This is a genomic window from Neobacillus sp. BF23-41, assembly GCF_041106275.1.
The window spans coordinates 57,672-115,342 of record NZ_JBGBPR010000003.1; the positions used below are offsets into that span (position 1 = coordinate 57,672).

General features: G+C 36.6%; 69 protein-coding genes and 1 riboswitch (2 of these 70 cut by a window edge). Of the genes, 8 read left to right on the forward strand and 61 right to left on the reverse strand.

From position 1 onward, the window contains the following. The 12 genes from hepT to AB7942_RS06055 form a co-directional block, all read right to left on the reverse strand. A protein-coding gene (hepT, locus tag AB7942_RS06000; RefSeq protein ID WP_088088799.1) for a heptaprenyl diphosphate synthase component II crosses the window boundary here: on the reverse strand, positions 1-213 show its start. Its footprint begins 750 nt before the window's first position; 213 of the gene's 963 nt are visible here — the first part of the coding sequence; it begins with the start codon at positions 211-213; its stop codon lies off the left edge, out of view. A gap of 42 nt (positions 214-255) precedes the next feature. Next, on the reverse strand, positions 256-960 hold the full coding sequence (locus tag AB7942_RS06005; RefSeq protein ID WP_369446189.1) for a demethylmenaquinone methyltransferase: 705 nt from the start codon (positions 958-960) through the stop codon (positions 256-258). Between the two features lie 7 nt (positions 961-967). Continuing rightward, positions 968-1,789 carry a heptaprenyl diphosphate synthase component 1 gene (locus tag AB7942_RS06010; RefSeq protein ID WP_369446190.1) on the reverse strand — a complete coding sequence of 274 codons (822 nt, stop codon included), beginning with the start codon at positions 1,787-1,789 and terminating at the stop codon, positions 968-970. A 213-nt stretch (positions 1,790-2,002) separates the two neighbouring features. Beyond that, the gene (gene mtrB / locus AB7942_RS06015; protein ID WP_088088801.1) at positions 2,003-2,239 is read right to left on the reverse strand and encodes a trp RNA-binding attenuation protein MtrB; all 237 of its coding nucleotides are present in this window, start codon (positions 2,237-2,239) and stop codon (positions 2,003-2,005) included. A 32-nt stretch (positions 2,240-2,271) separates the two neighbouring features. Next, on the reverse strand, positions 2,272-2,838 hold the full coding sequence (folE, locus tag AB7942_RS06020) for a GTP cyclohydrolase I FolE (RefSeq protein ID WP_088088802.1): 567 nt from the start codon (positions 2,836-2,838) through the stop codon (positions 2,272-2,274). A 152-nt stretch (positions 2,839-2,990) separates the two neighbouring features. Next, positions 2,991-3,263 (reverse strand): non-specific DNA-binding protein Hbs, encoded by a 273-nt coding sequence (hbs, locus tag AB7942_RS06025; RefSeq protein WP_024030636.1) that lies wholly within the window; start codon positions 3,261-3,263, stop codon positions 2,991-2,993. Between the two features lie 394 nt (positions 3,264-3,657). Next, on the reverse strand, positions 3,658-5,136 hold the full coding sequence (gene spoIVA, locus AB7942_RS06030; RefSeq protein WP_369446191.1) for a stage IV sporulation protein A: 1,479 nt from the start codon (positions 5,134-5,136) through the stop codon (positions 3,658-3,660). Positions 5,137-5,422: 286 nt separating this feature from the next. Then, entirely contained in the window at positions 5,423-6,133 is a 711-nt protein-coding gene (locus tag AB7942_RS06035; protein WP_369446192.1) for a hypothetical protein, read from the reverse strand. A 34-nt stretch (positions 6,134-6,167) separates the two neighbouring features. After that, a complete protein-coding gene (locus AB7942_RS06040) occupies positions 6,168-6,353 on the reverse strand; it encodes a DUF2768 domain-containing protein (RefSeq protein WP_088088805.1) in 186 nt (61 codons plus the stop codon). Between the two features lie 305 nt (positions 6,354-6,658). Then, the gene (locus tag AB7942_RS06045; protein WP_483310845.1) at positions 6,659-7,714 is read right to left on the reverse strand and encodes an NAD(P)H-dependent glycerol-3-phosphate dehydrogenase; all 1,056 of its coding nucleotides are present in this window, start codon (positions 7,712-7,714) and stop codon (positions 6,659-6,661) included. A 24-nt stretch (positions 7,715-7,738) separates the two neighbouring features. Then, the gene (gene der / locus AB7942_RS06050) at positions 7,739-9,049 is read right to left on the reverse strand and encodes a ribosome biogenesis GTPase Der (RefSeq protein WP_088088807.1); all 1,311 of its coding nucleotides are present in this window, start codon (positions 9,047-9,049) and stop codon (positions 7,739-7,741) included. Between the two features lie 222 nt (positions 9,050-9,271). Beyond that, positions 9,272-9,880 (reverse strand): YphA family membrane protein, encoded by a 609-nt coding sequence (locus AB7942_RS06055; protein ID WP_088088808.1) that lies wholly within the window; start codon positions 9,878-9,880, stop codon positions 9,272-9,274. Positions 9,881-9,988: 108 nt separating this feature from the next. Here AB7942_RS06055 and AB7942_RS06060 point away from each other — a divergent pair, with 108 nt between their 5' ends. Further along, complete coding sequence (locus AB7942_RS06060; RefSeq protein WP_369446193.1) at positions 9,989-10,129, forward strand: YpzI family protein; 141 nt, start codon at positions 9,989-9,991, stop codon at positions 10,127-10,129. Positions 10,130-10,173: 44 nt separating this feature from the next. On the opposite strand, the gene fni is transcribed toward AB7942_RS06060, so the two are convergent. From fni to AB7942_RS06135, 15 genes are all read right to left on the reverse strand, one after another. Next, positions 10,174-11,232, reverse strand: coding sequence for a type 2 isopentenyl-diphosphate Delta-isomerase (gene fni / locus AB7942_RS06065; protein ID WP_088088810.1), 1,059 nt, complete (start codon positions 11,230-11,232; stop codon positions 10,174-10,176). Positions 11,233-11,243: 11 nt separating this feature from the next. Next, on the reverse strand, positions 11,244-12,383 hold the full coding sequence (rpsA, locus tag AB7942_RS06070) for a 30S ribosomal protein S1 (RefSeq protein WP_369446194.1): 1,140 nt from the start codon (positions 12,381-12,383) through the stop codon (positions 11,244-11,246). A gap of 163 nt (positions 12,384-12,546) precedes the next feature. Continuing rightward, complete coding sequence (locus AB7942_RS06075; RefSeq protein ID WP_369446195.1) at positions 12,547-13,128, reverse strand: lysophospholipid acyltransferase family protein; 582 nt, start codon at positions 13,126-13,128, stop codon at positions 12,547-12,549. A 2-nt stretch (positions 13,129-13,130) separates the two neighbouring features. Then, positions 13,131-13,805, reverse strand: a complete 675-nt coding sequence (gene cmk / locus AB7942_RS06080; protein WP_369446196.1) for a (d)CMP kinase — start codon at positions 13,803-13,805, stop codon at positions 13,131-13,133. Positions 13,806-13,962: 157 nt separating this feature from the next. Next, positions 13,963-14,142 carry a YpfB family protein gene (locus AB7942_RS06085; RefSeq protein WP_088088814.1) on the reverse strand — a complete coding sequence of 60 codons (180 nt, stop codon included), beginning with the start codon at positions 14,140-14,142 and terminating at the stop codon, positions 13,963-13,965. Between the two features lie 79 nt (positions 14,143-14,221). Beyond that, positions 14,222-15,571, reverse strand: a complete 1,350-nt coding sequence (gene ypeB, locus AB7942_RS06090) for a germination protein YpeB (RefSeq protein ID WP_369446197.1) — start codon at positions 15,569-15,571, stop codon at positions 14,222-14,224. Positions 15,572-15,585: 14 nt separating this feature from the next. Beyond that, on the reverse strand, positions 15,586-16,425 hold the full coding sequence (gene sleB / locus AB7942_RS06095; protein WP_483310848.1) for a spore cortex-lytic enzyme: 840 nt from the start codon (positions 16,423-16,425) through the stop codon (positions 15,586-15,588). Positions 16,426-16,570: 145 nt separating this feature from the next. After that, positions 16,571-17,260 (reverse strand): glutamic-type intramembrane protease PrsW, encoded by a 690-nt coding sequence (gene prsW, locus AB7942_RS06100; RefSeq protein WP_369446199.1) that lies wholly within the window; start codon positions 17,258-17,260, stop codon positions 16,571-16,573. Between the two features lie 114 nt (positions 17,261-17,374). Then, complete coding sequence (locus tag AB7942_RS06105; protein WP_168246236.1) at positions 17,375-18,331, reverse strand: asparaginase; 957 nt, start codon at positions 18,329-18,331, stop codon at positions 17,375-17,377. Continuing rightward, positions 18,331-19,311: a YpdA family putative bacillithiol disulfide reductase gene (locus AB7942_RS06110; RefSeq protein WP_369446200.1), complete on the reverse strand. Its 981-nt coding sequence runs from the start codon at positions 19,309-19,311 to the stop codon at positions 18,331-18,333. Before AB7942_RS06110 ends, AB7942_RS06105 begins: the two co-directional genes overlap by 1 nt. Positions 19,312-19,406: 95 nt before the next feature. After that, positions 19,407-20,684: a Glu/Leu/Phe/Val family dehydrogenase gene (locus AB7942_RS06115; RefSeq protein WP_088088820.1), complete on the reverse strand. Its 1,278-nt coding sequence runs from the start codon at positions 20,682-20,684 to the stop codon at positions 19,407-19,409. A gap of 241 nt (positions 20,685-20,925) precedes the next feature. Then, positions 20,926-21,507, reverse strand: coding sequence for a genetic competence negative regulator (locus AB7942_RS06120; protein WP_369446201.1), 582 nt, complete (start codon positions 21,505-21,507; stop codon positions 20,926-20,928). A gap of 69 nt (positions 21,508-21,576) precedes the next feature. Beyond that, positions 21,577-22,365, reverse strand: a complete 789-nt coding sequence (locus AB7942_RS06125) for a metallophosphoesterase (protein ID WP_369446202.1) — start codon at positions 22,363-22,365, stop codon at positions 21,577-21,579. Between the two features lie 24 nt (positions 22,366-22,389). After that, positions 22,390-22,758 carry a hypothetical protein gene (locus AB7942_RS06130; protein ID WP_369446203.1) on the reverse strand — a complete coding sequence of 123 codons (369 nt, stop codon included), beginning with the start codon at positions 22,756-22,758 and terminating at the stop codon, positions 22,390-22,392. Positions 22,759-22,812: 54 nt separating this feature from the next. After that, positions 22,813-23,448, reverse strand: a complete 636-nt coding sequence (locus AB7942_RS06135; protein WP_369446204.1) for a CBS domain-containing protein — start codon at positions 23,446-23,448, stop codon at positions 22,813-22,815. A gap of 148 nt (positions 23,449-23,596) precedes the next feature. Between AB7942_RS06135 and AB7942_RS06140 the strand changes: the two genes are divergently transcribed. The 3 genes from AB7942_RS06140 to cotJC are packed head-to-tail and all read left to right on the forward strand — an operon-like array spanning position 23,597 to position 24,675. After that, the gene (locus AB7942_RS06140; protein ID WP_088088824.1) at positions 23,597-23,827 is read left to right on the forward strand and encodes a spore coat associated protein CotJA; all 231 of its coding nucleotides are present in this window, start codon (positions 23,597-23,599) and stop codon (positions 23,825-23,827) included. Beyond that, positions 23,824-24,084, forward strand: coding sequence for a spore coat protein CotJB (locus tag AB7942_RS06145; RefSeq protein WP_088088825.1), 261 nt, complete (start codon positions 23,824-23,826; stop codon positions 24,082-24,084). The genes AB7942_RS06140 and AB7942_RS06145 overlap by 4 nt, the downstream gene beginning before the upstream one ends. Positions 24,085-24,105: 21 nt before the next feature. After that, positions 24,106-24,675, forward strand: coding sequence for a spore coat protein CotJC (gene cotJC / locus AB7942_RS06150; RefSeq protein WP_369446205.1), 570 nt, complete (start codon positions 24,106-24,108; stop codon positions 24,673-24,675). A gap of 219 nt (positions 24,676-24,894) precedes the next feature. On the opposite strand, the gene AB7942_RS06155 is transcribed toward cotJC, so the two are convergent. The 5 genes from AB7942_RS06155 to AB7942_RS06175 all read right to left on the reverse strand — a co-directional run bounded on the left by AB7942_RS06155 (position 24,895) and on the right by AB7942_RS06175 (position 29,302). Further along, complete coding sequence (locus AB7942_RS06155) at positions 24,895-25,350, reverse strand: YpbF family protein (protein WP_088088827.1); 456 nt, start codon at positions 25,348-25,350, stop codon at positions 24,895-24,897. A gap of 91 nt (positions 25,351-25,441) precedes the next feature. After that, entirely contained in the window at positions 25,442-26,155 is a 714-nt protein-coding gene (locus AB7942_RS06160; protein WP_369446206.1) for a LysM peptidoglycan-binding domain-containing protein, read from the reverse strand. A gap of 14 nt (positions 26,156-26,169) precedes the next feature. After that, positions 26,170-26,757 carry a CPBP family intramembrane glutamic endopeptidase gene (locus AB7942_RS06165; RefSeq protein ID WP_369446207.1) on the reverse strand — a complete coding sequence of 196 codons (588 nt, stop codon included), beginning with the start codon at positions 26,755-26,757 and terminating at the stop codon, positions 26,170-26,172. After that, complete coding sequence (locus AB7942_RS06170) at positions 26,754-28,268, reverse strand: RecQ family ATP-dependent DNA helicase (protein WP_369446208.1); 1,515 nt, start codon at positions 28,266-28,268, stop codon at positions 26,754-26,756. Before AB7942_RS06170 ends, AB7942_RS06165 begins: the two co-directional genes overlap by 4 nt. Then, positions 28,268-29,302, reverse strand: coding sequence for a YpbB family protein (locus AB7942_RS06175; RefSeq protein ID WP_369446209.1), 1,035 nt, complete (start codon positions 29,300-29,302; stop codon positions 28,268-28,270). The genes AB7942_RS06170 and AB7942_RS06175 overlap by 1 nt, the downstream gene beginning before the upstream one ends. A 262-nt stretch (positions 29,303-29,564) precedes the next feature. On the opposite strand from AB7942_RS06175, the gene AB7942_RS06180 reads away from it, so the two are divergent. Continuing rightward, positions 29,565-29,813 carry a ferredoxin gene (locus AB7942_RS06180; protein ID WP_024030326.1) on the forward strand — a complete coding sequence of 83 codons (249 nt, stop codon included), beginning with the start codon at positions 29,565-29,567 and terminating at the stop codon, positions 29,811-29,813. A gap of 114 nt (positions 29,814-29,927) precedes the next feature. Here AB7942_RS06180 and AB7942_RS06185 read toward each other — a convergent pair whose 3' ends face one another. The 18 genes from AB7942_RS06185 to AB7942_RS06270 all read right to left on the reverse strand — a co-directional run bounded on the left by AB7942_RS06185 (position 29,928) and on the right by AB7942_RS06270 (position 46,955). Beyond that, positions 29,928-30,512 carry an ECF transporter S component gene (locus tag AB7942_RS06185; RefSeq protein ID WP_088088831.1) on the reverse strand — a complete coding sequence of 195 codons (585 nt, stop codon included), beginning with the start codon at positions 30,510-30,512 and terminating at the stop codon, positions 29,928-29,930. A gap of 166 nt (positions 30,513-30,678) precedes the next feature. Next, a riboswitch (FMN riboswitch) is annotated at positions 30,679-30,810 on the reverse strand. A gap of 327 nt (positions 30,811-31,137) precedes the next feature. Then, on the reverse strand, positions 31,138-31,893 hold the full coding sequence (locus AB7942_RS06190; protein ID WP_369446210.1) for a peptidoglycan DD-metalloendopeptidase family protein: 756 nt from the start codon (positions 31,891-31,893) through the stop codon (positions 31,138-31,140). A gap of 167 nt (positions 31,894-32,060) precedes the next feature. Beyond that, positions 32,061-33,236: a hypothetical protein gene (locus tag AB7942_RS06195; RefSeq protein ID WP_369446211.1), complete on the reverse strand. Its 1,176-nt coding sequence runs from the start codon at positions 33,234-33,236 to the stop codon at positions 32,061-32,063. Next, a complete protein-coding gene (gene sigX / locus AB7942_RS06200; protein WP_369446212.1) occupies positions 33,211-33,762 on the reverse strand; it encodes an RNA polymerase sigma factor SigX in 552 nt (183 codons plus the stop codon). The genes AB7942_RS06195 and sigX overlap by 26 nt, the downstream gene beginning before the upstream one ends. A gap of 222 nt (positions 33,763-33,984) precedes the next feature. Next, a complete protein-coding gene (locus AB7942_RS06205) occupies positions 33,985-35,763 on the reverse strand; it encodes an ATP-binding protein (protein ID WP_369446213.1) in 1,779 nt (592 codons plus the stop codon). Continuing rightward, the gene (locus AB7942_RS06210; RefSeq protein WP_369446214.1) at positions 35,760-36,476 is read right to left on the reverse strand and encodes a response regulator transcription factor; all 717 of its coding nucleotides are present in this window, start codon (positions 36,474-36,476) and stop codon (positions 35,760-35,762) included. The genes AB7942_RS06205 and AB7942_RS06210 overlap by 4 nt, the downstream gene beginning before the upstream one ends. A 187-nt stretch (positions 36,477-36,663) precedes the next feature. Continuing rightward, positions 36,664-37,848 carry a c-type cytochrome biogenesis protein CcsB gene (gene ccsB / locus AB7942_RS06215; protein ID WP_369446215.1) on the reverse strand — a complete coding sequence of 395 codons (1,185 nt, stop codon included), beginning with the start codon at positions 37,846-37,848 and terminating at the stop codon, positions 36,664-36,666. Beyond that, on the reverse strand, positions 37,849-39,483 hold the full coding sequence (resB, locus tag AB7942_RS06220; protein ID WP_369446216.1) for a cytochrome c biogenesis protein ResB: 1,635 nt from the start codon (positions 39,481-39,483) through the stop codon (positions 37,849-37,851). Positions 39,484-39,502: 19 nt separating this feature from the next. Further along, the gene (gene resA, locus AB7942_RS06225) at positions 39,503-40,027 is read right to left on the reverse strand and encodes a thiol-disulfide oxidoreductase ResA (RefSeq protein WP_088088838.1); all 525 of its coding nucleotides are present in this window, start codon (positions 40,025-40,027) and stop codon (positions 39,503-39,505) included. Between the two features lie 98 nt (positions 40,028-40,125). After that, positions 40,126-40,863: a 23S rRNA pseudouridine(2605) synthase RluB gene (rluB, locus tag AB7942_RS06230; RefSeq protein ID WP_369446217.1), complete on the reverse strand. Its 738-nt coding sequence runs from the start codon at positions 40,861-40,863 to the stop codon at positions 40,126-40,128. A gap of 221 nt (positions 40,864-41,084) precedes the next feature. After that, positions 41,085-41,621, reverse strand: a complete 537-nt coding sequence (locus AB7942_RS06235; RefSeq protein WP_369446218.1) for a spore maturation protein — start codon at positions 41,619-41,621, stop codon at positions 41,085-41,087. Positions 41,622-41,627: 6 nt separating this feature from the next. Continuing rightward, positions 41,628-42,215 (reverse strand): nucleoside recognition domain-containing protein, encoded by a 588-nt coding sequence (locus tag AB7942_RS06240; RefSeq protein WP_214718944.1) that lies wholly within the window; start codon positions 42,213-42,215, stop codon positions 41,628-41,630. Next, on the reverse strand, positions 42,208-43,353 hold the full coding sequence (locus AB7942_RS06245) for a D-alanyl-D-alanine carboxypeptidase family protein (RefSeq protein ID WP_369446219.1): 1,146 nt from the start codon (positions 43,351-43,353) through the stop codon (positions 42,208-42,210). Before AB7942_RS06245 ends, AB7942_RS06240 begins: the two co-directional genes overlap by 8 nt. Before the next feature lie 173 nt (positions 43,354-43,526). After that, positions 43,527-44,417, reverse strand: coding sequence for a superoxide dismutase (locus AB7942_RS06250; RefSeq protein ID WP_088088844.1), 891 nt, complete (start codon positions 44,415-44,417; stop codon positions 43,527-43,529). 127 nt (positions 44,418-44,544) lie between these two features. Then, a complete protein-coding gene (locus AB7942_RS06255) occupies positions 44,545-45,033 on the reverse strand; it encodes a YpuI family protein (RefSeq protein ID WP_369446220.1) in 489 nt (162 codons plus the stop codon). Positions 45,034-45,069: 36 nt separating this feature from the next. Beyond that, positions 45,070-45,489 (reverse strand): hypothetical protein, encoded by a 420-nt coding sequence (locus AB7942_RS06260; RefSeq protein ID WP_369446221.1) that lies wholly within the window; start codon positions 45,487-45,489, stop codon positions 45,070-45,072. 121 nt (positions 45,490-45,610) lie between these two features. Further along, a complete protein-coding gene (gene scpB / locus AB7942_RS06265) occupies positions 45,611-46,198 on the reverse strand; it encodes an SMC-Scp complex subunit ScpB (RefSeq protein WP_088088847.1) in 588 nt (195 codons plus the stop codon). Further along, the gene (locus tag AB7942_RS06270; RefSeq protein ID WP_088088848.1) at positions 46,185-46,955 is read right to left on the reverse strand and encodes a segregation/condensation protein A; all 771 of its coding nucleotides are present in this window, start codon (positions 46,953-46,955) and stop codon (positions 46,185-46,187) included. The genes scpB and AB7942_RS06270 overlap by 14 nt, the downstream gene beginning before the upstream one ends. Before the next feature lie 208 nt (positions 46,956-47,163). Between AB7942_RS06270 and AB7942_RS06275 the strand changes: the two genes are divergently transcribed. Further along, positions 47,164-47,253: a YjcZ family sporulation protein gene (locus AB7942_RS06275; RefSeq protein ID WP_066363308.1), complete on the forward strand. Its 90-nt coding sequence runs from the start codon at positions 47,164-47,166 to the stop codon at positions 47,251-47,253. 184 nt (positions 47,254-47,437) lie between these two features. Continuing rightward, positions 47,438-47,959, forward strand: a complete 522-nt coding sequence (locus tag AB7942_RS06280; RefSeq protein ID WP_369446222.1) for a DUF309 domain-containing protein — start codon at positions 47,438-47,440, stop codon at positions 47,957-47,959. Between the two features lie 31 nt (positions 47,960-47,990). Here AB7942_RS06280 and AB7942_RS06285 read toward each other — a convergent pair whose 3' ends face one another. After that, complete coding sequence (locus tag AB7942_RS06285) at positions 47,991-48,341, reverse strand: GNAT family N-acetyltransferase (RefSeq protein ID WP_088088851.1); 351 nt, start codon at positions 48,339-48,341, stop codon at positions 47,991-47,993. Between the two features lie 509 nt (positions 48,342-48,850). On the opposite strand from AB7942_RS06285, the gene AB7942_RS06290 reads away from it, so the two are divergent. Beyond that, a complete protein-coding gene (locus AB7942_RS06290; RefSeq protein WP_335720125.1) occupies positions 48,851-49,714 on the forward strand; it encodes a DUF1002 domain-containing protein in 864 nt (287 codons plus the stop codon). A 45-nt stretch (positions 49,715-49,759) separates the two neighbouring features. On the opposite strand, the gene lysA is transcribed toward AB7942_RS06290, so the two are convergent. The 10 genes from lysA to AB7942_RS06340 all read right to left on the reverse strand — a co-directional run. Beyond that, on the reverse strand, positions 49,760-51,064 hold the full coding sequence (gene lysA, locus AB7942_RS06295) for a diaminopimelate decarboxylase (RefSeq protein WP_369446223.1): 1,305 nt from the start codon (positions 51,062-51,064) through the stop codon (positions 49,760-49,762). Between the two features lie 157 nt (positions 51,065-51,221). Then, positions 51,222-52,712, reverse strand: a complete 1,491-nt coding sequence (locus AB7942_RS06300; RefSeq protein WP_335439949.1) for a spore germination protein — start codon at positions 52,710-52,712, stop codon at positions 51,222-51,224. Further along, on the reverse strand, positions 52,699-53,268 hold the full coding sequence (spoVAEA, locus tag AB7942_RS06305) for a stage V sporulation protein SpoVABEA (protein ID WP_142292239.1): 570 nt from the start codon (positions 53,266-53,268) through the stop codon (positions 52,699-52,701). Before spoVAEA ends, AB7942_RS06300 begins: the two co-directional genes overlap by 14 nt. 77 nt (positions 53,269-53,345) lie before the next feature. After that, on the reverse strand, positions 53,346-53,768 hold the full coding sequence (locus AB7942_RS06310) for a stage V sporulation protein AB (RefSeq protein ID WP_369446224.1): 423 nt from the start codon (positions 53,766-53,768) through the stop codon (positions 53,346-53,348). After that, on the reverse strand, positions 53,758-54,378 hold the full coding sequence (locus AB7942_RS06315) for a stage V sporulation protein AA (protein WP_088090534.1): 621 nt from the start codon (positions 54,376-54,378) through the stop codon (positions 53,758-53,760). Before AB7942_RS06315 ends, AB7942_RS06310 begins: the two co-directional genes overlap by 11 nt. A 114-nt stretch (positions 54,379-54,492) precedes the next feature. Continuing rightward, entirely contained in the window at positions 54,493-55,251 is a 759-nt protein-coding gene (sigF, locus tag AB7942_RS06320; RefSeq protein ID WP_088088857.1) for an RNA polymerase sporulation sigma factor SigF, read from the reverse strand. A 12-nt stretch (positions 55,252-55,263) separates the two neighbouring features. Further along, entirely contained in the window at positions 55,264-55,704 is a 441-nt protein-coding gene (gene spoIIAB / locus AB7942_RS06325; RefSeq protein WP_088088858.1) for an anti-sigma F factor, read from the reverse strand. Beyond that, a complete protein-coding gene (gene spoIIAA, locus AB7942_RS06330) occupies positions 55,705-56,055 on the reverse strand; it encodes an anti-sigma F factor antagonist (protein ID WP_168244969.1) in 351 nt (116 codons plus the stop codon). A gap of 142 nt (positions 56,056-56,197) precedes the next feature. Further along, the gene (locus tag AB7942_RS06335) at positions 56,198-57,388 is read right to left on the reverse strand and encodes a D-alanyl-D-alanine carboxypeptidase family protein (protein WP_369446225.1); all 1,191 of its coding nucleotides are present in this window, start codon (positions 57,386-57,388) and stop codon (positions 56,198-56,200) included. A gap of 144 nt (positions 57,389-57,532) precedes the next feature. Then, on the reverse strand, positions 57,533-57,671 hold the 3' end of the coding sequence (locus tag AB7942_RS06340; RefSeq protein ID WP_369446226.1) for a pyrimidine-nucleoside phosphorylase. 1,166 nt of this gene lie beyond the right edge of the window; the window shows 139 of its 1,305 coding nt (coding positions 1,167-1,305); its start codon lies off the right edge, out of view — the gene reads right to left on this strand; the stop codon is at positions 57,533-57,535.

Sequence of the window (57,671 nt, forward strand, 5' to 3'; positions counted from 1 at the left end):
AACAGCAACATTCTTCATCACATGGATATCATATTTACCAAATTTTCCTGCAAGCAAAACAAAAACAGGACGAATTCTTTTCCCGCCGGCTTGTAATGTATGCATAGAAGCCTGTCTAAGCAGAAGGGAATCTGCCTTTATAGTCTCTTCTAACTTTTTTTCAATCAAGTTAATATCCGAATTTAAAAATGAATACATCATTTTTAATTTCATTTGAATTCACCAGCTTTTCATCCTGTCTTCGAGTTCAATAAATTAATTTTTTTTACCAATATGTACAGCTGCAGCACCGCCGCTATATGGTTTGTATTTCACATCTTTGAAGCCGGCTTGCTCAAACATTTTAGCAAGCTCCCTCATCCCTGGAAAATCACGTGCTGACTCGTGAAGCCATGCATACTCTCGATAGCTTTTTGCAAGCAATTTACCAAACATCGGCATAATAAAGCGAAAATAAAAATAATAGAGCTGTTTATAGCCAATTAGTGTAGGTTGTGATGTCTCTAGACAGACAGCGATTCCACCTGGCTTTACTACTCGGTGCATTTCTTTTAAAACTTGCAGGTAATCAGGGACATTCCTTAAACCAAAGCCAATCGTTACATAATCAAAACTATTATCTGGAAAAGGGAGTTCCATTGCATTCCCATGTACAAACTTGACCTGTTTTAACCCGAGTTCTTTAACCTTATCAATACCCACATTGAGCATGTTTTGGCTAAAATCCAATCCAGTAACTCCACCTGTTGGACCAACCGCTTCTGCTAAGGCTATTGTCCAATCAGCAGTACCACAGCAAACATCGAGAGCTTTTGAACCAGGCTGCACATTCATTTTTTTCATCGTGTCTTTCCGCCACTTGATGTGCTGTTGAAAACTGATAACAGAATTCATTTTATCGTAGTTATCAGATATCTTTTCAAACACATTGTGAACTCGCTGTTCTTTCGATTCCTGCATGTTTTTATTACCCTTCTTCCACAAAAGTTTTTGCATTTGGCTGGTATTGGCTTAAGATTGATAAAATCCTTTTCTCAAGTAATTCATTTAAGTATGGCAACTGTTCTAATCCCTTTTCAATAACTTCTTTTGACCTTTCAAGATGATGGTCGCAACACAGAAATAAGTGATTTTGCTGTTCCCTAGACAACTCTTTCGCCTTATTATTATTGATTGGGAAAACAATTGTTTTTAGGGCTTCGAACAATACGGAACTTCCTGTTTGTAAAAATTGACGTTTTTCATGAAGTAAACGTTTAAATAAAAGCAGTTTTTCTAGAAAATCATTCCATAAATCCACTTTAAAATATTCGGAAAGATGGGCAAGTAAGGAACTTTCAATCATCCCAATACTTGTCATTAGCTCTTCTATGTCTAAAATTTCATTTTGATATACAGAAATTTTATTTTCATTGACTTCTTTAATTCCTCTAGAAAGTGCCTTGATCATCATTATATCTTCCGAATCTGCTAAAAGCTTATAATATAAGCCACTAAAATAATCGCCTGCTAGAACGGTTAATTGACGATTTTTTTCCTCTACAGATGCATCTGTAATATGTTCATGGGTATCAAGGGCAATTTGAATTAACATTGTTGACAAGGCGTAGGTCTGCATATCACTGTATGACAATTCGAGGCGATCCATTATTGAGACTAGAAGAAGCAGTTTATCATCGTCAATAATCGGAATTTCAATATAATTAAGCAAGTATGTGTCACAAACTCTTTTTTCGACCTGCTCTCTAATATTTGTGAATTTTTGTCGAATGTCCAGCAATTTAATCACCCTTGCTTCCCCGAAGTAATGTCTTTATGTATTCTTATTTCCTATTTGCATAGTAAAATTCATGCCGATTAATAAAGAAAAGCCTAACCATTCTCTAAAAACAAGGCAGACACCATTATATCATAAAAGGTTTTCTTTAGGCAGAAAATCACAAAATAATCATTTACGCTCATATGAAATAAGATGAAAACAATGTGATTCGAACTGATTATCTTATTTTTTCAATTCACTTTCTACTTCACCCAGATGAGTAAGAATTTTCGCATTTCCCCTGATTTTAATAGCAGAAGTATGCTCAGTAAATTGAGCGATAAGCACTTCTCCTTTATCCAGCTTCTCAGAATGATGAAATTTTGTATCTGTGCCCCTTGTTAAGCCGATTACACTGACACCATCATCAATCGCTTTAATAACTACATACTCACTATTTTGTGGATAGCGTTTTTCCATTTGATCACCTCAAATACTTTAGGAAAATTAGCCTAATATTTTATTAAAGATAGCACTTCAGCCCGAGCAATCGCATCGTCAGCTAGAACACCGCGGACTGCAGTGGTTACTGTTTTAGACCCTGGCTTTTTTACACCGCGCATGGTCATACACATATGCTCTGCTTCGACAACCACCATCACTCCGTGCGGTTCTAATTTTTCCATCATGCTTTCAGCAATCGTGGAAGTAATCCGTTCTTGGAGTTGAGGTCTTTTTGCTACGGCTTCTACAGCTCTTGCCAATTTACTCAATCCAGTAACACGACCATTTTTCGGGATGTAGGCTACATGTGCTTTACCAAAGAAAGGAACGAGATGGTGTTCACACATAGAATAAAAAGGGATATCTTTAACCAATACCAATTCTTCGTGATCTTCACTAAAGATGGTTTCAAAATGCTTCTTCGGGTCCTCATTTAATCCACTAAAAACTTCTTCATACATTTTTGCTACCCGTTTAGGTGTATCAAGCAGTCCTTCACGGTTTGGGTCTTCACCGATTGCTTCTAATATTAAACGTACCGCTTCTTCAATTTGGGCACGATTCACTTGTGACATATTAAAATTCCCCCTATTGTTCAGTCAAGTATATATGACAAATACATATTAGCACAATCTTTTTAGTTCAAGCAAAAAAGTAGAAAAAAGGCCATGGACTTTACCATGACCTTTTTACTTAAGCATTCGCCTCTAGCAATAAATTTATGTAATTATTTTACTGCGTCTTTAAGCGCTTTACCTGGTTTAAAAGCTGGAACTTTGCTAGCAGCGATTTCGATTTCCTCACCTGTTTGAGGGTTACGACCTTTACGAGCTGCACGCTCACGTACTTCAAAGTTTCCAAAACCGATTAATTGTACTTTATCACCATTTTTTAAAGCATCTAATATCGCATCAAAAACAGCATCAACTGCTTTAGTAGCGTCCTTTTTTGAAAGCTCGCTTGCTTCAGCAACTGCATTAATAAGTTCTGTCTTGTTCATGCCATTCACCTCCTCCCAAAGAAATTATCAAGATTCGTAAATAAGATTACTTATCTACATTTCTAAACAATTTTTCTGATTTCTATACGTCATAGCTCGGTTTTATTACCAAAGTAACCATAAATAACTAAATTGGTAACTCAAATCTATTTTTTAAAGGAAAACCCTTATGAAATAAGGGTTCAAACACTATAACGTAATTCAGTTTAAAGATTATCATAATCAATTCAGCATATCAAGAAGATTTCATTAAATAATGGTAATCTTTTCTTTTGTTCAACAAATTTCTACTTATTTTGCCCATTTTGGTAGATTTTTCTCACTAATGACCGTGAAACTAAAAATACTTCACCCTCATTTCCACAAAAAAAAGACCCCGATTAGGAGTCAGAGTCTATAGAATAATGGCAATTAAGCCGCCTGAGCCTTCGTTGATAATTCTCTCTAACGTTTCTTTAAGTTTATATCTTGCATTTTCTGGCATTAAACTCAGCTTTGCTTGGATCCCCTCTCGAACAATGGAGCTTAAGCTGCGGCCAAAGATGTCTGAATTCCAAATGGATAACGGGTCATCTTCGAAATCCTGCATTAAGTATCTTACAAGCTCCTCACTTTGTTTTTCCGTACCAATAATTGGGGCGAATTCAGATTCTACATCCACTTTGATCATATGAATCGATGGTGCTACAGCACGAAGCCTTACGCCAAACCGGGCACCTTGACGAATGATTTCCGGCTCTTCAAGACTCATATCAGAAAGTGTTGGTGAGGCAATTCCGTAACCCGTTTGTTTCACCATTTTTAAGGCATCAGCAATGTGATCATACTCTGCTTTGGCATGGGCAAAATCCTGCATTAATTCGAGCAAATGATCTTTCCCGCGGATTTCTACCCCAACGATTTCTTTTAATATATCATCATACAATTCATCTGGGGCAATTAAATCAATTTCAGCAACCCCTGAGCCCATTTCAATTCCTGCTAATCCAGCTCTTTCAATAAATTCAAACTCACTAAAATGTTGGACAACTCGATCAACATCTCTTAATCTCTTGATATCTTTTACAGTTTCCTTGACAGCATCTTGATAGCTTTCACGAAGCCAATGGTTTTCTCTTAGAACCATAACCCAGCTTGGCAAATTCACATTGACTTCAAGTACAGGGAACTCGTAAAGTGCTTCACGTAGGACATTCATAACATCACTGTCGCGCATACTTTCAACACTCATGGCAATTACCGGGATATCATATTTTTCTGCTAAACTCGATCTTAGCGTTTCAGTGCTTGGATGGTAGGGCTGCGCACTGTTAACAACCATGATGAACGGTTTGCCAACTTCCTTCAGTTCGTTGATAACTCTTTCTTCTGCCTCAATATAGTTACTTCTTGGAATCTCACCTATTGTCCCATCCGTTGTAACAACCACACCAATAGTGGAATGCTCCTGAATGACTTTCCTAGTGCCAATTTCAGCAGCTTCATGGAAAGGAATTGGTTCCTCATACCATGGGGTAGTAATCATTCTTGGTCCATTTTCATCCTCATAACCTTTAGCACCTGGCACTGTATAACCAACACAATCAACTAGCCTAATATTGACATTTAATCCATCATCAACATGAACAGTTGCTGCTTGATTAGGCACGAATTTCGGTTCAGTTGTCATAATTGTTTTTCCTGCAGCGCTTTGAGGCAGTTCATCCAGTGCCCGTGACCTCTCTGCTTCACTGTTTATATTCGGTAACACGACCAGCTCCATAAATTTTTTAATAAATGTAGATTTTCCAGTCCGTACTGCTCCTACTACCCCTAAATAAATATCACCGCCTGTTCTTTCGGCAATATCTTTAAAAATATCAACCTTTTCCAAGTGATCCCCTCCCGATCATAGAGTAAAGTGGGATTAAACATCCATTTTAGGTATTTTTGGACAGTATATGTTTATGACGTTGTCCTATAATGTTATGACACTTTTCGAAAACTTTTTTACCCCCTTATTAAAAATTCACTAGGTTCTCTTGTATCTGTAGTGTCTGAACATTTGATATAATGGAGGGTTTCAATATATGTTTTTCTTTGGCATTAGCAAAAAAAACCCTTCTCCTACAATATATTTCATAGGAAAAGGGTTATGACTAAATATAAGAATAAGCACATTATTCTTCTAAAAATACTGGTTCTTTCGTCTTAGAATCCCATGTATACGGCAAGGAATAGGCAGGCACAAACATTGAATCATTCACTAAAATTGAGCGAATATCCTCCCCTGGTTTTACCTTCTCGTCCGTTTTTTTCATTGCTTGGTATAAATCCGGGCGATAATCTACATATACTTCTGCACTCCCAGTTATGACAAAAGATAAATTTTGATTAGAAAACGGACTGACAATGAAAGGATCTTTTTTATATCCTAGCTGTTTAAAATCAAGGGAAAAAACATTTTTAGCAATTTGCTTTTTATATGGTGGATACCCTTTTGTTTTAATTCGTAATTTAATATCTCGTATCACATCTGTTATTCTTAAATCAAATAATTTTACAGTCGGCTTGGTCTCCACATCTACAAGTACATATTGGAAGACCCCCCCATTTTCATAAGCATTTCCTGGTGGCTCCGCGATATATTTTGGAGTGATTTTTTTAAATTCAATTGGATACTTCTGATAAATCGGCGTTTCTGCTTCTTTTGTTTTTATTGGAAGGATTCCGCTATTTTCCTCTCTAAAGGCATCCACAGCGGTTTGAACAGCTTGGATTTGATCTTGATAAGGGATTTGATTCTTCGCTAATTCCTCTTGAGGATACATGCATCCTGCCAGTAAAAAAGCGGTTAAAGCTAGAAAACAACCGAGCACATTCCATTTCATTTGATCACCACTTTATTTATGTATTTAACCCCGATTATGTTAAGAAAACAATAAGAAGCGTTAGTCCAGAAACAATCATTAATAAGTAAGCGATAATTGCTGTAATAATTCGAAATACTCCTTTTAACTTATATCTGCTGAAATAAATTGTCATAATCGCAAGGAACATAAACCCCATTCCAGCAATCGACACCCACATTTTAAACATTGCTGGTGACACACTAAACTCCCCCTTTTTCGAAAATTAATTATATCACAAGCTATAACTTTTCTAGAAAAATTTTAAACTAAAAACTTTCATGTTCTCTTCCTCTCCAAAAAAAAACTGAAGTAAAGAGGGGCGAATTCTTTACTTCAGCTTTAAAGACTAAATAACCCATACTCCAGCGTCAAACTACCAGGTTGCTTCGTTGCATTGTATGCAATCTAGACACAAAGCGCCTCTTTAGAACGCCTATTTATTAATAAAAATATTCATGAGCAGTAACACTGCCCGCCCCTATTTAATTCCATTTGGGACATTTTTTAGTATTCAATATTCCTTTCATCTAAAACATTAACCAAATCTTCCATTTCGTGGGTCTTTCCACGTGCCATTAATACATCTACAGCGTCTATTGCGTTCTTCCCGTTAAATAAGACATCATATAGCGCAAAGGTAATTGGCATGTTTACATCATACTTTTTCGCTAACTGATAAGCCGCTTTGGTGGTTCTCACACCCTCTACAACCATCCCCATGTTATCCAAAACCTCATTAAGGGTTTTCCCTTTACCTAATAGGTTTCCCGCTCTCCAGTTCCTTGAATGGACGCTTGTACATGTAACAATTAAATCACCTATTCCAGCTAGGCCTGAAAAAGTTAATGGATTGGCTCCCATTTTGGTACCTAGACGAGCAATTTCAGCTAATCCTCGTGTCATTAAGGCTGCTTTTGCATTATCACCATAGCCAAGCCCATCTGTAATACCCGCTGCAAGTGCAATAATATTTTTTAATGCACCACCTATTTCAACACCGATGATATCTGAATTCGTGTACACTCGAAAATTGTTGTTGATGAATAAATCCTGTACTTTTTCTGCAGCAGCCATATTTTCTGAAGTAACGGTTACCGTTGTTGGGTGACGAAGGCTTACTTCTTCAGCATGACTAGGACCAGACAGAACAACGACATCTTTTAGCAATTCTTTGGGCATTTCTTCTCTTATTATTTCTGATATACGCATTAATGAATCAGGTTCGATTCCTTTACTTACGTGTGCGATCAAAATCGGACCAGCTTGGACGGCACGAATTTTTCCAATTACCTCACGTATTGCTTTCGTGGGAACAGCTAATATAATTGTATCCACTCCCGCTAATGTATCACTTAATGAAGCATACCCCACAATTAATTCTGAAAGAACGATCTCAGGCAAATATTTCTTATTTGTGTGCTCTTCATTAATTTCTTTCACCTGAACCTCGTTATGGCTCCAAAGACGGACTTCATGTCCATTGTCTGCAAGAACCATTGCCAATGCGGTTCCCCAGCTTCCTGCTCCGATAACAGCTATTGCAGTTTTAGTAGCATTCAATTTAAATCACACCCACCTTATCTTTTATTTTCTTTCTCTTGCAAAAATTTTGATAGGAGTTCCTTCAAATCCAAAAGCATCTCTAATTCTGTTCTCTAGGAAGCGTTCATAGGAAAAGTGCAATAATTCAGGTTCGTTTACAAACACAACAAAGGTCGGCGGTTTAACAGCCACTTGGGTTGTATAATATAATTTTAAGCGTCTGCCATTGTCTGTTGGGGTCGGATTCATTGCTACTGCGTCCATGATGACATCATTAAGCACACTTGTTTCAACCCTCATCGAGTGGTTTTCACTAGCAGTGTTGATCATTGGTAGAAGTGTATGAATTCGTTTTTTTGTTTTTGCGGATAAAAACACAATTGGAGCATAACTAAGAAATAAGAAATGTTCCCTGATCTTGTGCTCAAGTTCCTTCATGGTCTTCTCATCTTTTTCAATAGCGTCCCACTTATTTACAACAATAACGATAGCCCTGCCGGCTTCATGTGCATACCCAGCTATCTTTTTGTCCTGTTCAATGATTCCTTCTTCGGCGTTAATGACAACAAGAACAACGTCAGAACGTTCAATTGCCCTTAGTGCACGGAGGACACTATATTTCTCTGTACTCTCATATACCTTCCCTTTTTTCCTAATTCCTGCTGTATCAATTATGACATATTTTCCCCCATTAAATGTATATGGAGAATCGACTGCATCACGAGTTGTACCGGCAATATCACTTACGATTACACGTTCTTCGCCTAATATAGCATTTACTAATGAGGATTTCCCTACATTTGGCCGCCCAATTAAGGAAAATTTGACTACATCTTCACCATATTCAATAGGCTTGTTTTTTGGAAAATGTCTTGCTGCCTCATCCAATAGGTCACCTAACCCTAGTCCATGTGCCCCTGAAATTGGAATCGGCTCACCAAACCCTAATGAATAAAAATCATAGATATCTTCACGCATTTCAGGATTATCTATTTTATTTACAGCTAATACAACCGGTTTTTTAGACTTATATAATATTTTTGCCACTTCTTCATCAGCTGCTGTTACCCCTTCTCGTCCATTTGTTAAGAAGATAATAACATCAGCCTCATCAATCGCCACTTCCGCTTGCTGGCGGATTTGCTCTAAAAAAGGTTCGTCACCAATATCTATACCTCCAGTATCAATAACGTTAAAGTCATGTGTTAACCACTCACCTGAACTATAAATACGATCTCTTGTAACTCCTGGAATGTCCTCAACAATGGAAATACGTTCACCGACAATTCGATTAAAAATAGTTGATTTTCCTACGTTGGGCCGTCCTACTATGGCAATAACAGGTTTAACCAATTACAATCGCCATCCTTTCTTTTCTATAATCAAATACAATTTAGTATGTTAGCATAGAGTGAAACTTCCTTCAGTGGGGGTCTTACTTCCCGATAAGGCGGGATAATTCCCTATAGTTCTTATTAAGTAAAGAAACCCTTCTGTCATCTAGAAGGGCCTAACTATATTATATTATCAATGATACTCCTTTCCCGCAATGGGGAAGCTTGACAAGATTCTAAATTACGAGGATTTTTGCTTTCCTTTTTCAAAGAAATGAAAATGATTTTGCAATATTGTTCCTGCGTTTTCCAATGTACTCCATCCTGCAAGCAAAAGTGCCGTTAACGAACAAACATCTAAATAGGCAAATTCCCCAATCAAATAGGGAAATTGGAATTTATTTAATATATAGGCATATAAAATCTCTCCCTGCATACCACCTGCAAAAATTATGATCAATCTCCCTTTTAAAGTTTTTTGCAATAGTATGGCTAAATACCACAATGCTATACCCATCATCCATTCCTTCTTAAAAACGATCCAAATTGGATCAAATATCTCAAATAAATGGAAGGTTACATATGCGATTGTTATTATGAATGAACAAATAAAAAAGTAAATTATTCCTCCTCGTTTTTCCTGGCTTATGAATAAATAACAGATACCTAAAATAAATAATCCACTTGCTTGTATTTCAAATTCACCTACCATAAATTGAATATTAGATAATATTAGTGCAATTAAAACGATAGCAGCAAGTTTAACTCGAAATGGGTTTTGTTTTTCTAAAATAAATGTTAAGTAAATCCAAAAGGCCCAACAGCTCCAATAAAAGATTAACCCTTCCAACTCATACACCTCCTATTATTTTCATTATTGGTAATCTTTATGTAGTTTCATACTTCCTTGAATAATATTTCCTGTGTGAATCATCTTATTAAGAGGAGGTGTGTAGGAATGGGAAAAGACCGACAAGAAAAAAAGTTACGCGAAAGCAGTAGAGTGGAGTCAGATCGTGATCAGGCTTTGCACTACCCAAGTGCTACTAAGCTATCAAGCCCGGAAGAGGCACGGGGATTAAACGACGGAAAAAAATAACTGTAGAAAATAACTACAAAAAGCTCCCGCGGTTGCGGGAGCTTTTAATTAATGGAACGCTTTGCATATTGTTTTGTATCTATGCCTCTTTGATTTAACCAATGATAGGTTTCGCCAGATATTATTAGTGGTGCATTTTTTAAATCTGAAACAGTCTTTGTACCTAAAGCAGTCATAATCATTTTTAATTCCTCATGAAGGGTTTCGATTTCTTTCTGTAAAGATTCTATCCCATCTTTAACAAGAATTTTCAAGAAATAACCTGCCATGCCAACTGCATCTGCTCCTATCGCTATTCCTTTTGCAATATCATGCGCTGACATAAATCCCCCCGAGCCAATGATGGATAGATGATTAGAAACTGACGTTGCTTCAAGAATAGATACACCCGTCGGGATTCCCCATTGATTAAAAAAAGACAGAGATTTTTCCCTGCGCTTATTTTCAATTTCAGCAAAATTTGTTCCCCCAGAGCCGCCCACATCAACCACTTTAACGCCAATTGACGAAAGTGAATGAACAGTTTCCTTTGCCATTCCGAAACCAACTTCTTTCACAATAACAGGGACTGTTAGCTCTTTAACAATGGATTCAATTCTTTTAAGTGCACCAGAAAAATCCCGATCTCCCTCTGGCATAGTTAATTCTTGAATTACATTTAAGTGTATTTGCAGGGCATTTGCTTCAACCATCTCGATAGCAGCTTTCGCGTCGTCTGGTGAGGCTTCACTTCCTAAATTTGCAATAATAACACCTTTGGGATTCTCTTTACGGACAATTTCATAGGTGTATTTTTGAGTTTTATCTTTTAATGCAGCCATTTGTGACCCAACGGCCATTGTTAAACCGGTATTTTTAGCTACTATTGCCAGCTCTTTATTGATACGATAAGTTTTTTCACCACCACCACCGGTCATGGCATTGATAAAAATTGGCGAACTTAAATAAAGTCCGCCAAATTCATGGTCTAATCCAACATCGAACACACCGATATTCGGTAATCCCTGGTGAATAAATTTTATATCATTGAAAGCTGAAGCATGATGTTTCCTATTATCAAGGGCATAACGAATGTGGTCCCATTTTCGTTCAGATCTAGACACTTAAATCACCATTATTTTCCTAGATTCTTTAATTTATCTCCAATAACTTCTCCAAGCTGAAAGCCTTTTGACTCTTCAGGAAGTTCATAGTCATGGTTTTCCTCATACTCTTTTTCAAGAAGTTCTTTAATGCTTAAGGATAAACGTTGATCTGACTCATTTGCTTCAAGAACTTTGACGTCTACTTCCTGTCCCTCTTTCAATACTTCATGTGGTGTACCGATGTGTTTATGGGCAATTTGAGAGATATGAACCAGCCCTTCAACACCTGGAAATACTTCGACAAATGCTCCATAAGAAACCAATCTTTTCACTTTTCCTTTTAAGACGGTTCCTTTTGGTGCTTTCTCGGAAATATTTGACCAAGGTCCAGGAAGTGTTTCTTTAATCGATAAAGAAATCCTTTCATTATCACGATCAACACTCAATACCTTAACCTGTACTTGTTGCCCTTCATGAACCACATCAGAAGGCTTATCGATGTGCTCATAAGATAATTGGGAAATATGAACAAGACCGTCAATGCCGCCAATATCTACGAATGCCCCAAAATCAGTGATTCTTTGGACTGTACCATCAATAATTTGGCCAACTTGAACTGCAGTTAGGCGATTTTGTTTTTGTTTACCTTTTTCTTGTTCTACAACAGCTCGATGAGAAAGAATTAAGCGATTCTTTTCCTTATCAAGTTCTACAATTTTAAAGGTTAGGATACGGCCTTTATAATCGCTGAAATCTTCTACAAAATGAGCTTCGACGAGGGATGCTGGTACAAAACCACGAACTCCGAGATCAACAACAAGGCCGCCTTTTACGACGTCTTTAACCTCAGCTTCAAAAACTTCTCCACTTTGGAATTGTTTTTCTAAACTCTCCCATGCTTTTTCTGCATCTACTTTCCTTTTGGAAAGGATGATCGCTTCTTCCTCTACTTTTAAAACTTCTAATTCTAATTCATCACCATCTACGACTGCATCTGATGCTTTTTCAATATGCAGGCTTGAAAGTTCACTGATTGGGATGATTCCATCAATTTTGCTGCCTTGGATATTCACGAGCACCTGCTTTTCTTCTACTTTAGTAACTTGTCCTGTCACTTTATCCCCGATTTCAAAGTTTCTCACTTCTACTTGATTTAATTCTTCCGACATATGTATTCCTCCTTAATCCATTTACTCCTAAAAATTCTATATATGAACTGGTGGATGCCACGCAGCATTCAACATATATAAAACAAACCTAAAAGCAGTGAATTTTCAAAAAAAAACTCTTTCCATTAACTTCTTACAAATAGTCTTTTTTGTCAAGCAGAACCTATTGATGTTCTTTTTTAAGTTTTTCAATCTTTGACATAATTAATTCAGTAACTTGTTCTGCTGAAGCTTTCTCTTTTCTCATTTCTTCCAGGTCAATGGGTTGTCCATAGACGACCTTTAATTTTCGGAAACTTCTATACGGTCCAATAATAGCACAAGGTACAACCGCTGCTGTTGATCTTAGAGCAAAAAATCCTGCTCCGGAAAGTCCTTTTCCTAATTCCCCAGTCTTACTCCTTGTTCCCTCTGGAAAAAGACCGAAAACATGACCATCCTTTAAAAGCTTTAAACCTGTTCTAAGTGCTTCACGATCGTTAAATCCTCTTTTAACCGGAAATGCATTGCATTTCCTAACAATATTACCTAATACAGGAACGGAAAAAATCTCTTCTTTTGCCATATAGTGAATGGGTCGTGGTGCCATGATTCCTACAACCATAGGATCGAAATTATGGATATGATTAGAACAAAGAAGAACCCCGCCCTCTTTCGGGAAATGTTCACGTCCGATGGCTTCAATCCTGTACCATGGCTTAAAAACTCCATATACAACTGACCTTGCAAACGCATAAAACGTCACACTTATCCAATCCTTTCGTGCACCAACGTCATTATTTTTTCAACAACATCAGGAATTGTCAAAGAGGTTGTATCAATTTCAATTGCATCATCAGCTTTTTTCAGTGGTGCTATTTCTCTCTCTGAGTCGATTTTATCTCTACGAGCAATTTCTTCTTTCAACTTTTCTAAGTCGGATGGAAATCCTTTTTGGACATTTTCAATATGACGCCTCTCAGCTCTTTCCTCGACACTAGCAAGTAAGAATACTTTTACCTCTGCACCTGGCAGTACATGTGTCCCGATGTCCCTACCATCCATTACAACTCCGCCTTTAGAGGCAAAAGCTTGTTGTCTTCTGACCATTTCTTCACGGACCTTCTGATGTTTAGCAACATATGAAGTCGAATTAGTTACTTCAGCAAAACGAATTTCATCTGTCACATCTCGATCGTCTAGATATACTAATTGCCCACTCTCAGAAGGCAGCAATTTAATATCCGTAGATAATAATGTCTCTAATAATGAATCTTCATTTTCTAAATTTAGCTGATTAACTATTGCCTTATATGTTAATGCCCGGTACATAGCACCAGTATCGATATAAATATAAGAAAGTTTTTCTGCTACAATTTTTGCAACTGTACTCTTACCGGCTGCAGCAGGGCCGTCTATTGCGATTGATATTTTTTTTTCCATAAATCCTCCTATTTGCCATCATGATTATCTCAGATGTTGTCTACTATTTATTTTACCACAAGATATATCAATGCCTCTTTTTTTACGACTATAAAAATGAAATTTAATGACAATTATAATTATGTTCAATCAAAAGAAAGCAGGCAGGCCTGCTTTCTCATTTTCCCTGGAAGGTTTCAAGAATATCAGTATATGTATTTTCATTTACCCCTTCGTATTTTGTTAATTGTTTTACTTGAGGAAAGACATCCAACTGGTGGAAAAATAACTGTGCAAAAAATAGAAAAATAAACTGTATGATGACAACTTTAATTAAAACTCTTTCTACCTTTTTCATAACATCCACTCCACAAATCAATATATATTTATTATTGGAGTTATTTGAAAAAAATATAAGGAAAAGCAATTGCTTTTCCTTATATCACGTCTTCATATACCGCCTCAGCATTCTTCAATTTTTCAACATCTTCTTCTACACCACTTTTTGCATTAATAAAAATACGATAGGTGTCATCATCGATTGTCCCAAGGAATTCATAACAAAGCACTTCTTCGTTAAGGTCATTTATAATAATGGCCTGCCGGTCTTCCATTACTTTAAAGTTAGGATTCACCTTTGCACGAGCTTGTTCTAAAGAAATAGCAGGTTTTTCTATTTTCCTTGTCTGAAAAGATTTTAAATACTCCTCAGCGGATACACCAATAATATCGCCATTGTCCAAAGCAACTTTAACTTTAATCGATTCAGGGTAAATTCTAATACCATTTATTTTTGAAACAAAATTGAAAACACCGATATTGTCATATTGTGTGCTTTCAAATATCTCTAAATCTTTAAAACCTGTTTCTTTTAGAAAAGTTGCCGCCTTATTATCAGCATCATTTAAACTGAGAACTTGTTTTTTTACATCTCGATGGTTAATAAACCAAATGGGATGTCCCGCTTTTTTGGTAATGTCCATACTGCCTTCATCACCGGTTTTCTTATTTTTTATGGAAACACTATAAAAACCATAATTGGAACCTTTTCCATTTTCAGTAACTTTCACTTCGGAATTCCCATCAATTTTCATGTACTTTTTGGCGATCTTAATTGCTTCTTGCTTGGAAATCGTTTTTCCTTTGATTTTTTGAAAATTTTCATCCTTTTTTTGCATATTTACAAAAGTTGGGCCCAAGTCCGATTCTTCATAGCCTGTCACTGTCTTTTCTACCGATTTAAAGCCGTCAATTATCGTATTATCCGTAGATTCCTTGCCAGAAGCCAGGGCAAGTTCAACATCCATCCAGCGAAGGTTATTTTTTAGTACCATATGCTGTACATTTCGAAGGTCATCCTGAATATCACCAGATTGCTTATAAAGTACCTTTAAAGTGTTGTATTCATCCTTTGACAATGGTTCCTTGTCTAAATCTCTAACAGCGGTTCGATAGCTGAAGTTTCCAATTTTGGCCAAGAATTCCTCCGTCTTGTTAAAAGGTAGTAATGTTAACGGCAGTTGCCCTACATCACTATGTGCTTCTGAAGTAATCCTCCATACCTCAATTAACGATGGAGACAAGGATTGCCTTGAATTCATTGCAAGGGTTGTTCCAATCTTATCGTGTAATAAATCCACTTGATAGGAAAGATCATGGAATGCTCGTTGATAAGTATTTTCTGCATTTAATAATATTGCATTTTTTTCCTGATGTTCTTGGTAGCCCCAATAGGCTGTTCCCGCGACACCTACAGCGAGAACACCTATTAATATTCCTCTAATCAATTCTATTCACCTCTCTACTTGCAAAAAATATGTTTCCCGATTCGTTTTATTTGAGGTCGTCCCCATATCCAGCCGCTAGTAGCAGTATCTGGGTTAAAATAGTATAATGCCTCTCCAGTTGGATCCCAACCATTGATTGCATCTACTACGGCCTTCTTAGCATTTTCATTTGGTGTTAGCCAAATTTGCCCATCAGCAACGGCCGTGAAAGCACCAGGCTCAAAAATTACTCCTGAAACTGTATTAGGAAATGTTGAACTATTTACCCTATTGAGAATAACAGCTGCAACAGCAACTTGACCTGTATAAGGTTCGCCCCTTGATTCTCCATAAACGGCATTAGCCATCAATTGGATATCATTTTGTGAATAACCATTTGGTATGTTAGCAGCTGTTGGCTTTTTGGGTGTCCCTTTTTTTGGTAAAGTGTTTTTTTGAGCTGTATTTTTTGGTGGAGCTGTATTTTTGGGTGTTTGTTTTGCTGGTGCTTTGTTTGCTGGATTAGGGACACTTTGTTTACTTTCATCTACCCCACCGTAATGTGTAAATTTGTTACCTGAGTTTATTTGCTTTTTTACAAACTGTTCATTGTATTTGCTTGCTTTGGCTAGTTTTAATTTTGTTGGCCACCCCGCCAATCCATCAATTGGCAGCCCAAATTCATATTGAAAATTTCTTAACGCCCAATACGTACTCCATCCGAACACCCCATCAATCTTCCCATTGTAAAATCCAAGATACTGGAGCCTGGATTGCAGTTCAATGACATCTTCACCGACCGCACCTTTTTGGATAATCTGATTAGAGAAAGCTCTGACCTCCTTGCTTTCAATAAATGAAGATGTCCCAAACATAAGAAAAATTAATACGGAAAATTTTAGCAGGATTTTTTTCTTTATCATGGAATATTAACCCCCATTGTAAATCTTTTATCAGTAAACCTATTTTTTGTTTAAATGGTGTTTTTATTCCATCTTAATGAGAATAAAAAAAAACCCTTTACAAGTGAAGGGTTTTTTGGACAGCATATTGTTTTTTCATATGATTGGCACTTAATATTTTAGCTTTTTTCACTTTCCTTAGTCCAAACCACCAAAGAAAAATCATAAAAGGAAAAATAATAAAGAGCCAATTTTCTTGGGAAATTAAGATAAAATCGTATGCACCGTGGAGAAGAAATGGTAAAAGAAGGGAAAATACAACCCATTTAGCTTTATTCCCTTCTGTAAACTTTGCTTTCCCAATATAAAAGCCCATAATTACACCAAATAGAGCGTGACTTGAAACTGGTAATAATGCACGTGTTACCGCATGTTCGATTCCATTAGCTATTAAATAGAAGACATTTTCTATTGTAGCAAAACCAAGTGAAACAGCTACTCCATAGACAATTCCATCAAAGGGTTCATCAAACTCTACATGCTGATAGACAACATAAAAGAGGATAAACCATTTGAAAAACTCTTCAAATAGACCTGAGCTAAGAAATGCATTGAAAAGATCAGATTTAATTATATGTTCTGTTTCAAGTACATGCTGGATAAACATGATTGGAAACACAAGAAGGGCTCCGTACATAAATGTCCTTAGAACGAAGGATATTGGCTCTGAGTCATATTCATCTTTTAAATAAAAATAACTAAGTAAGGCCAGTCCGGGGGCAATTCCGGCGGATAATATTCCCAGCATGATGAACCTCTTTTCCAATCCATTTTCTTAATCGTATCATGTATTCTCTATAAAGAAAATGAAAGATTCATTCCATTTATTAAGCCGACTTCAACCGTTTGACATTTGGTTAGCTTAAAATTTAATTTCCTTCAAATTGCTAGCAAGGGCTACAGCCAATTTAATTCTTGCTTTTTTGGAGTCGTTGTCACTCCCTAGAATAACTCCCTTATTAAAAAGATCAAAGGCACTTCCTTCATAATCATAGGTTGTGTATACTGAACCCTCTTCTGCGCTAGTAGTGACAACCAGTTTAATTCCCGCTGCAATAGCTTTTTCAATTTCTGCCATCATTTTAGGGGCAACCTGACCACGTCCCACTCCTTCTAGGACAATCCCAGCAATCCCCGCCTCACGAGCTGCCTTAATAAATTTCCCATCAGCTCCAATATAGCATTTAATGATTTCGACTTGAGGAATAGATGATTCTATTTCAAAATACTCTCTTTTGATTGGTTTTTGAAAAACATGAACTTGATCGTTATCAATAATGCCAAGATAGCCAAATCCAAATGCATTGAAACCCTGGATATTGGATGCATGTTCTTTTTTTACATATCTTGCAGCAAATATTCGTTCATTAAAAACGACAACGGTGCCAGCATCCCTTAAATCATGAGAACAAGCACAATAAATGGCATGACGCAAATTAATATATACATCGCTGCCTAAATCCTCTGGCGAGCGCTGGGAACCTGTAACAACAACAGTTCTTGGGTCTTTAATTGTTAAATCAAGAAAATAGGATGTTTCTTCCATTGTATCCGTTCCATGTGTGACAACCACGCCTGAAACATCTTCATCCTTAAAATAGTCCTCAATTTTGTTTTTTAATAAAATTAAATCATCAAATGTGATATGAATACTAGCTTTTTGAAAAACAGATTCAATAACGACTTCAATGTCCTTTGGCAAATTACACATACTAGCGAGCTCTTCACCAGTTAACGCACCTGAGGCTAATTTTCCTGAATCTTTATTTGGCTTGCTTGCTATTGTTCCACCTGTTGTTAATAAGACAACTTTTTTCATCATTTTGTCACCCTTTTTGCATCTTTTTCTAGGATTGAGCAAGCAATTTCCCCACCGTGGAACCTGCCATTTTCAATGAATATTTCATTTGCGTTATTTCCTGCCGCAATTACACCTGCTATATATATTCCCTCAATATTTGTCTCCATTGTATCTGCATTAAAGAAGGGTCGCCCTGATTCCCCATCTATTTTAACACCCATGTTCCGTAAAAATTGATGATCTGGATGGTAGCCTGTCATTGCAAATACAAAATCATTGCTTATCACATTTTCGTTATGGTCTTTTATATATACAACTTGATTTTCCGTTATTTCTTTTAGGGTAGCGTTAAATTCCATCAAAATGGTTCCCGCCCGGACCAACGCTTCAAATTCAGGAAGAATCCATGGCTTTATACTTGGAGAGTATTTTTCACCACGATATAAAACTGTCACTCTTGCTCCAGCCTTCACAAGTTCTATTGCAGCGTCAACACTAGAATTTTTCCCACCAATCACACAAACATCTTTATCATAAAATGGATGGGCTTCTTTAAAATAGTGAAATACCTTGGATAAATTTTCACCAGGTACCTCCATATAATTGGGATGATCATAATAACCGGTTGCGATGATTACATAGCGGGCACAATAAGTATTTTTATTGGTATAAACATGAAATAGCTCACCTTGTTTTGATACACTGGTTACTTTTTCAAACGCATTTATTCGTAACTGTTTCCGTTTGGCAACTTCTCGATAATAAACAAGCGCCTGATTTCTTTTAGGCTTATAATGTTCTGTAATAAAGGGTACTTCGCCAATTTCTAATTTTTCTGCTGTACTAAAAAATGTTTGATGTGTAGGGTAGTGATAAATTGAATTCACCACATTTCCTTTTTCAATAATAAGTGGTTTTTTCCCTATATCCTGAACTGCGATCGCCGCTGCTAAACCACATGGGCCACCGCCAACAATAATGATATCTTCTATTTGCATAATTAGTACACCCCTTAAAACAATCATTCAGGATAACAAAAAAACTCCTATCGTCTATGATAGGAGTTTTTTCACTATGTTTCAATGGTTAAGTTTTAAATCCAGCCTCTAAAACGGCTTGCCTCTGCCATTTTTCTAACTCCAACCATATATGCAGCAAGTCGCATATCGACACGGCGTGTTTGGGCAGTGTCATAAATATTGTTAAAGGATTTTATCATTACCTTTTCCAGTTTTTCTTCTACTTCTTCCTCAGACCAATAGTAACCTTGGTTATTTTGAACCCATTCGAAATAAGAAACGGTTACACCACCGGCAGATGCTAATACATCCGGGACAAGGAGAACTCCTCGTTCTGTTAAAATCTCTGTCGCCTCTAGTGTAGTTGGACCATTTGCCGCCTCTACCACGATGCTTGCACGAATATTATGAGCGTTTTCTTCAGTAATTTGATTTTCTATTGCAGCAGGAACAAGAATATCGCATTCAAGTTCTAGCAATTCCTTATTTGTAATCGTGTTATTAAATAATTTTGTAACCGTTCCAAAGCTATCTCGTCTATCTAATAGATAATCAATATCCAAACCATTTGGATCATGCAAAGCTCCGTATGCATCAGAAATTCCAATTACTTTTGCACCTGCATCGTGCATGAATTTAGATAAAAAGCTTCCAGCATTACCAAAACCTTGAATAACAACCCTTGCACCCTCAATTTGAATACCCTTCTTTTTAGCAGCCTCTTGGATACAGATTGTTACTCCTTTTGCCGTTGCAGACTCACGTCCATGTGACCCACCAAGAACAAGCGGTTTACCCGTAATAAAACCTGGTGAATTAAATTCATCAATTCGGCTATATTCATCCATCATCCAAGCCATGATTTGCGAATTGGTAAACACATCAGGAGCTGGAATGTCTTTAGTTGGTCCAACAATTTGACTGATTGCTCTTACGTATCCCCGGCTTAATCTTTCAAGCTCTCTAAAGGACATATCACGAGGGTCGCAGACAATACCGCCTTTACCACCGCCATACGGAAGATCGACAATGCCACATTTTAAGCTCATCCAAATTGAAAGTGCTTTCACTTCCGTTTCTGTCACACCTGGATGGAAACGAATCCCACCCTTTGTTGGCCCCACAGCATCATTATGCTGGGCACGGTAACCAGTAAATATTTTTATGGAACCGTCATCCATTCTAATTGGAATTTTAACTGTCATTAAACGTAATGGCTCTTTTAAGAGCTCGTATACCTCTTCAGGATAACCTAACTTTTCAAGGGCTTTATGTATAACGGTTTGTGTCGATTTCAACACATCATGCTTTTCCTCTTGATTAGTCTTTTCATTATCTTTATCGGCTACCATTTGTAATCCTCCCTAAAAAAATGCTACGAATGTTGTCAGCTTTCAGACACAAGTATACACCTTTAATTGATTTATGCAAGTGAAAAAAACAACTACCTGAACCATTATGTAAACGTTGCCAACTGCATTTTTAAAGGATTTCTAAAATTGCAATGGCTACAAATTATATCTTAATAACTTTTAATGATTGGAAGGGCGGTGGTTGCCCTTCTCTAACTTACTTTCTTAAAAAGTAGCTAAATTACTTGAAATATTGAAGAATAGTTTCCACCGCATTATTTTCGATTATTCGTTTCCCATACTCAGCTAAAACGTACGGACTTAGAATAGAAGCATTACCAAATTCAGATAAAACACAAGCAGCCTTAATATTTTTTTCAGTTTCTAAATTATTCATTAATAAATAATAGCGGTTATGCATTGCATATAGGCTTCCACCAAAAATATTGACAGTGGACAGTCTTTTTGAAAGACCAATTATATCCTCAAAATCATCAAACTCATACAATAGGTCCTCAAAACCTTCCATCCTTACTTGCATTTCAATAAATCCATCGTATAGAATTTCCTCATCTTCAATTGCTTCATCAACGGTAATGATCAATATCATCCCTTGAGCCTGGAGGGAGAACACCTCTACCGCCACAGAACCTTGAATATCAACGTCAAATTCCTCACTTGCCTCTTCCACCATATCATGAAAAAGCTGATTCCATTTTATTGAGTCTTTCCAAATATCTTCTTTGGAGAGTCCCCTGTCAAATAAATCATCAGAGGTTAGAAAAATTTTTATTTTATTGGCCGTTAAGCGTTCTAAGCGCATGATTTTGCCCCCTGCCGTGACATAACTCTTGTTTTCAGTGTATGCCCTGGGGTCCTGTTGGTGAATTGTCTATATTTTTCCTTCCAAATCAGAATTCCACTTTAGTGTAATCAAGTGACATTCAGCAGGTGCCCCCAACCTTAAAGGGATGGTAGTGGTACCATAACCATTACTAATAAGAAGAATGGTATTATCTAATCTTTTTATTTTCCCTCTTTCATGTGGACTATATCCTAAAATATGAATTTGCCCCCCGTGTGTATGACCACATAACACTAAGCGAATTTCATGTTCAGAAAGAATTTTATTTGTAATATCAGGATAATGGCTTGCTAGAATTTTAAAACTTTTCTCCTCTGCATCTAGTAAGGCTAAATCCAGACGATCTCGGTCTTGCTTTAAATCATCTACACCAAGTAAACAAAATTTTTCACCTTGGGCTGATTCAAAAGTCACCGCGGTGTTATCTAATACTTTAATACCTAACTCCAGGAGGATGGCATCTAATTTATGATAATCTACTTCATAATCATTGTTTCCCCATACAAAGTAGACAGGACCAATTTGCTTTAGTTTCAACAAGTTTGCTTTAACTTTCTCAAAAGGAACCCCTTTTTCTGTTAAATCTCCGCCGATTACAACTATATCTGCCTTCCCCTTAACAGGGTTAATAATTTTATCAGATATCTTTCTCCTATGAATATCCGATATAAAAAAGATCGAAACACTGCCTAGAGATTTAGGAAAGTCTGAAAAAGATAATTCATGCTCTATTACTTTATTTAAAAATGCTTCACGTAACATATATATAAGAAGACATCCACCACCGATGAACAGGACAACTAAACTAATAACCATATTTCTTTTTCCCCATTTCTTAACTTAAAGTTCAATGGAAATCATACCATAAAAAAGACTTAAACTAAAAAAGACAAGGGTTTGCTCCCATCCCATATTAAAAAGAAGGAAAAAAATAATAAAAAGGAAGAGATATTCCAAGAAAAGATTCATACCTAATTTTTCTCGTTTCTTCCCTATTTTTCTTGTCCTATGTAACAGCTCACGAATAACTTTTCCGGTAACGAGAAAGCCAATAAAAAAAACCACTGAAGCTACAAAAAATTTTAATGGATTTATTACAAGCCCTATAAAGAACTCAGAAAGGACAAATGGATGAGGAATCGTAATCCATTTAATGAGCAGATATCCACTTAGAAAAATAACCAAATCCGTCAATACTTTTTTATACATAAAAATCCCTCCCATACAATGTATGAGAAGGATTGAAAATATTACCTAATTCAGTTATTGGTCCTCTTCGATACTTAAAATTCTGAACCCATGTTCTTCCAGCCTCTTTGTAAATTTGTCAATATTGTTCTTCTTTTCAATCTTCATTACAATTCTTCGGACAAGTTTATCAGTTTCATCAAAAGTAACAAGAGAAATAATATGTTCATGGAATTGATGGGCAATTTCAGACAGACGAGCAATCCGACCTTCAGTTTCAACTGATGTAAAGGCAATCCTTACACCTGGGCGATTTACTCCAAATGCACTCTCAAATGAACTGATTACATCCGAACGAGTAACCACTCCAAGGAAATTTTTGTTTTCATCAACAACAGACAATAAAGGAAAATCCTTTAAATCAAGAAGAGTTTTCTCGAATAGTTCTCTACCCTCTAAAAACTTATCTTGATGTGTAGCAATATCTTTTACAAAAGTTGAGGTTAAGTACTCATCCTTTTGTTTATCAGAATGAAAGAAACTTTCATAAATACAATATCTCGTCGCAACCCCTACATACTTATCTCCATTTAAAACCGGTAGTCCATCAATTTGATATTTTTCTAATCTTTCCAAGGCCTCTGTCAGTGTCGTATTTTCCTGTGCAGTAAAACATTCATGCTTTGGAATCATAATATTTTTAACAAACAATTCCCATCACCTCAAAATTGATTATCTGTATTATCTATTATACTTCGACAATCCTTAGATAAACCCCTTTATATTTTAATAAGATAAATGTCATAGAAAAACGAAAAATTCATATTATTAAATGATGTTGAATAAAGGGAGGGCTAAAATGAATACACACTTTAAATCCTATCATCCTTATGCGAGTCCGTTTGACCCTTGCAAGCCAATTCTTGAAAAAACTTACTCAACCCCACCACATTTATATATGGGCTTTCAACCACCTAATCTTCCACAATTTTCACCTCAAGAAGCACTGAGAGCTGGCACGCTCTGGAAGGACTTCTATGATCCTTGGTACAATTCGTTCGAGAAAGCAAAAGGGGGCCTGCCAACATGACACAGGTCCCTGCCGAATATTATCAAATAATGGAGCAGCTTCAAACGGTTGACTTTGTTTTAGTAGAACTCACATTATATTTAGATACCCATCCTGATGACCTAGAGGCAATCAATCAATTCAATCATTACGCAAAAGAACGTAAACGTATCAAAAAGGCATTTGAAAGCCAATTTGGTCCATTGCTTCAATTTGGAAATAGCTACTCCGGATATCCATGGAACTGGAAAGATACCCCATGGCCGTGGCAAGTTTAATTAAAGGGAGGGAAGAGCTCAATGTGGGTTTATGAGAAAAAATTACAGTACCCAGTTCGAGTCAGTACTTGTAATCCAACATTAGCAAAATATTTAATTGAGCAATATGGGGGTGCCGACGGCGAACTTGCTGCTGCACTCCGATACTTAAACCAACGATACACAATTCCAGATAAGGTAATTGGTCTTCTAACAGATATCGGTACAGAAGAGTTCGCCCACCTCGAAATGATTGCTACAATGGTCTACAAATTAACGAAAGACGCCACGCCTGAGCAAATGAAAACAGCAGGATTGGGAGCACATTATGCTGACCATGATAGTGCATTATACTACCATAATGCCGCAGGAGCCCCATTTACAGCTACTTATATAACCGCTAAGGGTGATCCAATTGCAGATTTATATGAAGATATTGCAGCAGAAGAAAAGGCAAGGGCTACCTACCAATGGTTGATTAACATAAGTGATGATCCTGATATCAATGATAGTCTGCGCTTCTTACGTGAACGGGAAATCATCCATTCGCAACGCTTCCGGGAAGCTGTGGAAATATTAAAAGACGAACGTGGTAAAAAGACTATATTCTAATAAGAAAAGCGGAAGCGCCCGTTTAGCGGCGTATGGACTGGAGCGCTTCGACTGAGATAAAGGAAACACGGAGAGCGCTAGCGATCCGATGTTGACTTATCGTAGGGAGAAGAGTGAAGTCCACTAGACGCTGGGCGCTGGAGCTAGACAGTAATCTAAGTTCAAAATCTTATACTTAGTTTCTCTCGATAACAATAAGAAGCAGTTTAGTTCTGCTTCTTATTTTTTTTCATGATATAGGTTTATGTCATATTTAGTTTTCATCATTTCAAAAACAATGTGACGTGATTTCCATTCTTCTTCTTTTTTCCAATAATCCTTACTGCGATCGACAATTTCACATCTTAATTCATGATATTCCTTTTCTGCTTTGTCTTTTTTTGCTTTAAGTAAATTCATTGTACCGTACATTCCGACACAAAAAACCAACAATGTTAAATTATTGGAGTCATTTACAAACGCCGAAAACATTGCAGCAAAGGAATAGGAATAAATACTGGCAACTGTGATATACAAATAGGTTAAGAAACTAGCTGCTAAAATAATTGTTGCCCAAATTGAAAGAATATGCCGCTTTTTAAAACGGTCAAATTTTTCTTTTCGTTTTCTTACATTTTCAAGAGCCTGCTTGGTTGCCTGATCAGTATTTTCAAGTAATTGGATTGGAGAATCCATTTTTATCACGCTCCATTTCTCTGTATATACATATGAACTTGTCCCTTCTATTATGTTTTTCTATTAAAAAAAACCGATCATTTTGGATCGGTTAATTGTTTATTGGTATTTTCAAAACCTGCCCTGCATTTAGTTGGTTACTCGTTAGATGGTTTGCCTCCATAATAATATCCATTCCCTTTGGGGATTGATAATACGTCATTGCTATCCTATAAAGGTTTTCATTTGGTTTAACCGTATGAGAAATGATTTTACTATCTTCTGGTTCTGTCGATACTAAGCTAGTTTCTGACTCTTTTTCTTTTTCACCATTAATATCTGATACCTGAGAATCCGTTTTGTTTTTATTTGTACTCTCGGGTTGAACAGATGTATCCACAGCCGTTTCAGTCTGTTCTACTCCGGCGTTAGATTCTACGCTAGGTTCTTCAGAATCGTTAGCTTCAGAAATTGCTTCCTTCGTTTCATCAGGAGTTTCTAGGGTTTCCTCGTCATCTTTAGAATTTTCCAAATTAATCGTTTCATACCCTACTGTTTCTCCTGATGATTTTTCAACCCCATTTATTTTTTTAGCACCGTCACGGTAAGAGATTACACTAAATATGATTATAGGCAGGAGGATAAAGAACAAAACTAATAGACGAATAAGTGGATATTTTAGCTTCCATTTTGTTTTTTTCTTCTTTGGACGATGTATCTGCTCCCGTGGAGGCAAAACTTCCATGTCTTCGACTTTTTCATTAATTTTTTCTATTCGCTGTTTTAATCTTTCCGCTTGGTCCCTGAATGGTTTTTCATTATTCATGGAGCCACTCCTCCCTATTCATCTTCTCTGATTGGTTGTTTAATTTTTATATAGACTCCTAATAAAAAATCAATGACAAAATGCATAACAATTGTGACTGCTAAATTGTCTGTCCACTGAAATATTAAACCAATAAAAAAGCTTAATACAACAATATTTACAAACAAAAACCAATTAAAAAGGTATCGATAGTGGATGATTGCAAAAATAATACTTGCTAAAATGAGGCCTACTTTTGTTTGAATGATCCCTCTAAACAATAATTCTTCACTAAAAGCTACTAAAAGGGCAATGATAAAGATGTGAAACAAATTTCTATTTTTAAATATTCTTTCATTCAAACCGCCATCATCATAAAAGGACGAAGGCAGCGATTTCATTAAAAGAATATCGGCCATTACCACTGTAATACCGGCAGGGAGACCGATTGATATAATATGAAAGTCATTCAAAGAAATATTATCCAAATAGGAGAAATGGTCAAAAAATATAAATCCTAATATCAATGAGATCCCACAGAGAATTCCCTGTGTCATGTACAAGTGAAAAAGCAAATCTTTATCCGTTAATCCATTAATTAATTCAAAATACTTTTTTTTCATTCCCTCAACTCACAATTGATTAGAATTTTAGCAAGATAGTCGTTCCAGTTTTTTTCATTTGTTTTTACTGAAGGAAAATGATTAGAATTATTAGTTTGATAATCATTTATTTGAAGCCCGCAAATGTCGCAGCATGGATTTAGCTTGTTAGACAATATTTCATCAAAATAATGTAAAATATATTCACGTCTGCAAAAATTGGTTTCAATCCATTTTTTCATGCAATAAATATTATTTTTCTTAATGGATAATCTTTCCTCAACAAAATCATTAATAGTGCATTGTAATTTTTCAAGGCTAGTCATTTCTAGAAATGACTTATTTACAAAGTCCTCAACAATCCTCCATTGAATATCGGTAAAACCGCCAAGCTCCATTAGTTTCGTATTTAGATTGATCTTTCCATCCTTCAGAAGATGGTCATGTTCTACCTTTTTAAACAACCAGTCTATTTGCTGTTCAGATGGCAATTCATTCTCTGCAAGCTGGATTGGAAGCTGTTCATCCCCTGGCGAATATAAAAGGATGGCAATACTCGGTTCGCCATCACGACCTGCCCTTCCGATTTCCTGTAGAAAAGATTCTATTTGCATTGGCATGTGATAGTGAATAATAAAACGGATATTTTCTTTATTAATACCCATGCCAAAAGCACTCGTAGCACATATTACATCTAATTGCCCATAGATAAACTGTTGTTGAATCAGTATTCTTGTATTTTGATCCAATCCGCCATGATAGGCCATAGACTGACAGATTCCTTTTTCTGTTAGTAAGGTCGCCATCTGTTCGGCAGCTTTTTTACTTGAAAAATAAATAATTCCCGGTTTTTTCAATTTGGCAACAAACTCGAGGACACTGGCTTGTTTATCGCGGTAATCAAATAGTTCTTTTACATAAAAGCCGATATTTGGTCGGTCTATGGTCGATTCTATTTTTACTATTTCCTCTAAATCAAGTGAAGCAACAATGTCCTGTCGTACCTTTATTGTAGCTGTCGCTGTCAGTGCAAGCGTTAGTGGATTACCGAATTTCTTTCGAATCTCACCTAGTTTTGAATAATCCGGGCGAAAATCAAAGCCCCATTGGGAAATACAATGGGCTTCATCTACAACAAACAATGCAATCGTAAGCTCTTGAAGTTTACGAAGGATATAGGGAACTCTCAACATTTCAGGTGATATGAAGATAAATTTATATTGACTTAAATGATGTAGGGCCCTATTTCTTTCCTCTCCCGAAAGAAAAGAGTTTAAAGCAATGACTCTTTTTTCACCAAATCTTTTAAATTGTTCCACTTGATCCTGCATTAATGATAGAAGAGGAGAAATAATTAAAATTTGCCCCTCTAAAATAATCCCAGGAAGTTGGTAACACAGGGATTTTCCAGTTCCAGTTGGGAGCATGGCCAGTGTATGCTGCCCAGCAAGAATCGAGGTGATTACCTCTTTTTGTCCAGTCTTAAACGTTTGATAACCAAAATGTTTTTTTAAAACCTTTTCTAATTCCATTATCTATCACCATATTTCGCTAAAACTAACCTAATTTGAAAATAAGTAGCAGTATCTACTTCTTCTCTTATCACTTTTAGCTGTTTGGTTACTTTTTGCCGCGAAACTTCCAAAATCTTATTTTGTAACTCACTATTGACGTAGGTATCAATGGAAAAATCCTTTACATTTAAGGCTAATTCAACAAGATGATCTTCTATTGTACTTATTTTTAAGTGTCTGAGATTTGCAATCATATCAAGGCTATATCCTTGTAATAATAATGACTGTGTTTTCCTTGAGGAAAGGGTTAATTCATCATCTTGCATTAGATCATGGATAAGATAAGGTAAGATTTTAAACTGATTACCGTCTTCCATTATTTTTTGAATCAAGTAATGAAGGGCATTAGTAAACCCAATCTGATAATCGTGAAAATCCAAATTCAGCTTTTTTGCTACTTGTAGAGGGGTTAATCCAATCTGCTGAAAACCAGTTAACCGAAACACTAAAAGTGATGGGTCCATGTCTTTCACTGTATTAAAACATTCATTTAACTCTGAATAGACAGTAGTCCCTATCTCCATCCTAGGTACGGTGATAACCTTTAGAGTAGATTTTAACCAGATATGGACGTCTTTGTTTTTTTGAATGGGTATATATCTTGATTCCCCAAAAGCAAGATTGGATACTACCTGAATTAGTAGGGACAATCTTTCCCAAAATAGAGAGGTTATTTGATGAAAGGTCCAGCCATTTATATATTTGGGCAAGAGTTTGTTTTCTAGAAGTGTCATTCCAGAGGTCGTTACATCGAATCGTTGTTCCCCTTTATTTAATAACCAATTTTTTTCTACCATTGATTGATATATTTCATCAAAGGAGTCCCTTGTTAATTGCTCATAAATCCCAAAAAATTTTTTTAATGAAAATAGGTGGGCGTCTTGGATAGTTTGTGATGATTTTTTTCCATTCAACAGGTGATAGACGGAGTAAATCGTCCGTTCCCTGTTTAATTGTTTGACACTATATAGAATAATGGATTCAATTTGCATTATATGAGTCCCCCACCATCTTTCGTACATTATCGACAAAATATCCATTTTTCTTCTTTATTCTACCATGAAATTAAGTAGATTGTTGTCCAAAAATGTGTAAGAATTAGAAATTCAACCATATAAACTACAGTAATATGGGTATTTTTCTATTGAAAAGTTATCGATACAGTTTTACAATAGATATGAGTTATCCGTTTTCAATTTGATAATGGAAAATGTGTAAGAATAATTTTGTTTATATTACTGGGAGGTTTTTTTCATGGCAAAGTACACAATTGTGGATAAGGAAACTTGCATTGCATGTGGGGCTTGCGGCGCAGCAGCACCAGATATTTATGATTATGATGATGAAGGCATTGCATTTGTAACTCTTGATGATAATGAAGGAATTGTTGAAATTCCAGATGTATTAATCGATGATATGATGGATGCTTTTGAAGGCTGTCCTACTGATTCCATTAAGGTAGCTGACGAAGCTTTTGATGGCAATCCAACTAAATTTGAATAATATTTAGGTAAAACAATTGTTAAGCTACTGCCTCTCTCCTTTTTAAGGTGAGAGGTTTTAATTTTTTACAAAAAAACAACAGGAGGAATGAGTCCATCCTGTTGTTTTTATTTATTAGACGCTTTTAATTGTTGTGTTCTTATTAATCCATGCCTGCATCCGAATAAACAGAAGCATAAAGATGGATGACATCATAACACCTTTTATTAAGTTAAAAGGCAAGATAGCAGGGACTACCAAATTACGCATATCAGGGAATCCCATAAGAGCAGTATAAGCCGGTAAAATGAAGAAGTAATTTAATATACTCATCATTACCGCCATTATAGCTGTCCCGGCGATTAACGCTAATGTCATACCTTTTCTAGTTTTGAGTCTATTATATACGAAATATGTTGGCAGGATAAACACAATGCCAGCAGCAAAATTGGCTATATGGCCAACAGGAATTCCTGTAAAACTTCCTGTCTGAATATAATTAAGGACATTTTTAAAAAACTCAACTAATATTCCTGCAATTGGTCCAAAAATCAATGTGGCAATTAATGCTGGGATATCGCTGAAATCGACAAACAAGAAATTTGGGAATAAAGGCAATGGAAATTGTATTAGCATTAACAGAAATGCAATACTGCTCAACATTCCAATTGACACATATGCCCTTACGTTCATTTTCCTCTGTTTCTTCATCTTCTTCATCTTCCTCTCTCCTTTTTTGATCCATCGCGTTTAGGAAGAGAGGTTCAGCAAACAGTCGAGTCCTAAGTAAATAAAAACTCCCTCAAGAAAATATACTTGAGGGAGTTTACAAAGGCACGCTTAATAAACGTTCATTAAACATTAATTTTTTGAACGTCTGCAGAACCTCCATCTTCTCCCATCCAGACTATACTGTCGGCTTTGGAATCACACCAAATCCTGCCAAAACGGCTCGCGGGCTTATGAGTTTCACTCAAATACCGCCGATCGGGAATTTCACCCTGCCCCGAAGATAGATCGATATTTAATTACAAATATAATTATACTGCTTCCTGCATTTTTTGTTAAGTAAAAGGTTTACGTTTTAACTCATTTGTAAATTTTTTATACAGTATCCACAAGAAAAGCGAAAGCGCCCGTTTAGCGGCGTATGTACTGGAGCACTTTGACTGAGATAAAGGAAACACGGAAAGCACTAGCGCATTCGTGCTTGACTTATCGTAGGGAAAAGGGCGAAGTACACTAGCCGTTGGGCCGCTTGTGCTAGACAGTTGTCTAGGTTCAAAACTTATACTTATCTTAAAAAAAAACCGCAGACACTTGAGTCCACGGGTTGTTTATTATCTCAATTTATATTTAATACTTGCTTAGGTTTAATAAGATCCGAGGACAGATGGTTAAGTTGTTTAATACGTGTTACCGTCATATTTCTTTTCCTCGAAATGGAGTACAATGTGTCGCCTTGTTTGACGATATATTGCTTTTTTCCTTTCTCTGTTTTGTCTTCCTTTTGAAGTTTTACATGGGAGCTTGCTTCTAATACATCATCATTGATTCCAGCTATTCCACCCTGTACATTCTCGCCTGTGTCCGCTTTTCCTAAGAACTTTTCTGGATCCAATGCATATTTCTTATCATATCTCCACTCATACTGGTGGGTTTCAAAATGAAGATGGGTCCCAGTAGCTTGTCCTGTTCTCCCCATTTTCCCTATTACGGTTCCCTGCTTAATACTTTGACCTTCTAATACAGTTCGCTTGTTTAAATGGGCATAGACAGTAACAAAATGACTTGGATGTTTTATAAATACTACATTTCCATATGTATTCGAATAATAGGATTTAACTACTTGACCATCATCGACGGCAAGAACAGGGGTGTTCAATTTTCCAGCAATATCAATTCCCTTATGTTTACCCATTCTCGTTCCATATGTATCAGAAATAATACCGTCTGCAGGCCATATCCACCCATCCTTTATCTCTTTCTCATCCTTCATACTTGCTTCGGAATGTATTCCACCAAAAAATAACAAACTGACACATAGCGCCATAATTAGGGCAATAAGAACCCTTTTTATGTAGTCTCGCATTTTCTTCATTCAACCTCCTTAGTTCTTTTCCTCCTCCACACAATATGTTAGTTGTTTCACTTTTAGAACATGGACCTTGGTGAAGGAGCGATTAGACATACTTGTTATAATTTGGAGATTATAGTTATTTTATTCATGATAAAAAAAATCAACCACTTGGGGTTGATTGAGAATAATTATTGAAGCGTCCGTAGGTTTGGAGCACGCGGGACCTTGTTTTCCTTTGATAGGTTAAATGTTCCGATTTTTTTTATAGGCGAATTTTTTATAATGACTTTTTCTAAACCAAATTCTTTAGCTGTTAATAACAAGGACTCATAAGCGTTAATCGTAACTTGGTCTTCTCGTAGACTCGAATTTTCATCTATTGTAACAAATAAAGTTTTTTCTTTAATGGATACATCCTTAATCGGCAGAGCTGGAAAAAGTGAACTTTTTAACCCTAATAAGGGCTGATCATTCTTCATTGCCTCCAAAGCCCTATTAATATCAGTATACGTCTTTACTGATGGAACTAAGTAGGGGATTTCACTATCTTTGGAAAAATAAAAGAAGAAGGCATGATTCTTCTTTTGGACGACTTCAATTTGCTCTTTCCTGCCAAGATTCCCTAGTTCAATTCCAGGCTCACCATTTGTTGAAAATTGGATTTTTTTAATATGACTGTTAGAAGAAATATCTTTTTGTAATACATTCATAAAATTTGTTTCTGTTGTTGATCCTTGGCCGTACTGATGGGTTGACGGCACATCAACCAAAACAGCTTTATTTTTATTATCAAGCCTCAGCGTAGCATTAAGTGGATAAAATTCGCTTAAACCCCATTCTTCTTCCTTTAAACTCACCATGTTTTCATTAAATATAGTTAGCCATGATTTATCATTTGAATCATTTACTATAGTGGAAACTGGAACAAGTATTTGCGCTTGTGGATCTGGAATCCAATAAGTTAAGACCCTTCCATTGTCTACATCATCATCATAAACTGCAGTTTTCAAAAGTTCATTATTCTCAGCTGCAGAAAAGGTCTTTGCTTTTAAATTGTCATCTTCTTTTTTCAAAGCAATGGAGGAATCTTCATCCGCTGTTTGCATTTCCTGCCCAGATGAAGCATTTTTTTGACTTGCTTTATCCTCTGAGTATTGGGTTCCGACCATTAATTTAGGAACTAAGATGAAGAAAATGAGCAATGCACATGCGGTAGCGAGGCCAGGCAGGAGCCATTGTTTTATTTTTGTCTTTTTTATAGAAAGATTCTGATAAATGTCACGAGGATTGCGATCATCTTGTATTTTGGGCATTTGCCTTAATAGTTCTTCGAGCTGCTTATCGCTCCACTCTGACTTTTTCACTAACCGCTCCCTCCTTCTGATAAGACATTTCCATATGTTTCTTCAATACCTTTAACGAACGGTGCTGTGTCGTTTTCACCTTGCTTTCTGTCCATCCTAATGCCTGGGCTGTTTCAGCAATCGATAAATCTTGAATATATCGCAGAATAATAACAGCTCTTTGATCCATTGTGCAATAGTCTAGACAGTTGTAAACCCACCTAATTTCTTCCTTTTGTACCGTGATTTCTTCTGGTATAGGATATCCATCTTTCAGCTGATCGGTGGACCAATCAAATTTTTCGAGTAAACGTTCTTTCCATCCCTTTTGTTTTCGGAAGAAGTCAATGGCTACATTTCTTGCAATCGAAAACAACCAGGTTTTCTCACTGCTTTTCCCTTCAAAACGGCGATAAGATTTAAAGACTCTTATATAGACTTCTTGGACAAGATCCTCGGCATGTTCTTTGTTCCTGACCATATAAAATAGAAATTGAAAAACGTCATGATGATATTTTTGGTAAAGTTCATCGAAAACGGAGTCCATCAATTCCCCTCCCCGTTCATAATATTAGTCGATTTATATGTATAAAAAGTTTCACCTTATAAATATAGGCTTTTTTGTGACAAAAAGGAAGGTATAAATTGGAATTCATTTCCTAAAAATTTGATACAAAAAACTCATCCCGTTAATGGATGAGCTCTTAGCTTTCTATTTTTATTGTTCCTCGTGAATCAAGAACAATCGGCAAAATAATTGTTGATTTTACTATTTTCGAGGCAATAAAAAGGAAAATGTCGTTCCTTGACCGAGTTTACTCTGAACAGAAATATGACCACGATGTGCATCCATAATATTTTTAGCTATGGCTAGTCCAAGTCCTGTTCCTGCTCTTCCTCTCGTTCGAGCTTTATCCGCCTTATAAAACCGTTCAAACACAAAAGGTAAATCTTCGTCAGGAATACCCGCCCCAGAATCTTTCACTCTAATCATTACGCCCTTATCTTCTGAAGTCACACTTAATTTAACAGAACCGCCTTTAGGTGTATGTCTTATCGCATTATCAATTAAATTTGTGAGAACCTGTTCGATTCGATCAGGATCAAAGGAAATGGAGGTGATTTCATTATCTATCTCTGCAAATAATTGAATTTCATTTTCTTTAGCTAATCCCTGGAACTTGTGGATAATTCGATTGATAAAAGAAGAGATATTAGTTTCCTCCATTGTTAATTGAAGATGTCCTGCTTCCATTCGGGCTAAATCTAGCAATTCATTGACAAGCCGGCCCATACGCAAGGATTCATCATAAATGACCTTTGCCATTTCCTTTTTCTCTTCTTGGGATTCAGCAATATCATCAACGATTGCCTCACTATAGCCCTGCAACATCGATATTGGCGTTCTAAGCTCATGAGAAACGTTTGCAATAAAGTCTTGTCTCATTTTATCTAACTGTCTTTCCTCGGTCATATCCCGCAGAACGGCTACTGCACCGCGAATAAAACGGTTACTATATAATGGACTAACTAGGATGACCCAATGTCTGCCTTGGAATGAAATTTCACCCATTTGTTCTGCTTCAGTATCGACTGCTTGCTGAAATAGATCCATTACCTCTGGTGGTATGGCCTCGGAATCCGTACTAATTCCACCCATTTCATAATACCAATATTGAAGAAAGCGGTCTGCTGGAGGATTGGTGATTAGAATCGCCCCATCCCGATTAAAGGTAATAACACCATCTGCCATACTGCTTAGGATACTCGATAATTGCTCTTTTTCTTGGCTAAGTGCACTCATATTGAATTTTAATTGTCTTCCCATTTGATTAAATGCAGTTGCTAGTTCCCCAATTTCATCATGTGTAAGGATGGGTACTTTTGTATCGAATTTCCCTCTGGCCACTTCAAAGGCTGCTTCTCTCATCTTTCTTAACGGAGCTGCAATTCTTGTGGACAAAAAGAAGGCAAAAATAGTTGTAAGGATAATAGCTACACCCGCAACAAGTAAAATAAATTTAGTTGTTTCATGGGTTGTTTCTTGCATTACTTCTAATGATTGATAAATAAAAACGGCACTTTTTTCTTCCCCGGGCAAATGCAAAGGTACACCAATAATTGAATACTTTGCTTCCTTTTTATCTTCATTAAAGGAAAGGGTGGAAATTTTTTCAACAGTCCTATCTTTTTTTAATACTTGTGATAATTTCGGGTCATTTTTAATATCAGTAAAGGATAATCTATTTGAAAGATTCGTGTTTGGAGAGTAATAGATTTCACTCTCATTTTTAACAATTACTACATTGTTGACATTATCAATAATTTCCCAGGATATCTCTAATCCAAGTGGTAATTTTTCATTAGGATGTTTTTCTAAAACATTTGCAATTTTCTCAGCTGTATTAGTCAAATCCTTTTTCATCTCAAGAGCATTGTAGTTTTGGAAAAATTCAAGAAGCATTATTGTTAAGATGAATAGCACAAAAGATACTAATAAAAGGATCGTTAACCATAGCTTTCCTACAACACTTCTTAATAATGTCATTCATTAATAACCTCAAATTTATAGCCTACGCCCCAAACTGTAACAATCATTCTTGCAGCTTGTTCAGATACCTTGTTTAATTTTTCACGAAGACGCTTTACGTGCGTATCAACTGTACGTAGATCCCCGAAAAATTCATAATGCCAAACTTCTTTTAGTAACTGTTCACGGTCAAAAACCTTATCTGGTGCCTTCGCTAAGAAATAGAGCAATTCATATTCTTTTGGCGTTAAACTTACTTCTTTACCATCTGCTGATACTCTATGTGCATCATTATCAATGGTTAAGTGTGGAAATACAATGACGTCTTTCGTTGTCGTTTCCGTTTGCAGGTAACTTGTTTGTGAAGACCTTCTTAACAAGGCTTTGACACGCAAAACAACTTCTCTCGGACTAAATGGTTTGACTATATAGTCATCAGTGCCCACTTCAAAGCCTTGGACTCGATTAATTTCTTCCCCTTTAGCAGTAAGCATGATTACCGGTGTTGCCTTCTTTTCTCTTAATTCACGACAAACTTCAATTCCGTCTTTCCCTGGCATCATTAGGTCAAGAAGAACGACATCATAGTCATTAGCAAACGCTTTTGCTAATGCCTCGGTTCCATCTTCTGCTTCATCAATTGTATAGTCTTCACGCTCTAAATACATTTTTAATAAACGGCGAATCCTTTCCTCATCATCTACAACTAAAATTTTCACGTCTTTTTCCATTATAAATCCCCCCATGGAGTTTATTTTACAAAACGCTATTGTTTTATGCCATATTTTCGTGCTAATTACTCCTATAAAAAGTGTCAATAATTTGACAACGCTAACTACACTAAAAAATTTTATAAAAAGCCTTCACTTTTAATAAGTGAAGGCTATAATATTTTACCCAAGTCCTAATTGTGAATGCTCAACCCGCATAGGAATGTAAGCCAGCAATAACGAGATTGACTGCAACAAGGTTAAACATAATTATTACAAAGCCGATGACTGCTAACCATGCAGATTTTTCGCCATGCCACCCTTTGGAGAGGCGAAGATGTAAAAATGCTGCATAGAATAGAAATGTTATTAAAGCCCAAACTTCTTTTGGGTCCCATCCCCAAAATCGTGACCAAGCCATTTGTGCCCATATCATTGCAAAAATGAGTGCGCCCAGAGTAAATACTGGGAAACCGATTAATACAGAGCGATAGCTAATTTCGTCAACAAAGTCTAGTTTAATGTTTTTAACTAGCGGTTTTAGTGCTGCAGCAATTCGTTTTCGTAATATTAATCTAATTAAGCCATAAATAACGAGTCCCGCCATTAATGACCATATTACTGTATTTAATTTTTTGGCATTAATAAAAGCTGGTACCTCGAACAAAGGCTTAAATCCATCTTTTGTTAGTAAGTCTCCTTCATGCGGACCGGAAATGGCAGGCATCGTATATTCAACAACTGCCTCGTTATCGTGTTTATCAACCCAATTAAATTTCTCATGGTAACCCAACCCTGAAAATATCGAAGATACGGCAACAAAACCAAGTACGGCGACTAATGAAAACATGACCATTTCAAGCCAAAAGGTTTGTTTGTTGGATTTTGTTTGATCAATTGCCTTTATGAGATAAATAAGCCCTGCCGCAAAGCTAATCGATAGAATAGCTTCCCCAATAGCCGCAGTAGTTACGTGAATATGTAGCCAATAACTTTGTAATGCGGGTATTAATGGCGTAATATCCTTTGGAAACATACTTGCATAAGCGATAACCAATAGGGCGACAGGCATTGTAAATAATCCTAGTAAGGTTGTTCGATAAATAAAATAAATGACAATAAATGCACCTACAAGCGCCATTCCGAAGAATGTCGTGAACTCAAACATGTTACTAACTGGAGCGTGACCCGCAGCAATCCATCTAGTGATAAAGTAACCCAGTTGCGAAACAAAACCAACAATTGTTAACAGTACAGCAATCTTTCCCCATCTGTTGGTTCCTTCCTTTTCATTCGCTTGCTTCTTTGATTTAATAGACCCTCCGAAAAACAGGGTTGCAACTAAATATAGTATAAAAGAAATAAATAATAAATTACTACTAATCGTTGCCAACTAGACACTCTCCTTATCCTTAGGTTTATCAGTATCTTCCCTTTGAACTTGATCGTCTGGCATTTCAAGTTTCGTATCTGTCAAAACTGTTTCCATTTCTTTTTTTAGTCCATACCAATTTTTGTTTGTATGAGCTGCAATCCAAATTTGTCCATTTTTGTTTTGAATCCAAATTCGACGGTGATTCCAATAGGCTCCTTGCATGACGCCAATCATAAATATGATTCCACCTAATATAATTGCCCATAATGTTGAATCCTTCCGAACAATAAATCCTGAAACATTCTTTGTTTCGATTCCTTTGAATGCCATTTTATATTGATTAGCCCCAAATGGCTCGATGGTTTGCTTGATGGCAACGAAACTTGTTTCCCCTTTTGGCTTTTCAGGGGATACCATCCGGAAGACAAAGGCAGGGTTGTTTGGAACTCGTGATTTTGTTGTTGGCTCCCCATTTTCCGCAAATTCGAAATCTGGAAAGTAGTTTAGAATTTCAACAGAATAGCCATTACCAAGATCATACTTCATCTTCGGATCTGTAAGATCAATTTTAAGATCGTTAATGGCTTTTTTCGTATTTTTATTTGTTAATGAAAATGACATCGTATTGAGTTCATTTCGGAATGAAGCTTGGAAGACAGAATAACCTTCAAATGTGAGAGGGAGATTTACTCTTACCTTATATTCGGTTACTTTCTTGAGCTTTGGTTTCTCGCCAGGTAGATTATTTCCAACACGCTTATAAAGAACAACATTCGATTGATAATTTTTCACAACATCTCCAGCCATATTAATAGCCTTTTCAAATGTTTTGTCTTTATTTTTATCATAGTGTTCTAAAATGAATTTGTTATTTTGGAGATAGAACTGTCCTTCTGTCTCAGGAACAAGAGCTGTTTCTCCCTCCCTGACCCAAAGGTTCTCATTAACATACATTCCAGGAATAAAGCGCAGCATCCCGCCGAGTAAGAAAATAATTAATCCAACATGGTTTACATACGGACCCCAGCGAGAAAAACGCCCTTTTTCAGCTAAGATATCTCCATTTTCTTCGCGGACATGGTAACGTCTTGCCATTAAATGCTTCTTAATTATCGTAAGATCATTTTCATCTGCACTTTCGTTCACACCAAAAATGCGCTGACGTTTTAAAAAACCTTCGTGTCTTGTAACCCTTTGGGCCTTAAGGGCCTTATATAATGGCACTACCCGATCGAGACTACAAATGACCAAGGATATACCGATCATCGCAATTAATAATAAATACCACCAGGAACCATATAAATTATTAAAACCTAATTGGTAATATAATTTACCAACCCAACCATATTCCTGCTCGTAATAAACATCTGCAGGCAAGTCTATATACATTTCCTGCGGCAAAATCGTACCAAGTGATGAAGCAATTAAGGTAATAATAATCAGCCAAACGCCAACTTTTACTGATGAAAAAAAGTTCCATATTTTATCAATAAATGTTTTATTATATGTTTGTGAACGTCTTGCACTTCCTTCATAGCGCATATCGAGAAGTTCTGCTGGGCTAATTTTCTCATCCAGCACTTTTCCGCATGCCTCACATAAAACAGTTCCATGTGGATTTACATGCCCGCATTCACATTTAACATCTTTCATTGAAAAAACTCCCAACAACCTAAGGTTTTATTTTCTCCATAAATTCCCTAATTTTCTCTTCTGTTAACTCACCCGTATAATATTTAACGACCTTGCCATTCTTATCAATCAAAAATGTAGCTGGCAGCGGATCAATACCATAAGTATTCATTACATCCTTATCTGTATCAATCATAATCGGAAAATCCAGCTTAAGTCGGTCAGCAAATTGATTAACTGCAAGTTTAGATTCTTGAATATCTACTGTTAAAACTTGTACCCCTTTGTCCTTATACTGATGATACTGATTATTAATATACGGCATTTCCTTTTTACAAGGCGGGCACCATGTTCCCCAGAAATTTAAGAAAACCCCTTGGCCGCGATAATCGGAAAGCTGATGTTTATTTCCTTGCATATCAACTAATGCAAAATCAGGAGCTAAGCTATCAACCGCCACTTTTTGTTTATTATCTTTTGTAAAATTAGCATATAGCGTATAAACAACGGCAGCCCCTAGTAAAAGTAGTATGATAGTTCTTACAACTAATCGCCGCTTTTTCAATTAATTCCCCTCCAGTAAATCACATGACACAGTTTGTCTAATTATAGCATTTTACAACACAAATACAGTGTAAATGAAGAATAGCATTTGTGACGGTTTTATGAATTTTTTTTGGTTGAGCCTAACCCCAGTGCCCTTAGCTGCTTTACTTCATGTGGGGTTAGCTCTCTTGCATCGCCCGTTTTTAAACCATTTAGTGTTAAGAAGGCATATCGTTCACGCTTTAATTTCAATACATCATGACCAATTGCTTCAAACATCCTTCTAACTTGACGATTTCTACCTTCATGGATGGTTATTTCAACAATGGCCGATTGTTTTTTATTATCTGCTGAGAGCAATTTCACTCTAGCTGGAGCTGTTTTACCATCTTCTAGACGGATTCCTTTTTCAAGCTTCCTTAGATTTTCCTTTGAGGGAGTGCCTTTTATTTTTGCAACATAAACTTTGTCTATTTCACTTTTCGGATGCATGAGTAAATTAGCAAATTCTCCATCATTCGTTAACACTAATAATCCTGATGTATCATAATCAAGGCGTCCAACGGGATAAATCCTTTCTTTTAAATGCGGAAAGAAATCCGTCACTACCTTTCTGCCCTTCTCGTCGTTCACACTTGAAATAACTCCTCTTGGTTTATATAAAAGGAAATAAACAGGTTCTTCTTTCTCAATCTGTATTTCATTTACCTCTACCTTATCAGATGAAGATACCTTCAGACCAAGCTCTGTAACAACCTTTCCGTTAACCTTTACACGCCCTTCTTTAATTAAGTCCTCAGATTTCCTTCTTGAAGCAATGCCCGCTCGAGCAATTACTTTTTGCAATCTTTCCATTCATTCCACCTCGAATTTATCTGTATAAAAAATAAGATGGCTCCATAGAGCCATTGGTTTCCTTTTCAGAAATAGTAATTTCCTTATTACTAGGGTAACGAACACAGAAACCTATCCTAATGAATTATGACATAATTTCTTCACTTTTCAAAGTCACGGGTATTATTACAGAAAAATATTAAAATAGCATGTTCAAATTGAACATGCTCATTCATTTTATATTATTTTGTTCCAAAAAACATCGAAATTACTACAATTGCAGCGATAATTCCGACTACGTCGGCAAGTAGACCTACTTTTAGGGCATCCCCCATTTTTTTTATTCCAACTGCTCCGAAATAGACGGTTAAAACATAAAAGGTTGTGTCTGTACTCCCTTGCAAAACAGAAGCCAGGCGGCCAATAAATGAGTCTGGCCCATAAACGCCAATTAAATCACTTGTCATTCCCAGTGCAGCATTTCCAGAAATAGGCCTGATAATCAATAAAGGCACTATTTCCGCGGGTACTCCAATTGATTTCATCATCGGTCGAATCCAATTCATTAAAGCGTCTAATGCACCGGACGCGCGAAAAATTGAAATGGCCACAAGCATACCAACAAGGAAGGGAATAATTGAAAAGGCAATCTTAATGCCTTCTTTTCCACCTTCAACAAAACTTTCATAGGTTGGGACGCGTTTGAAGGTACCATATAATAGAATAAACCCAATTAGTAAGGGGATAAATGTTAACGAAATAACCGATATCATCTCCATGTTTTTTCATCCTTTTCTGCTTCTGCGATAATAGAAATAACGGTCAATTAAGATTGCACCTAGCGCAGAGATAATGGTTGCTATAATCGTTGGAACGACTATCTCAGTAGGAGATGCAGAATGATAATTCATTCTAATCGCAATGACAGTTGTTGGAATAATGGTAATACTTGCAGTATTAATTGCTAAAAAGGTAACCATGGATCTGCTCGCTGAATCCTTTCCCCCATTTAACTTTTTTAGTTCTTCCATCGCTTTAATACCAAGAGGAGTGGCTGCATTTCCCAAACCGAACATATTAGAAATCATATTTGATAAAATATAGCCCATTGCTGGATGGCTTACAGGTACTTCAGGAAATAATCGTTTGACAAGCGGTCGAAACAGTTTAGATAGACGTTCTAAAAGGCCGGACTCCTCCGCAATCCGCATCATTCCAAGCCAAAAGACGAGAACGCTGATAAGTCCAATACAAAGGGTCACCGCTTCTTTCGCACCATCAAATATTGCTTTATTCACTTCAGCCATTGTCCCATTGAATAGCGCGAAAATAAACCCAACAACAGTCATAAACACCCAGATATAATTAACCATTGGACTTTACACCAATAAAGATAAGAAAAATTTCCTTTACAAAATCCAACAATCCTTTTTTCTGCTCGGGCACATTCTGATAGTAAATCGGAGTTTCTTGAACAACTCTTCCATCTAAGTAAACTGCTGCCTTTCCAACAATTTCTTCATTCTTCTTGTCATTATCAAATTTTTTGACAGGCTTATTCAACTTATATTTAATAGAAAATAAGTCCATTTCCTCGCTCGTTACAGGATAAACAATTGATTTCTTTACGTATAAATGATTCTTATAATACTTATTTTTTACATCCTCAATTTTACCCTCAGGTAATACTTCAGCCATATCAAACCCTTTAAATCCACTCTCATACATGGAAATATGATCATTCCAATCGTCTGGTCCGTTCAAGGTTACTGCAATTAGGCTCATATCTCCTTTTGTTGCAGTTGTTACCAATGTCCTTTTGGCTCGTTTGGTATAACCTGTTTTCCCACCGGTTGTATATTTATACTTTGTTAGCAAGCGGTTTTTATTTTTCCAGACACGGTCCCAATCTTCTGTGGGGTTTGGTGCTCTATATACCTTTGTACCAGAGATTTTCTTAAAGGTTTTATCCTGCATGGCATAGCGCATTAACACGGCCATGTCATAGGCTGTTGAGTAATGGTCTTCACGGTCATCAAGTCCATGTGGATTGGCAAAATGGGTATTTAACATCCCGATTTCCTTTGCTTTTTGATTCATTAAATAGGAAAATCCCTCTACACTTCCCCCAACATACTCGGCGATTGCTACAGCCGTGTCATTTCCGGACCTTAGCATCAACCCATATACTAGGTCCTTAAGCTTAATTTTTTCGCCTGGCTTTAAATAGACTGACGATCCTTCTGCACGAGTCGCTTGTTCGCTAACTCTTACATATTGATTCATTTTCCCCGATTCGATTGCTAGTTTCGCAGTCATTATCTTCGTTATACTTGCGATTCTTCTTTTTGTGTAGGCATCTTTCTCATAAAGGATACGACCTGATTTCTGCTCTATCAAAACCGCACTTGCTGCACTTACGGAAACTGAAGCATCCACCTTTTGAGGAATGTTAGCAATGAATATTGAGACTATGAGGGAAAACATAACTAGCTTCCAAATCATTCTCATTAGATTAACCTCGTCCCCTTGTAAAGTTATCTCGCTTCAGTGCCAAAGAAGGCACTTCTGCATTTCATTTTTCTTGTACAAGTTTATGCAGGACGAGGCTTGTTATGACAATTTGCTGAAGAAAAAGAAAAGCAGACGACAATTTGCCATCTGCTTAATGTTTTTTTGATACCCTAAAATGCTGTCCATTTGATGTCCGCTGCTTTTTCAAACCGCATTTCTACATCATGCCAATTGACTAAGTTCCACCAATTGTCGACATAATCCGGCCTTTTGTTTTTATATTGAAGATAATAAGCATGCTCCCAAACATCTAATACTAAGAGTGGAATGGTATCCCACTGGGTCAATAGCATATGTCGTTCAGATTGCAGTATCTCTAAATGCCTTGCTCGTGGAGACCAAACTAATATGGCCCAGCCTACTCCTTCTACTTGCTTAGCCGCTTCAGAAAATTGCTTTTTAAACGCCGCAAAACTTCCAAAGTATTTCTCAATTTCACCTTTTAACAGTCCTTTTGGATGATCCCCGCCATTGGGGCTCATGTTTTTCCAAAAAATTGTATGAAGATAATGTCCAGACCCATGAAAGGCAAGCTCTCGTGACCAATGTTTAATTAATGAAAAATCGTTAGTTTCCCTTGCTTTTTTAAGATTAATTTCTGCTTTATTTAATCCATCAACATATGCTCTGTGATGCTTATCGTGATGAAGCTTCATGATTTCCTCTGAAATATATGGTTCTAGTGCATTATAGGGGTAGGGAAGGTCAGGGAGTGTATGGCCCCCAGCGGGTACAACTTTTTCTGCCACCCAAATGACTCCGCCTTCTTGTTTTCTTTTAAAATAATCTTCCATTTGCTCATGGATATGCTCAGCCTTCGCTTGAAGGCTTAGTAGCTCTTCATTTGATAATTGTCTGCCTGTGTTTTCGATTAATTCAGTGAAATTATCAAGATGTTCCCATAAATCAGAATTTCCTCCCTCCTTTTCTGATTGAAGAAACTGTTTCATTTGCTCATTCCACTCAAACAGTTCGTTTACATAACGACTAAAACGATCCATTCTATCCCTTCTTCCTGACAATAGGATGCTTTATAAGTAGCCTACCTAGATGGTATGAGGGTGAGAGCAAAAAAAGAACATGATAAAAGGCCGCCCTAATAATAGGACCGCCCTTTCAATGATAATCTTATTTTGATTGGATCATTTTTGTTCGATAATCTGTTTCATAATACTCAAGTTCTTCCCTAATCCTTTGAAACTCACCTTCTAAACTTTTGACCAACTGTACAATACTGTCAGAAATGTTTCGATAAAACTTGATAGAGTTTCTTCCCGTGTAAGCTGACCTGCTGTCTTCGAACCAGGCATCATTCTTCGGTGAGAAAAACTCTTCAATACACTGATGATAAATTTTATAAAGAGTTTTTTCTGCTGCTGCTTTTTGAAAAGGACTGCCTTGCAAAATTACGGAGCACGCATCTAAACCTTCTTCACTATAAACAATTAATTTCCGTAAATTTGCAAAGATTAATTTATTATAATTACGATCTTCTTCATTTTCCAAGTCTAATTGCGAAAGCGTTGCTTCATTTAAAAAATCCTCTAATGTTAAAATTGACTTCCCTAAAAAATTCTTTACCTCATTTAATTGTGTTTTTACCAATGTATTGCCCATTGTTAACCCCCTAAATTTTTACTTCGTAAACATTGCTTATTTTGGCTGCATAATGAACTCTAGCGGAGAACGAAGCTCATATTCTTTCTTTTGGTTAAGAGAAAGAAAAATTTCAGGTAATTTATTATAATTGATATCTTGAAAATAAGAAGCAAATTCCTGCTTTGAATTAATATAAAGTCGTTTTCGGCTGCGCAGGCCTGGATTTTTCAAGAGACATACAAGCGCTACGATGTCTTTAAACGAAACCTCATTGTTATCCTGAACCATAATCGGGTCTTGCTTGTACGGAGTGAATTCATGTAAGAATTCATCGAAATACCTAACATATAAAACGTGCAGCGTTTTTTCCTCACCATCTTCAGAAAAAGTAACGATGCTTCTGTTAAAAAAGTCCTCAGAAGTATTTGATTGTTCCTTTTCTAATTCAAAGCCTTTACACTCTTTAATTAACAAATTAATCCCACTCCTTGGCCAATGACAATATCACATGTAAATATCTTTTTAACATGTCGTGAAAGAATTGAATAATTAACCTACATTTATTTTATCATAAAATTAAGTAAGTATTGGAAAATTAAGAATTAATCGTCTCCTGAAATTTTTCAAAAAATAGATCTGCCTCTTCCTGAATAAATTCATCTTCTGCCTTTTCGGGAAGCTGGGGTAGTTCTTCAATACTTTTCAGACCAAAGTAGTCCAGAAACTCTTTCGTTGTTCCATATAAGTAGGCTCTTCCAGTACCTTCTGCACGGCCAACTTCTTTTATTAACGCTTTTGCCATTAGTGTATGCAAAGGTCTTTCTGTTTTCACACCGCGAATTTCCTCAATTTCAGCTCGAGTGATTGGCTGTTTATAGGCAATGATGGCCAATGTTTCTAGCGCTGCCTGTGACAATGTGGAAGTATGGGGGGAATCAACAAGTTTCTTTAGATAAGTTGCATTTTCTTTCTTTGTTGCAAGTTGATAGGTACCAGCAAGCTGGACCATCATAATTCCCCTTTTGTTGTCCCGCTCATATTCTTTTTTCAGATCCTCAATGATTTCACTTGCCTTAAGTTCATTCACTTCTAGAACCTCTGCTAGCTGTTTCAGTGAAAGCCCTTCATCCCCTGCAGCAAACAACAGGCTTTCTAGGATACTGTTCCAGTTAATGATTTCCAATCATTTCTGCCCCTTCCTTTACGGCTTTAACATAAATATCTCCAAAGTTCTCTTGTTGCTGGGCGTCAATCTCTTTTCTTTTAATAAGTTCCAAGACGGCCAAAAAGGTTACGACGATATGGTCCTTAGCCGGATAGGGAAATAATTCATTAAAGTTTTTTTGTCCTTTAAGCTGCTTAAGTTCCACCATAATTTCTGTCATTCTGGTTTCTATAGATATTTCCTGACGAGTAATCTTCGTTGCCATTGGACGCTGAAGTTTCTTTCGTCGCATTAATTTTTGAAGTGCAGCCAGCATATCATACAGAGAAACATTTAACTCCTCTTTTTCCGGCTGTTTCTCTTTCGCAAACTCAGAAAGATCACTTGGCGGCTTTGTATACATTAGCCCTCGTTCCACTTCCATGGATTTTAAGTCATGGGCTGCTTCTTTATATTTTCGATACTCTATTAAACGCTCAACAAGTTCGTCTCTTGGATCTTCTTCGAATAACAAGTCAGGATCCTCTACATCGAGAACTTCCTCATGCTTTGGTAAAAGCATTTTACTCTTAATTACCAGCAACGTCGCAGCCATAACTAAAAACTCGCTTGCAACATCGAGCTTGAGCTCATTCATTGTCTTTATATACATTAAGTATTGCTCGGTTATTTCGGCAACCGGAATATCATATATATCAATTTCTAAACCATTAATTAAATGGAGCAGCAAATCTAATGGTCCTTCAAATGCATCAATTTTCACCTGGTATGGCATTATAACTCACCAAAATTCTTTAAAATAAGTTCGTTGATCATTCACTTCGACTATTAATAGTATAGAGGATTAAATAAGGTTATCCAATAGAAAAATCAACTTGGCGAGGGAATATTATCAAAACATGATGATTGCCCATAACAATGGACAAATATCCTACATATGATGACAAGGAAAAGAACAAAACATTTTTTAGGAGGTAATGAATATGTCAGAACACGGATTCGGATCCGGATTTGCGTTAATTGTAGTTCTATTTATCTTGTTAATTATCGTTGGTGCTTCCTGGGTCTATTAATTAAACATTAGGAATTGTTCAGGATTACACATATTACTGTTCACTAAGGCTACCAATATTAATTAGAACTACTTGCCCGTCAATATTGACGGGCTTTTTTTTTGAAAAGTAAAATTCTAATATTATAAAGGAACCATTTAACTGTGATAAACTATACTAAACATTTTGTAAGGGGGAGAATTGCTTGTACCCGAGCGAGTATATACATTTTTTAGCTCATTTTCATGGCGATCGTGATTATTTCGAGTGCCATGAACTACTTGAAGATTACTGGAAAAAGACCGATCCGAGAAACAAGGATTCCGTCTGGGTCGGTTTTATTTTATTGTCAGTATCTGCTTATCATCATCGTCGAAGTAATTTTAGCGGTGCTGAACGAACATTAAGAAAAGCAATAATGATACTTAAATTACAATCGGATTCATTGACAAAACTCGGATTAAATAAAGTGGATTTTTACCACTTGTTAAATAGACAGATTTCTGCATTACAAAAAGGAGAATCATATAGAAGCATTTCCTTACCCATTTGTGACCCCGCCTTATTAGAATTTGCGAAAAAGACATGTGAACAAAAGGGGTTTATTTGGGGAAATGAAAGTGATCTTACAAATAACTCCCTTGTCCACCGTCATAAATTACGTGACAGATCCAGTATAATAGAAGAAAGAACTCGGTCATTAAAGACGCGGAAAAGCAGCGAATAAATTTATTATTCGCTGCTTTTTTGAATGTAATCTAGCAAAAATCACATTTTTCGATAAAAGCTGCTGTATTTTCATTTGCAGTAATTTCTTTTTCTGCATACATTTCATTCAGTGCTTTAACCATTTTTTTACCGATTCCCTGAAAACGATGCGAAGGATTCACGGAAATATGAAGGATTTCTATAGAATTGGTATCATCGTGATTCAAGACACCCAAAAGCCCTATTATATCTTCTTCTTTCCAAAGAAAAAGCTGCAAATGCTCTTCTGTTTCATATTCCTTCATGGTTTGTTGGAGCTTTTTTAAGTCTTTTTCGCTGGGCATAAAGGATAATAAACCCATTGCAATTTTTTCGAATGTTCTTTTATAACGAATTAACATTTAGATCCCTCATTATATTAAATAAACCGATAAAATATTTGGTTTAACAATAGTATATTTTTACCAAGAAAATCAATATTAAACATTATTCATTATATGTAGTCGCAGATATTATGTTTCATTAATCACCATGATACATAATAAATGGTCAATCATCAATAAAATTATTCTTAGTGTCTGGGTCCAATAAAAATCCAATAAATAATTCCCCATAGAACGGACAAGCCAATAAGAATACTAAATAACACCCAGTTAGTTCTCTTCATGAAAAGCTTCCTCCAAAATAAGTTTTGAAGATGTTGTACATGACTTCCATTCTACACTAAATTACAAAAATAATCTATTCTGCTTATATCTACTTACAAATTTTGTATTTTTTTTGTTAAGATTAACTATCTATGAAACTTCCGTGTGGATATTTACGTTATTATTATTGGATTCGGTTATATTAATTAATAAAAGAGTCTCAACAATTCTTTACTACCTTTTAGAATTACGAGGAGGAAACTATGAAGAAAATTCTTATTTACTTATTGTTAAGTTTGCTACTTATCAATCCAGTCCGCACTTTTGCTGATATAGCTGAAGGTGACATGATTGTTACATTAGGTGAAAATTTAACAAATGAGCAAAAGAATAAACTATTAACGGAAATGGGTGCTCCAAATGATGTACAAATAGTAACTGTATCGAATCAGGAGGAACATCAATATTTAGGGAAATACGTATCAAAATCATTCATCGGCACAAAGGCCATATCATCATCTGCTATAACCATTCAAGCTAAGGGGTCTGGGATTACCGTTGAAACTAAAAATATTAACTGGGTTACGGACGAGATGTATGTCAATGCCCTTATCACTGCGGGTGTTAAGGATGCAAAAATTTATATAACATCCCCGATTACGGTTTCTGGAACGGCTGCGCTTACAGGTATCATAAAAGCCTATGAAATATCAGCTGATAAAACGATTCCTGAAGAAGTAAAACAAGCGGCAAACCAGGAAATGGTCGAAACCGCTAAATTAGGAGAATCCATTGGTGACAAGAACGCTGCTGCATTAATTGCGAAAGTGAAAGAAGAAATTGCTAAGAATAAACCAAAAAATGATGAAGAATTACAAAATATCATTGAACAAGCTGCAAATGAATTAAATGTTAAACTTACCGATGAAGAAATGAAACGATTAATGGACTTTTTTAATAAGCTCAAAGATTTAAACATTGATTGGAACCAAGTTAGCGACCAACTTAATAAAGCTAAAGATCGTATTTCTAAATTTCTTCAATCAGAAGAAGGACAAGGTTTCTTAGAAAAAATTAAACAATTTTTCATTTGGCTCATTGATGCCATTAAATCCATATTCTCCTAATTAAACCAGAAAAAGCTGCCACTTCAAACGAAGTGACAGCTTTCTTTATTTCAACGGCAAATCATGGCGTAGTAAGTCTTCGTAGGTCTCTCTTTTTACTACCAGTGTTGCTGTTCCATTCTCTACAAAAACGACAGCCGGACGCGGAATTCGATTATAGTTATTTGACATTGAATAGCCGTAGGCACCTGTGCAAAAAACTGCGAGTATATCCTCTTCTCCAGTTTCTGGAAGCGGCAAATCCCAAATCAACATATCTCCAGATTCACAGCATTTCCCAGCGATTGAAACAGTTTTATTCGCTTTCGTTAATGGCTTATTTGCAAGAACAGCTTCATATTTCGCCTGATAGAGTGCAGGTCGAATATTGTCACTCATTCCGCCATCAACCGCTAAATACTTTCTAACACCAGGTACTTCTTTGGACGAACCCACTTTATAAAGAGTAATTCCTGCATCGCCAACAAGTGAACGACCTGGCTCTATCCAAATTTCCGGCATTTTTAAAGAGTAGCTCTCCGTTAACTTTTTTACTTCCCGAATAATTTCACTCACATATTGGAATGGTTGTAATGGTTCATCTTCTTTTGTATAGCGGATCCCGAAGCCTCCGCCCAAATTTAAAACCTTTGCTTCAAAGGAAAGTTCCTTTTTCCATGCTTCCATTTTTTCGACAATCTTTTTTGCAGCTAATAAAAAGCCAGTTGTTTCAAAAATTTGTGATCCAATATGGCAATGGAGTCCAAGTACATCAAAGTTTTCAATTTCAAGCGCCATTTTTAATGCGTCTTCCGCTTGTCCATTTTGAAGATCGAACCCAAACTTCGAATCTTCCTGCCCAGTTAAAATGTAATCATGCGTATGGGCTTCGATTCCCGGAGTTACCCTTAGCAGGATATTTACATGGGCATTTTTTTCGATCGAAATTGCTTTCAATAGCGCAAGTTCCGAAAAATTATCCACAACAATACAGCCGATTTCCTGATCCAGTGCCATTTCTAACTCTTCTCTGCTTTTATTATTTCCATGAAAATGAATTCTCTCGACTGGGAATCCTGCAACCAAAGCAGTATACAATTCACCACCAGACACTACATCAAGTGATAAACCTTCTTCCTCGGCGAGCTGAATCATGGCAATGGTTGAAAAAGCTTTACTGGCATAGGCCACTTGTGCCTTAATATTTTGTTCTTCAAATGCCTGTTTAAAGGACCGTGCCCTCTCGCGCATTAATGCGACGTCATATACATAAAGGGGAGTTCCAAATTCTTTAGTCAACTCAACAGAATCAACTCCGCCAATTTCTAAATTTCCATTTTTATTTACCCCTGTTGTCCCGTAAAAATACATTCCCTTCCCTCTCTCTCAATCACTCACTATAGTTTATGCGGACAATCATAAAAGATAATAATAAATAGACAGAATCTGCAAAAGATACTGCCTATTTTCACACTTTATCCCTTTATTTAATTAAAAATACTTTAGCATAACTGCTAGAAAAGTGCAATTATTTCTCGTTCGCTTTAGGCGGCTGCCTGTATCGGTTTCTAGGATGTACAATACTAGGTCTGAGAAAGGAGCCTGGTATTGCTCTACGGACAATTATCTGCAAAAATCCTTTCGGCTCAAAAGGTAGGAATGGCCATAAATAAGGTGTATTAAGGGCACGTATTTTAACAAGGAAGAGAAAGAATACCGTAGCCCCAATGATAAATCCAGGCAAATGGAAGAATGACACAAGAATCAACAGTGTTAATCGACCGATTTTGTTTGCTACGCTTAACTCATAACTAGGTGTTGTAAAAGAGCCAATCCCCGAAACGGCGACGTACAAGATTACCTCTGGAACAAATAGACCTACACTAATAGCAATTTGCCCAATCAATATTGATGCGATTAAGCCCATTGCTGTAGAAAGCGGTGTTGGTGTATGAATTGCCGCTAATCGTAAAAATTCAATCCCAAAATCCGCCAAAAATATTTGAACGATAATGGGAATATTGGTCTGTTCATTCGGTCCTATAAACGAGAGTTTTTCAGGTAATAATGAAGGTTCTAATACGAATAACAACCAAAACGGGAGTAGAAAAATAGACGTCCAAACACCTAAAAAACGCATCCAGCGCATAAAGGTTCCCATTGCCGGTGATTCCCGGAACTCCTCAGCATGCTGTAAATGATGAAAAAATGTAGTCGGGGCGATAATAACACTTGGGGAGGTGTCGACATAAATAACAACATGCCCTTCAAGAATATGAGTGGCAGCAATATCAGCACGCTCCGTATATCTTACCAGTGGAAATGGATTCCATCCCTGTTTCAGGATGAACTCTTCTATTGTTTTATCAGCCATTGGAATTCCATCTGTTTCAATTGCTTTTATTTCTTTACGAATAATATTTATCATATCTGGATCTGCAACATCTTCTAAGTAACCTAAAGCCACATCTGCCTTTGACCGTTCGCCTACCTTTAGCATTTCGAAGCGCAGTCGTTCATCTCGAATTCTTCGTCTTGTTAAAGCTGTATTCAAAATAATGTTTTCAACAAATCCATCACGTGATCCTCTAACTACCTTTTCTGTATCGGGCTCTTGAGGCTGCCTGCCTGGGTAGCTTCTAACATCAATGGCAAAAGCAGTATTTTCCCCTTCCATTACAACAACAATCAATCCAGATAAAACCTTGTCGACAATGATATCCAGCTGGTTAATCTGTTCAACAGATTGATTAACTAGTCTATTTTCAACAATCTTAAAGAGGTCTGTCGATAATTTTTCATGATAATTGATTTCTACTAATTCTTTAATCAATTGAATAATGTAACTGGTATCACATAACCCATTAACATAGTAAATATGGACGTCTTTTTTGAGGACTTTTAATTTCCTTACTCCAAAATCAAAGCTTACCCCAAGGCCCACCCGTTGTTTCATATAATTTTCTATTTCATTTACCGATTCCGGGATTGGCCATTTTTGTTCGTTACTTCTTGACATGAAAGCCACTCCTTTCAAGTATAAGCTCCACTGCTTTTTTCGTTATCGGGGAACCCTGCTTGTAGGAGTCACGTCTTGCCATTTTTCCAATATCCCCAACGCCTACGATGATAGGTACCTTCAATTCATCGAGGCAGTAAACAGTGTCACCATTTATTCTCCCGATTTCAAGCTCTGGTATACCAAATTTATCTACCCCATATGGTGTTAAATTCCCATCACGATCGATGCTTACGTCCACCCTAGCCCATTCTTCATGTCTTGATTTTGCTGCGACAGCAATGATGCCCAGAACTTCAATTTCTTTATGTTGAGCAACAAATTTCAATGCATTTTCACCTGCGCCTTCTCCAACTATACCACTATCATCAAACATCACTAATACAGGATCGTGAGGAGTCTTTTTTATTAACTTGACTATTTCAAGTCCAGTTAATGTTGACGGATTTCCTTGGGAACTGGATATACACCTGCCGCCAATTTCTCTAGCAACATGCTCTACAGCCCTCTTAGCATATTCGTCACCATCAGTTATTAAAATAACACGCCTCCGAATGCTCATTCTGTGATGTCCTTTCATCAGAAAAGCGTAAGCGCCTGCTAAGCACTAGTGCTAGACTGTTTTCAAAAGTTTTAATGATGAACAAAATAAACCCATTGGAAGATAGATCCAAAAATCTTCCCTAATACGATGGCCATAATTAATATGGTAATTTCTCCATCTAATCGGATTCTTTTGGCGAGAATGGGGAAGACATTTAATACCTCTGTAAGAGCGGCAGCCAACATTCCATAAAAAGTCCCACCGGTCATTCCTAGAAAAATTAATGGGAAGGAAGGGATGTTTAAAACAGGGTCCCTTAGGCTCGCTCCTACCCCCGTGAGCGCTCCTAAGAATACTGCCCATTCATAGTGATGAATCATTTTCATTGTTTTACTAAGTTGTGTTAGTCTCGGGATAACTCCGAGCACCGTAAGAAAAGCTACAAAACCAGAACCCACCGCCAGTCCGCTTGCTACACCTAAAAAGATAATCGCTAAAATACTAATCATCATTGATTTTTTTTATACTTTCTTTATTTTCATGGATAATTACGTAATTATCTAAATCCATTTGGTAATTAAACATTTCTACTTCTAGAGGACTGGGTTCTTCATTAATACGTTTCTTAAAAACATGGTTAAAAAATAGTATCATTCCTAAGCCTAAACCAATAGAATAGGGGATTTGAAACAGTAATGGTTTTGTTTCTTTTTTTCCAGTAATGATGGTATATAATTTTTCTTGGACACTCTTCATACTTACATCATCATGAAAATTCATGATCGCCATGGCAGAACCAAAAAATAAGAGAAACCATATTAAAAGAAAATAGGGAATGAAAACTCTCTTTTTCTTATACGTGACTTCAATGATGGTTTGCGCAGGACCAATGGTTTGAACTTCCATTTCTCCAAATTCTCTTTTTAATATGTGGATTACTTTCATGACATCTATGATGACTATATTCTGGTCCGCATCTGTTAATTGATGGATCATCATAGTTTGTAAATGTGAAAGAACTTCATCAGGGGCAATGACTTGGGCAATATCCTTTAACAATACTTTTTCTTCAGGCGGTGTTTGGACACGATTCCGCATGCGGATGTATATTGTTTCTTCCAAAACATTCACTTCCCACACAATGATTTCCTCGTATAAATAGTATGAGTAATAAGCATTTTTTTCATGAAATCCAAAAATTTCCAAAGTTATTCAACAAATGAAAAACCGTATGAATCAGAGATCCATACGGCCTTTCATTTGCTGCAATATTTTTTTTTCAAGTCGCGATACTTGTACCTGAGAAATCCCGAGCCTAAGGGCGACTTCAGATTGTGTTTGGTCCTTATAATATCTTAAATAGACAATAAGTCTTTCACGTTCATCCAATTCACGGATAGCTTCCTTTAAGGCAATTTTATCAAACCATTTTCCATCATTACCGTCATCAATTTGGTCAAGTAATGTAATCGGGTCCCCGTCATTTTCATAAACGGTTTCATGAATGGAAGAAGGTGTCCTGCTTGCTTCTTGAGCAAGGATTACATCCTCCGGTGTCAGCTCAAGATGGGCTGATATCTCGTTAACGGTCGGAATTCTTCCAAGCGTTTTCGATAAATCATCCTTCGCTTTTCTGATTTTGTTTCCCATTTCTTTCAGTGAGCGGCTAACCTTAACGGTTCCATCGTCACGGATAAATCGCTGGATTTCACCAATAATCATTGGAACTGCATATGTCGAAAACTTTACATCATATGAAAGGTCAAATTTATCAACTGATTTTAATAATCCGATACAACCAATCTGGAATAGGTCATCAGGGTCATAGCCCCGATTAAGAAACCGTTGGACAACAGACCAGACCAGACGCATATTCTTTTCAACGATTAAATCCCTTGATACTTGGTCTCCGTCTTGGCTCTTTTTGATGAGCTCTTTTACTTCATGGTCCTTTAAATATGTTTGACCTTTATTGTTCTTAACCTCCACATCCATTGGCAAGTCTCCTTAATTGCAAAGCATTTTGCGGTTTTGTAAATGCTTTCGTAATCTAACTTCGGTTCCTCGACCTGGCTGTGAATGAACCTCTACCTCATCCATGAAATTCTCCATGATAGTAAAACCCATACCGGAACGTTCTAAGTCCGGCTTTGTTGTAAATAATGGCTGACGAGCTTCTTCCACATCTACAATTCCCATTCCAACATCTTTTATTGTCAGATCAATTAAACTATCTTCAATGATTACTTGAATATAAACAATTCCATTTGGGTCATTTTCATAACCATGTATAATTGCATTGGTCACGGCTTCTGACACGACTGTTTTGATTTCTGTCAACTCATCCATATTAGGATCTAGTTGTGCTATAAAAGCTGCAACAGTTACACGGGCAAAGGACTCATTTTGACTTAATGCACTGAATTGAAGATTCATTTCATTCTTCACTCAGGCCACCCCCAATCTTTGCAATGCAAATTCTTCTGTCGGTTCCATTTTTATGATTTTGAATAAACCAGACATATCGAATAATCTTTGTATTGCAGGGGAAATTGCACAAACCACCATTTCACCGTGCACCTGTTTAATTTGTTTGTATCTGCCTAATATAACTCCTAAGCCTGAACTGTCCATAAATGCAAGATGTTCCAGATTTAAGACAATATGACGAATATCATTTTTTTCAATAACTGCTATCGCTTTTTCGCGAAGTTCATCCGCGGTGTGGTGATCTAATTCACCGCTTAAACGAATACATAGAACGTCATGTTTTGTTTCCATATTAATATTAAGACTCACTATCCACGTCCTCCTTAATCTGGTATAGTGAGTCAATTCTCTTTACGGGTGTAAATATCCTTCTCCAAATACAAAACTAGTCGTTTTTCGCTAAAAGAAGTGACATATCTAGTTATTTCGACACCGAAAACCGGAAGTGTCTTTATTTACCCGCCTTTGTAAACATACCGAAGGAACGTTTATATAGGGTCCACCATCCAGCTTCTTTTACATTTTTATTTGCTAATAAAGGACTTTCAAGAAACACTTCTCCGTCCTTAATCAACTTTATGGTCCCTACCTTATCACCTTTATGAATTGGGGCATTAAGATTTTTAGTGATAATCACCTTACGTTTTACATCCGCTGTTTTTTCGCCCTTTTTAGTCAGCAAGGAAATTGGCTCACTTGTTACAGCCTCCACAGACTTTTCCTGCCCTTTGCTTATTCTCACTTGGGCAATTGTCTGGTTTCGTTTATACATAGGACGTGTTTGATATTGGTTGAAGGCATAATTAAGCATTTTTGTTACTTGGGCATTTCTTTCCTTTGATGTAGGCGCACCAAACACAACTGCAATTACACGCATGCCGTTCTTTTGTGCTGTTGCTGTTAAGCAGTACTTCGCTTCTGCAGTAAAGCCGGTTTTGAGTCCGTCCACACCAGGATAAAAGCGCACCAATTTATTGGTATTAACAAGCCAGAATTTTTTGTCTGTATTTTCACGAAGATATGCTTCATACATCCCGGTGAATTTCGTAATGTCTTCATATTTTAATAGTTCCTTCGCCATAATAGCCATATCACTTGCAGTGCTGAAATGACCACTGACCGGGAGTCCCGTCGTATTTTTAAAGAAAGTATGTTTTAAGCCAAGTTTTTTGGCCTTATCATTCATCATGTCAACAAATGCTTCTTCTGACCCTGCAATTCTCTCAGCCATAGCAACAGAAGCATCATTTCCAGAACCAATTGCAATTCCTCTTAACATTTCCTTGGTGGTCATTTCTTCGCCAGCTTCAAGAAAAATTTGCGAACCGCCCATCGAGGCAGCATACTCACTTGCTCTGACTTTTTCATTCCAAGTAAGTTTTCCTTGATCAATTGACTCCATAATTAAAAGCATCGTCATAATTTTGGTCATACTTGCAGGTGGAAGCTCTTCATTACTGTTTTTCTCATAAAGCACTTTACCGGTATCACGTTCAATTAAAATAGCGGATTTTACATTGTTGACGATATCAGCATTCTTCTTTTCTTCAGCATTCTTTTTTTCTTCAGCTGCAAAAGCAGATGTACTCATTAAACTTGTAAGTAAAAAAAATGTCACTATCGCAGAGACAAATCGTTTCATTCGCATAACCCTCCATTCTTTATAGCATCCATTTTTTCCAAAATTAATAACTTTATACAATTATTTCCTCTTAGAGAAAATAAAAATAGGGTGTCAGGCACCATGTGAATTTTTCACATGGTGCCTGACACCCTTTAACCTGTTTTATTCTGTTATTTCTTCATGGACAAGGATTGGTGCGTTTATTTTTGTTGCTGAAATTTTAATATTATGATAAAGCTTTGTTTTTACTTCTTCTACATTTTCGAAGTTGCTGTAAATCGTTACTAATGATTCGCCTTTT

What these genes read in the sequence shown, in the direction of transcription:
- AB7942_RS06005 (WP_369446189.1), bottom strand. Translation starts at nt 960, where the DNA reads ATGCAGGAATCGAAAGAACAGCGAGTTCACAATGTGTTTGAAAAGATA.
- mtrB (WP_088088801.1), bottom strand. Translation starts at nt 2,239, where the DNA reads ATGGAAAAACGCTATCCACAAAATAGTGAGTATGTAGTTATTAAAGCG.
- folE (WP_088088802.1), bottom strand. Translation starts at nt 2,838, where the DNA reads ATGTCACAAGTGAATCGTGCCCAAATTGAAGAAGCGGTACGTTTAATA.
- hbs (WP_024030636.1), bottom strand. Translation starts at nt 3,263, where the DNA reads ATGAACAAGACAGAACTTATTAATGCAGTTGCTGAAGCAAGCGAGCTT.
- AB7942_RS06035 (WP_369446192.1), bottom strand. Translation starts at nt 6,133, where the DNA reads ATGAAATGGAATGTGCTCGGTTGTTTTCTAGCTTTAACCGCTTTTTTA.
- AB7942_RS06060 (WP_369446193.1), top strand. Translation starts at nt 9,989, where the DNA reads ATGGGAAAAGACCGACAAGAAAAAAAGTTACGCGAAAGCAGTAGAGTG.
- rpsA (WP_369446194.1), bottom strand. Translation starts at nt 12,383, where the DNA reads ATGTCGGAAGAATTAAATCAAGTAGAAGTGAGAAACTTTGAAATCGGG.
- cmk (WP_369446196.1), bottom strand. Translation starts at nt 13,805, where the DNA reads ATGGAAAAAAAAATATCAATCGCAATAGACGGCCCTGCTGCAGCCGGT.
- AB7942_RS06085 (WP_088088814.1), bottom strand. Translation starts at nt 14,142, where the DNA reads ATGAAAAAGGTAGAAAGAGTTTTAATTAAAGTTGTCATCATACAGTTT.
- sleB (WP_483310848.1), bottom strand. Translation starts at nt 16,425, where the DNA reads ATGTTTGGGACATCTTCATTTATTGAAAGCAAGGAGGTCAGAGCTTTC.
- prsW (WP_369446199.1), bottom strand. Translation starts at nt 17,260, where the DNA reads ATGCTGGGAATATTATCCGCCGGAATTGCCCCCGGACTGGCCTTACTT.
- AB7942_RS06105 (WP_168246236.1), bottom strand. Translation starts at nt 18,331, where the DNA reads ATGAAAAAAGTTGTCTTATTAACAACAGGTGGAACAATAGCAAGCAAG.
- AB7942_RS06110 (WP_369446200.1), bottom strand. Translation starts at nt 19,311, where the DNA reads ATGCAAATAGAAGATATCATTATTGTTGGCGGTGGCCCATGTGGTTTA.
- AB7942_RS06115 (WP_088088820.1), bottom strand. Translation starts at nt 20,684, where the DNA reads ATGGTAGCCGATAAAGATAATGAAAAGACTAATCAAGAGGAAAAGCAT.
- AB7942_RS06120 (WP_369446201.1), bottom strand. Translation starts at nt 21,507, where the DNA reads ATGCGCTTAGAACGCTTAACGGCCAATAAAATAAAAATTTTTCTAACC.
- AB7942_RS06125 (WP_369446202.1), bottom strand. Translation starts at nt 22,365, where the DNA reads ATGGTTATTAGTTTAGTTGTCCTGTTCATCGGTGGTGGATGTCTTCTT.
- AB7942_RS06130 (WP_369446203.1), bottom strand. Translation starts at nt 22,758, where the DNA reads ATGTATAAAAAAGTATTGACGGATTTGGTTATTTTTCTAAGTGGATAT.
- AB7942_RS06140 (WP_088088824.1), top strand. Translation starts at nt 23,597, where the DNA reads ATGAATACACACTTTAAATCCTATCATCCTTATGCGAGTCCGTTTGAC.
- AB7942_RS06145 (WP_088088825.1), top strand. Translation starts at nt 23,824, where the DNA reads ATGACACAGGTCCCTGCCGAATATTATCAAATAATGGAGCAGCTTCAA.
- cotJC (WP_369446205.1), top strand. Translation starts at nt 24,106, where the DNA reads ATGTGGGTTTATGAGAAAAAATTACAGTACCCAGTTCGAGTCAGTACT.
- AB7942_RS06155 (WP_088088827.1), bottom strand. Translation starts at nt 25,350, where the DNA reads ATGGATTCTCCAATCCAATTACTTGAAAATACTGATCAGGCAACCAAG.
- AB7942_RS06160 (WP_369446206.1), bottom strand. Translation starts at nt 26,155, where the DNA reads ATGAATAATGAAAAACCATTCAGGGACCAAGCGGAAAGATTAAAACAG.
- AB7942_RS06165 (WP_369446207.1), bottom strand. Translation starts at nt 26,757, where the DNA reads ATGAAAAAAAAGTATTTTGAATTAATTAATGGATTAACGGATAAAGAT.
- AB7942_RS06170 (WP_369446208.1), bottom strand. Translation starts at nt 28,268, where the DNA reads ATGGAATTAGAAAAGGTTTTAAAAAAACATTTTGGTTATCAAACGTTT.
- AB7942_RS06175 (WP_369446209.1), bottom strand. Translation starts at nt 29,302, where the DNA reads ATGCAAATTGAATCCATTATTCTATATAGTGTCAAACAATTAAACAGG.
- AB7942_RS06180 (WP_024030326.1), top strand. Translation starts at nt 29,565, where the DNA reads ATGGCAAAGTACACAATTGTGGATAAGGAAACTTGCATTGCATGTGGG.
- AB7942_RS06185 (WP_088088831.1), bottom strand. Translation starts at nt 30,512, where the DNA reads ATGAAGAAGATGAAGAAACAGAGGAAAATGAACGTAAGGGCATATGTG.
- AB7942_RS06190 (WP_369446210.1), bottom strand. Translation starts at nt 31,893, where the DNA reads ATGAAGAAAATGCGAGACTACATAAAAAGGGTTCTTATTGCCCTAATT.
- sigX (WP_369446212.1), bottom strand. Translation starts at nt 33,762, where the DNA reads ATGGACTCCGTTTTCGATGAACTTTACCAAAAATATCATCATGACGTT.
- AB7942_RS06205 (WP_369446213.1), bottom strand. Translation starts at nt 35,763, where the DNA reads ATGACATTATTAAGAAGTGTTGTAGGAAAGCTATGGTTAACGATCCTT.
- AB7942_RS06210 (WP_369446214.1), bottom strand. Translation starts at nt 36,476, where the DNA reads ATGGAAAAAGACGTGAAAATTTTAGTTGTAGATGATGAGGAAAGGATT.
- resB (WP_369446216.1), bottom strand. Translation starts at nt 39,483, where the DNA reads ATGAAAGATGTTAAATGTGAATGCGGGCATGTAAATCCACATGGAACT.
- rluB (WP_369446217.1), bottom strand. Translation starts at nt 40,863, where the DNA reads ATGGAAAGATTGCAAAAAGTAATTGCTCGAGCGGGCATTGCTTCAAGA.
- AB7942_RS06235 (WP_369446218.1), bottom strand. Translation starts at nt 41,621, where the DNA reads ATGGAGATGATATCGGTTATTTCGTTAACATTTATCCCCTTACTAATT.
- AB7942_RS06240 (WP_214718944.1), bottom strand. Translation starts at nt 42,215, where the DNA reads ATGGTTAATTATATCTGGGTGTTTATGACTGTTGTTGGGTTTATTTTC.
- AB7942_RS06245 (WP_369446219.1), bottom strand. Translation starts at nt 43,353, where the DNA reads ATGAGAATGATTTGGAAGCTAGTTATGTTTTCCCTCATAGTCTCAATA.
- AB7942_RS06250 (WP_088088844.1), bottom strand. Translation starts at nt 44,417, where the DNA reads ATGGATCGTTTTAGTCGTTATGTAAACGAACTGTTTGAGTGGAATGAG.
- AB7942_RS06255 (WP_369446220.1), bottom strand. Translation starts at nt 45,033, where the DNA reads ATGGGCAATACATTGGTAAAAACACAATTAAATGAGGTAAAGAATTTT.
- AB7942_RS06270 (WP_088088848.1), bottom strand. Translation starts at nt 46,955, where the DNA reads ATGCCATACCAGGTGAAAATTGATGCATTTGAAGGACCATTAGATTTG.
- AB7942_RS06275 (WP_066363308.1), top strand. Translation starts at nt 47,164, where the DNA reads ATGTCAGAACACGGATTCGGATCCGGATTTGCGTTAATTGTAGTTCTA.
- AB7942_RS06285 (WP_088088851.1), bottom strand. Translation starts at nt 48,341, where the DNA reads ATGTTAATTCGTTATAAAAGAACATTCGAAAAAATTGCAATGGGTTTA.
- AB7942_RS06290 (WP_335720125.1), top strand. Translation starts at nt 48,851, where the DNA reads ATGAAGAAAATTCTTATTTACTTATTGTTAAGTTTGCTACTTATCAAT.
- lysA (WP_369446223.1), bottom strand. Translation starts at nt 51,064, where the DNA reads ATGTATTTTTACGGGACAACAGGGGTAAATAAAAATGGAAATTTAGAA.
- AB7942_RS06300 (WP_335439949.1), bottom strand. Translation starts at nt 52,712, where the DNA reads ATGTCAAGAAGTAACGAACAAAAATGGCCAATCCCGGAATCGGTAAAT.
- AB7942_RS06310 (WP_369446224.1), bottom strand. Translation starts at nt 53,768, where the DNA reads ATGATGATTAGTATTTTAGCGATTATCTTTTTAGGTGTAGCAAGCGGA.
- sigF (WP_088088857.1), bottom strand. Translation starts at nt 55,251, where the DNA reads ATGGATGTGGAGGTTAAGAACAATAAAGGTCAAACATATTTAAAGGAC.
- AB7942_RS06335 (WP_369446225.1), bottom strand. Translation starts at nt 57,388, where the DNA reads ATGAAACGATTTGTCTCTGCGATAGTGACATTTTTTTTACTTACAAGT.